The organism is Aeromonas sp. 602658, assembly GCF_049173005.1.
GTDB lineage: Bacteria > Pseudomonadota > Gammaproteobacteria > Enterobacterales > Aeromonadaceae > Aeromonas > Aeromonas veronii_A.
The window spans coordinates 1-57,671 of the sequence record NZ_JAAKRF010000016.1 but is presented as its reverse complement, the minus strand read 5'-3'; the positions used below and the strand labels follow the sequence as shown (position 1 = coordinate 57,671).

Sequence of the window (57,671 nt, the reverse complement as noted above, 5' to 3'; positions counted from 1 at the left end):
CCCTGCTCACCGCAGACCGCTATCTGGGTACCCATTTCTTTACCAATGACATGGGTGGCAACATGATGATGTACATCAACCTGATCTGGGCCTGGGGCCACCCCGAGGTTTATATCCTGGTGTTGCCGGTATTCGGGATCTTCTCCGAAGTAGTGGCCACCTTCAGCAAGAAGCGGTTGTTCGGCTACACCTCGCTGGTATGGGCGACCATTGCCATTACCGTGCTCTCCTTCATTGTCTGGTTGCACCACTTCTTCACCATGGGCTCGGGCGCAAACGTGAATGCCTTCTTCGGCATTACCACCATGATCATCTCCATCCCGACCGGGGTGAAGATCTTCAACTGGTTGTTCACCATGTACCGTGGTCGCATCGAGTTCACCTCACCCATGCTGTGGACCGTCGGTTTCATCATCACCTTCACCATAGGTGGCATGACAGGGGTACTGCTCTCGGTGCCGGCGGCCAACTTCGTGTTGCACAACAGCCTGTTCCTCATCGCTCACTTCCATAACGTCATCATTGGTGCCGTGGTATTTGGCTGCTTTGCCGGTATCACCTACTGGTTCCCCAAGGCGTTCGGCTTCACCCTGAACGAAACCTGGGGCAAGCGTGCTTTCTGGTGCTGGATTATCGGCTTCTTTGTTGCCTTCATGCCGCTTTACGTACTGGGTTTCATGGGGATGACCCGTCGCATCAGCCAACAGCTGGATCCGGCCTTCCACCCCTGGCTGGTGGTAGCCGCCTGTGGTGCCGGCCTGATTGCCCTTGGTGTCTTGTGCCAGGTGATCCAGCTGGTGGTCAGCATCCGTGACCGCGAGCAGAACCGTGATGTGAGTGGTGACCCCTGGGGTGGCCGGACGCTGGAGTGGGCGACCTCTTCACCGCCGCCCTTCTACAACTTCGCCATCGAGCCGAAGATCACCGGTCTGGATGCCTTCTGGGAGGCCAAGCAAAACGGTTCAGCCTATCAGCAGCCCAAGCAGTATGCGCCGATTCACATGCCCAAGAACACCGGGGCAGGGGTGATCATCGCGGGCTTCAGCGCCATCTTTGGCTTTGCCATGATCTGGCATATCTGGTGGATGGCCATCCTTGCCTTTGCCGCCATGATTGGCAGCTGGGTCATCCACAGCTTCAACGATGACGTGGACTACTACGTCCAGGTTGACGAGATCACGCGCATCGAAGATCAGCATTTTGCCAACATCAACAAGGGGGCTTAGTGCTATGACCACTGGCGTTTCATATCACATTCACGTCTACGGTGCCCGGAGGGTATGGGCACCCGAAGGTCAGCATTTTGCCAACATTAACAAGGGGGCGTGACGCTATGGCGACCGACGTTCTACATCACACTCACGAGAGTGCCCATGACCATGGGCACCATGATGCCGGTGCCAACAAGGTGTTTGGTTTCTGGATCTACCTGATGAGTGACTGCATTCTGTTTGCATGTCTGTTTGCAACCTATGCGGTCCTGGTCAACGGCACTGCCGGCGGTCCGAGCGGCAAGGATATCTTCGAACTGCCGTTCGTATTTGCCGAAACCATGCTGCTGCTGTTGAGCTCCATCACCTTCGGTTTTGCCATGTTGGCGATGAACAAGAACCGGGTGTCTACCGTCAATGGCTGGTTGCTGGTGACCTTTGTGCTGGGTGCCGGTTTTATCGCGATGGAGATCTACGAGTTCCATCACCTGATCGCAGAAGGTTACGGCCCGGATCGCAGCGCCTTCCTCTCCGCCTTCTTCACCCTGGTCGGTACCCACGGTATCCACGTCACCAGCGGCCTTATCTGGATCATCGTGATGATGGTGCTGGTGGCCAAGAAGGGGCTGACCGATCGCAACCGCTCCCGCCTGATGTGCCTGAGCCTGTTCTGGCACTTCCTCGACGTGGTGTGGATCTGCGTCTTTACCGTGGTCTATCTGATGGGGGCAATGTAAATGAGTCATTCCGTTGATAATCACGGCGCCAGCCACGGCAGCGCCAAGAGCTACCTGATCGGCTTCGTGCTGTCACTGATCCTGACTGCCGTACCGTTCTGGATGGTGATAGACGGCTCCGCCTCCCACACCACCGTGCTGGCCACCGTGGTTGGCATGGCGGTGGTGCAGATCTTTGTCCATCTGGTCTACTTCCTGCACATGAACACCTCGTCCGAGGAGCGCTGGAACCTGGTGGCACTGGTCTTTACCGTGCTCATCATTGCCATCGTGGTCGTGGGTTCCCTGTGGATCATGTACAACCTCAACATCAACATGATGGTCCACTGAGCAGGCTGGCAATGATGAAGCAATACCTGCAAGTGACCAAGCCGGGCATCATCTTCGGCAACCTCATCTCGGTGATCGGGGGATTTCTGCTGGCTTCAAAAGGAAGCCTGGACCTGCCCCTGTTCATGCTGACCATGGTGGGTGTTTCGCTGGTGGTGGCCTCCGGTTGCGTGTTCAACAACTACATCGACCGGGATATCGACTGCATCATGGAGCGCACTAAGAACCGTGCTCTGGTGAAGGGGCTGATCGCCCCCGGCGTATCGCTCTGGTATGCCACCGCGCTTGGCATGGCGGGCATTGCACTGCTCTATTGGGCGGCCAATCCGTTGGCTGCTCTGCTGGCGGTGCTGGGCTTCATTGTCTATGTGGGGGTCTACAGCCTCTACATGAAGCGTCACTCGGTCTACGGCACCCTGGTGGGCAGCCTCTCCGGCGCCGCGCCGCCGGTCATCGGCTACTGTGCGGTGAGCGGTCAGTTCGACTCGGGGGCCTTGATCCTGCTGGCGATCTTCAGCCTGTGGCAGATGCCGCACTCCTATGCGATCGCCATTTTCCGCTTCAAGGATTATCAGGCGGCCAACATTCCGGTGTTGCCGGTGGTGAAGGGAATTTCGGTGGCCAAGCACCACATTACCCTCTACATCCTGGCCTTTATGGTGCCGACCCTGATGCTGTTCCTCGGCGGTTACGCCGGCTACAAGTATCTGGTGGTGGCCACTGCGGTGAGTGTCTGGTGGCTGGGGATGGCGCTGTCGGGTTACAAACAGCTGGTTGATGATGCTCTCTGGGCGCGCAAGCTGTTTATGTTTTCCATCGTCACCATTACCTGTCTGAGTGTCATGATGTCGGTAGACTTCCAGCCAGAGGCCGAGCCTGTGGCGCTGGTGAGCATGTTGCTCCGATAGTGTGCGTTGCTTCCGATTGCATGAGATCCAGAGCCGGGAACCTCCCCGGCTCTGTTATTATGGGGCCGCCCATCGGGTACTTTTCCCCTCTGTCGGGTGTGGCATGGCGCGTGTCGGCCACCCCTTGAGTCTTCCTTTTCCCTGACCTATCGAGGCCATCATGAATGATTTCACCATGACGAGGGGCGAGCGCCGTGCCACCTGGGCGCTCGGCTCCGTCTTCTCGTTGCGCATGCTCGGCATGTTTATGGTGCTGCCGGTGCTGACCACCTACGGCATGTCGCTGGCGGGGGCCTCCGAAGCGCTCATCGGCCTGGCCATCGGCATCTACGGCATGACCCAGGCGCTGTTCCAGATCCCGTTCGGTCTGCTCTCCGACAAGGTGGGCCGCAAGCCCCTCATCGTCGGCGGCCTGCTGATGTTTGCCCTCGGCAGCGTGATCGCGGCGCTGACCCACTCCATCTGGGGCGTCATCGCCGGCCGCGCCCTGCAGGGCAGCGGCGCCATCTCGGCCGCCGTGATGGCGCTCTTGTCGGATCTCACCCGCGAGCAGAACCGCACCAAGGCGATGGCCTTCATCGGGGTGAGCTTTGGCATCACCTTCGCCATCGCCATGGTGACCGGCCCCCTCATCACTCATGCGCTGGGACTCTCCGGCCTGTTCTGGCTCATCGCCCTGCTGGCGCTGGGGGGCATTGCCGTCACCCTCTGGCTGGTGCCGACACCGACAACTCATCTGCTCAATCGCGAGTCCGGCATGGTCAGGGGCGGGATGCGCACTGTGCTGACCAATCCGCGCCTGCTCAAACTCAATCTCGGCATTTTGTGCGTGCATACCCTGTTGATGTCGAGCTTCGTGGCGTTGCCGCCGCTGCTGGAGCAAGCGGGTCTGCCTCGGGACAGCCAGTGGCAGGCTTATCTGGTCACCATGCTGATTGCCTTCGTCAGCGTTGTACCCTTCATCATCTATGCCGAGACGCGCAGAAAGATGAAGTTGGTGTTCCAGATCTGCGTGCTGGTGATGCTCAGCGCCGAAGTGGTGCTGTGGCAGGCTGGCCTGCAGCTGTGGGGCCTGCTCGCCGGCCTGCAGCTCTTCTTCATCGGCTTCAACGTGATGGAGGCGTTGCTGCCATCCCTGATCAGCAAGGAGTCGCCACCGGGTTACAAGGGTACGGCCATGGGGATCTACTCCACCAGCCAGTTTATCGGAGTGGCTATCGGTGGCAGCCTGGGGGGCCTGCTCTACAGTCTGGGTGGTGGCGCCCTGGTGTTTGGCGGCTGCTCTGCGCTGGCCCTTGTCTGGCTCGGGGTCAGCCTCACCATGCAGGAGCCCCCCTATGTGAGCAGTCTGCGCATCCTGTTACCGGAAGGGGTGGAGGCGAGCCCTGCACTGGAGCAGAAACTCCGAGCCTGCGACGGGGTGAACGATGTACTGCTGGCACGGAAGGAACGTTCGCTCTATGTGAAGGTGGACAGCAAGCGGGTCAGTCGCCAGGATCTGGAGCTGCTGGTGATCGACGCCGGACACTGATCGCGCTAAGCTCGGTTCGGATCTGCAACTACTTGTTTTTGAAAACAGTCTGGAGGCGCAATGAACTGGTATATCTCGGTCCTCAAGCAATATGCGGTATTCAGCGGGCGGGCCCGTCGCACCGAATACTGGATGTTCGTGCTGTGCAACGTCATCGTCATGCTGCTGCTCGGCATGGTGGACAAGCTGATTGGCGGCGACAAGGAGTTCATCAGTGGCATCTACTCGCTGGCCGTGCTGCTGCCATCGCTGGCGGTGGCGGCCCGTCGCCTGCACGATACCGATCGCAGCGCTTGGTGGCTGCTGCTCGGGCTTATCCCCATTATCGGCACCCTGGTGCTTATCTACTTTATGGTCTGCAATGGCCAGCAGGGGCCAAACCGCTTCGGCGATGATCCCAAAGCGGCCCCCTCACAGGGCTTTATCGTCAGCTAACGAGCGAGGCTTGGCCAATCATCGGTCAATAAAAGAGAGGGAGGCATCACGCCTCCCTCTCTTTTTCGTTTTGATGGCCGATCAACGCTCAATCAGCGGGGCGGAGCGGTAGCTCCACATGCCGTAGGTGCGCAGGGCGTCGCGGTAGATGCCGAGCAGCTCGCTCTCGCTCGGGGTGGCCAGCTCCTCGAGGGGCTTGTCGGGGTAGCTGACGCTCGCCACCTTGATGTTGGCCGGGCCAATCTGGTCGCAGGCGATTTCCAGCACCGTTTGACCGCGGCGTACATGGCTGGCGGAGCTTACCAGCACCGCATAGTCAATCTGGTGGCGGGCGAGGGCATAGGCGCTGTAGAGGGCGTTATCCACCGTGCTGGTGGCGTAGTTCTCTTCAATCAGGCGGCTGCGATCGATGCCGTGGTTGGCCAGCCAGTCGGCCATCAGCTTGCCCTCGGTCTGGCGGTTCTGGGGCATGCCTCCAGTCAGGATGATCAGCGCTTCCGGGTCGGCTTTGGCCAGCTCAAGGGTGGTTTGCAGACGGCCCAGCAGGATCTTGTCCATGCTGCCGTCGGGATTGAGGGCGTAGCCCAGAGTGACGATGGCGCGTTTGCCCTCCCTGCTGGCCTTGACCTGATCCTCGGTTAGTTCGGTCTGCAGCGGGGCGGCGGTGATCCGCTGCACCCGGGCGATGATCTCCTCCAGATCGGCAGCGCGGCCACTGTTGCGATCCGCCACTTTCGCCAGATAGCTGCGGGAAGCCTCCTTGTTACCCTTCACCAGCTGCCAGATGGCGAGATAGCTGTTGATGTCGAGATCATCGGGGGCGACGGCCTGCGCCTGCTCCAGCAAGGTGATGGCGCGGCTCAGGTTGCCGTTGTAGATCTGGGCGTTGGCCGCCGAGATGAGCAGGTCGGTGCGGTAGGGTTCAAGCTGGTAGGCGGCCAGCAGCCGCTCGGTCACCAGCTCCATATTGCTCGGCATCTTGGCGGTAAAACCGGCGTGGGAGATCTTGGCTGGCGACTTGTAGATCTGCAGCGCTTCGCCGAGCAACATGTCCACCGCCTGGCGTTTGCTGACCAGGGTATTGAGGTCGTGCTCCATCTGCATCGAGCTCTCGGCCGCTTGCAGGGCGAGGGGCGAGAGCGCCAGCAGGCCGCCGAGGGTGAGGGCAAGAAGGGTCTGTTTCATCAAAAGGTCCTCTGTCGGGCTGAATTGCGCCGTGGTGCGCCAGCGTGTGGGCCGATGGGATAAGGCAAATATGCGTCAATTCAGTCTGTTAGTGCCAAAGAGAGGGCAATATACCAGTTAACGGTGCGGCAAACTGTGAGTCGGGGCGGGTCGTCGGGTGATGCCACTCCTGTGGCCGCAAAAGTGGCCGCAACGGGTCAGCTGCCATCTGAAAAGGGACAGGGAGAGCGTGACTCCCCCTGCTGGGAGGGGCGTTGGCCCCTCCCTCTATCGCGATGCAAGAGAGATGGGGTGTCAATCCATCTGTTGGCGAGTGTTCGCAGTCAGTTCCACATCGGGGAGATGCGGGCTTCCAGCGTCTCTTGCTGCTCTTCGGGCATATCGCTGAAGAAGTTGAGCTGGGTCTGCTCCTCCACCTCACGTACCGAGACCCGGTAGTCGGCGATCTGGCTGATGGGCACCTCTTCCTGCGGCATGATAAAGGCGATGGCCTGCAGTCTGGCCGGGTCCATCACGATCTTGTAGTAGGCGCTCGGGATCGCCACACCCTGACCGATGGACTCTTCAGAGCCCGTAAAGATGGGGCCGGTGATCACCTGCACATCCTTGCGGGAGACCGCCCACTTGTTCACCTTGTCCTCCAGCACGCGCCACGCCTTCTGGTTGAGCACCCCGATCTGCGGTGTCATGTTGCTCAGCAGGAAGCTCTCTTTCATGGTGTTCTTGTTCGATTTCATGTCCCCCGCCGGGGCCTGATGGCCACGGTCGTAGCCCGAGCCCTTGTAGTCGGAGAGGGTGGCGCGGTAGGCAACCGGGATCTCCCTGTCCTCGGCGAAGGCATCCTTGCGGGGCACTGTGCCCTGTGCGCTCTGGGCGGTCATCCAGTAGGAGACCCAGTCCGCCACCTTGTAGTCGTAGTTGTAGCCGACCGCATACCCTTCACGGCAGAGCTTCTGATCCGATTCGGAGGGCAGACCAAAGCGCACGTGGTCGCCACACGTCCAGTGGGCTGCCAGCAAGGGGGTGGCAGTGAGGGTGAGGGTAACAGCCAGAACCAATTTATTGATTTTTATCATTTTTGTGATGCTCCAGTTTAGTAGGCGGAGCCATTTGACATGAGATCTGACCAGCGCTTCAATTGCTGTTTTTTTACACGTCACCGTTCTGTGACGGCTCGCCAAGATCCGTGATGTGACTGGTTAATATGTTTTAAATCAGTGGCTTGGTCGGTGGGATGATATGCGGTTGCTCGGCATGCAATGAAAAGGGGCCCGTGATGGGCCCCTTGTACTGGTTGGTCTGACTGCTATCAGGCGGCATTTGCCTTGTTGCCCTGAGTGCGGGCCAGCAGTGCTTCCGGATTGTGGATCGCCTCCTTGGTCTTCACGTCGATGACTTCGATATCGGTGAAGCGTTCACGGTATTTGATGGCCACATCGTGGGCGAAGATGACGCAGCGGGCGTTGGCGACATCCTTGGCGGTGATGCGGTTGATGATGCCGTTGGCGCCCTGGGTCTCGACCTTGATCTTGATCCCCTGCTTGGCGGCGGCCTTCTGCAGGCTCTTGGCGGCCAGGAAGGTATGGGCAACGCCAGACGGGCAAGCAGTGATGGCCAGTACGTCTGCTTCCCCTTCCGCTTCAATGACTTCGAAGCTGGTTTGGGTGGCGGTCACGTCATCTTCTTCGCTCACCGGCTTCTTCAGCAGGTTGACGATGATGGCGGTGGTCAGGGCGCCGAGGATGGTACCCAGGATGTAGCCCATCTTGCCTTCCACCACCGGCAGGACAATCCAGCCACCCCAGGGGGCGTGGTTGATACTGTGCATCATAAAGCCGGTGATGTTGCCGACGATACCGCCTGCGACGATGGCTGGGATGACACGCATGGGGTCCGCGGCGGCAAACGGGATTGCACCTTCGCTGATACCGATCATGCCCATGATGGCGGCCGCTTTGCCGGATTCACGCTCCTCTTTCTTGTAACGCTTCGGAGACATCAGGGTAGCCAGTGCCATACCGAGCGGCGGCACACAGATGGCGATGCCGACGCCGCCCATCAGCCAGGGCTGGGTGTTGACCTGAGTCTGGGCAAACAGGGTAGCAACCTTGTTGACCGGGCCGCCCATATCGAAGGCGGTCATACCACCCAGAATGGCACCCAGCATCACTTTACCTGAGCCCGCCATGCTGGAGAGCCAGTGGTTCATCCCTTCCATCATGGCGGCGATCGGGGCACCGATCCCCCACATCACGATGCCGCACACCAGAAAGGTACCGATCAGCGGATAGATGAAGATGGAACCGAGGGAGGTCATGGAGTCAGGCAGCTTGATCCGTTTGAGCTGATTGACCACGAAACCGGCGATAAAGCCCACCAGAATGGCGCCGAGGAAACCGGTTTGATAGTGCTGAACGGCAATCCAGGAGCCGATCATGCCCGGGGCCAGGCCCGGCTTGTCAGCCAGCGAGTAGGCGATATAGCCACCCAGCACGGCGGTAAACAGGGTCAGACCGGCGATCCCCATGGTTGCCATGTCTTTGAGGAAGCCCGCTTCCGGCACGGCGCCCTTGCCGCTCATCATCACCGACAGTGACAGCAGCACACCGCCCGCCACGATGAAAGGGATCATGTGGGAAGTACCAAACAGCAGGTGCTGCTTCATGGTATTGAGGCGATCCTTGAAGGTGCGCTCTTCGGGTTCAGCCGGTGCAGTGGCAGCCGGTTTGGCGGCTGGGGCCGGTTTTTGCACTTTCGGGCCTTGCTTGAGCAGGGTCAGCGCTTGCTCGACGGTGGTGGCGGCTTTCATCTGCTCGATAAAGCCCGGTTCCAGCAGACGGGTGGAGAGCTCGGCCAGCACTTCGATGTGGTGGTTGGCGCCGCCATCCGGGGAGGCGATCATGAAGATAAGCTGGGTCGGTTTGCCATCTTCGGCGCCGTACTCGATACCCTGACGGCTGACACCGATGGCTATGGCCGGACGGCTGACCGCCTTGCTCTTGGCGTGGGGCAGGGCGACACCCTGCTCGAAGCCGGTGCAGTCCAGCTGCTCGCGGGCCCAGATATCCTTGACGAATTGCTGTTGATCAGACACGGCGCCATCGCGCGCCAGCATCTGTGCCATCTCGTCGAACAGAGCCTCCTTGCTGGTGGCCTTCAACTCCAGGCAGATGAGTCTGCCGTTGGTCATGGTGGGTAACATCTCACTCTCCTTCCCTGTAAGGGCTAAGTCATGCGTTGCGAATTGGGCTCATTATTGCCCTCACGGGTAGGGTTGGACAGGCGATGAATGTAGCAATAACTGGATTTTTGTTGCATGGTTTTGCTGGTGTGATCCAGCTCGCAAAGTGTTGATCTTTAACTCAATAGTGGTTTTTGTTTAATTAATGGCAGGATGTGACAGCGGTCAAGGTATGACAGAAAAACCCTTGTAATGGGATTTACAGCCATTTTTTGCGGTTTATTGCCCGATTTAAGGCATATTTGAGAAAAACGGCTTAATGGCTGAACCTGGGTTTCCCACTGGAAAATAAAATGGCCCAGCGCTGATTGGATTTTATCAATCCATCTGGCGTGGGCCGTCGGGTATCACAAAGTGACATTTTCGGATTGCGTGCTGAATGTCACTTCAATGCTATCGATCGTTACTTTTGTGGCGGGGTATCGCCCATCACGAAGTGGAGGTTGCCCCCCGGTACAAACTCCTTGTGCTCGAAGAAGAGACCATCCTTGAGCGGTTTGCCATTGATGGTGACCGACTGGACATAGCGGTTCTTGGCGCTGTTGTTATCGGCGATGATGGTGAAGGTTCCCCCCTTGACCGGGATGGTCGCTTTGGCAAATAGCGGGCGGCCAATAGTGTAAACGGGGTCTGCCGCATTCACCTGATAGAAGCCAAGTGCTGACATCACATACCAGGCAGACATGGAGCCCACATCCTCGTTGCCTATGATGCCTGCCGGGGTGTTCGAGTACATGGTGTCGAGGATGTAGTCGACCGTCTCCTGAGTTTTCCAGGGCTCCGATGTCCAGTTGTAGAGGTAGGGAATATGGTGGGAGGGTTCATTGCCGAAGGCCACCTGACCCATCATCCCGGTCATGTCAGCGGTCTCCGACCCCTGACTCTCGGCAGCAAAGGTGGCGTCCAGATTCTGCTTGAAGGCCTCTTCTCCGCCCATCGCGGTTTTCAGACCCTTGATGTCATGGGGCACAAACCAGGTCCACTGCCAGGCGTTGCCCTCGGTATAGTTGCCGGTCTCATGTTCGGTGCCATAGGGATCAAACGGCGTCATGAAGGCGCCATCGATCATCACCGGACGCATGAAACCGGTCACCCCGTACTGGGCGTATTCGGCCGCATTGTGGTCGAAGTAGCGCTGATAGCCGTTAGAACGGGCCAGATAGCGCGCTTCGGCCGCCGGGTTGCCGGCCGCCTTGGCGATCCGGGCGATGGCCCAGTCATAGAAGGCGTTCTCCAGACCGTAGGAGACCGACTCGAGGGTGTAGTCAGCGAAGACGGGCTGACCGTCGATCCGCTGCACTGCCGGGGCAAAGCCGTTCTTTTCGATGTAATCGATGTGGTTGGTCAGGGTCTTGTCCAGCACCGCCTTGTCCCACTCGGTCGCCAGCATGGGGTAGTTGGTATAGGTGGAGGAGTCGATGGCGGCCGTGAGCGCCAGATTTTTCTCCTGCGCAGTGAAGGCATCGGGGTATTTGGTGATGGCGTCGGCAATCACCACCACCGCCGGATAGCCCACCATGGTGCCTGTCTCATCCCCCAGATGCTCCCACTTGGGCAGCAGGCCGCTCTCCAGATACTTCTGGAGCAGGTTCTTGGCATACTGCACGGCGCGGGTGGGTTCGGTGATGGTTTTAAGCGGGTGCAGCGCTCGCTGGGTGTCCCACAGTGAGTAGACCGAGAAGTTGGGCTGATCTTCGCTTGCCTGGCCATAGTGGATGGAGTAGCTGCCTTCCCCCTTGGCCTGCGCCCCTTTGCCCATGCCGCGGTAGTTGCCATCCACATCCTGATGGACGATGGGGGCGATCTTGGTGTGGTAGAGGGCGGTGTAGAAGATCTCGTTTTGCTCCTTGCTGCCCCCCTCGATGGTGAAATTGAGGGCGTTGGCCCACTTCTCGCGGGCGTTGGCGCGGGCCTCGTCAAACGAAACATCCCCTTCGGCCTGGTAGTTGTTCCATGCGCCGGTGGCATCGACCGCCGATAGGGCAACTTTGGCGTTCAGTTGGGCTGAGCCGCCCTCTTCAAATTCGACGTAAGCGGTGACATCCGCTTTGGATTTGGCCTTGTGCTCGGCGCTCAAGCCCTCTACCGGCACACCACCAGCGAGGATGTAGACCCCTTTGATCTTCTTGTCGAAGGTCGCATGGAAGAAGATCTTCTGGTTTTTCGCCCAGCCGGAGAAGTGAGTCGCATCTCGCTCGCCGGTGATGGTGTAGCCATCTTCGCTGACGGTGAGTTTGTTGCGCAGCGAACTCGATCCCCAGTCGCTGTTGAGGATCGAGTTCAAATCGATCTTCAGCCGTTGGGGTTGCCCCTGCGGATAGGTGTAGCGGTGAAAGCCCACCCGCTCGGAGGCGGTCAGCTCGGCCTTGATGCCATTCTCGGCGATGCGCACCGCATAGTAGCCAGGCTCGGCCTGCTCGGATTTTTTGTCCATTTTGACCGAGATGGCTTTGCGGTAATCATCGCTTTGCTCGATGTATTTGGATTTATCTTCGGTAAAGGGCAGGAACAGAATATCCCCCAGCCCCCCCATGCCGGTGCCTGAGAGGTGGGTGTGGGAAAATCCGAACAGGGTATCTTTGTCAAAGTGATAGCCGGAGGAGGAGTGCCAGCCGATCAACTCGGTATCCGGCGAGAGTTGCACCATGCCCTCCGGTACCACAGGGCCGGGAAAGGTGTGACCGTTAAAGCCAGTGCCAACGAATGGGTTCACATATTGCAACACATTGGTTGGCGTTGGCTTTTGATCGTCGTTATTGTCGCTGCTGTTATCTGAATCGCAGCCGGATAACATGGCTACCGTGCTGGTCAGGGCAATGGCCAGAATATTTTTCTTGAACATATTGAGCGGCTCCATCGGGTAGAGGGTGAGCAGTCATGATCTATTTTTATGAGACCGGAGCGATCCCTGAGCAATATTGGTGCTCGATGGCATTGATCCCGGCGAGCACTATTATTCCCATGCCATCTGTTTCATCGACAGAGTAAAAAAGTGTCATTCACTAGACTTTTGTGGCAAGGCGCGCTGTTTGTGATCCGGGTATCATGTAATTGCGTGCGGTATATTTTTGAACATTTTTGTTAGTGAACAAAAAAGAGGCCCAAAGGAAGCTTTGGGCCTGAACATATATTGATAGTGCATGATGGTTATTTATTATCTGAGCGGATCGGTTTTTGCGCCGTCATGATAAATTTCAGTTCACCACCGGCACGAATATCGCTGTGATTGAACGTCAGGTTTTCCCCCAATGGTTTGCCATTGATGGTGACGGATTCCACATAGATATTTTGGGTGCCATTGTTTTCGGCGATCACGGTGAATTTTCCGCCATCGATATCCATGATCACCTTGTCAAACAGTGGCCGACCTATGGTGTAGACCGGGAGCCCCGGCGTGACCTGATAGAAGCCCAGCGCACTCATGATGTACCAGGCGGACATTTGCCCCACATCCTCATTGCCAATCAGCCCTGTGGTGGTCGGGTGGAAGAAGCTGCGCACCGCCTGATCCACATACTCCTGGGTTTTCCACGGCTCCTTGGTCCAGTTATAGAGGTAGGGAACATGGTGATCCGGTTCGTTCCCCATCACGAACTGCCCGATATAGCCGGTCATATCCCCTTGCGAGGTATCAGCGTTGGAGTTGGCGGTGAAGAGGGCATCCAGATTCTTCCGGAATCCCTCCTCGCCCCCCATCACCTCTTTGAGCCCCTCGATATCGTGGGGAACAAACCAGCTCCACTGCCAGGTGTTGCCTTCGGTAAAGTCCTGCCCCCTGTGCTCGGCCCGATAGGGCCAGAAGATGTCATAACGGCTGCTGTCGTTGGTGTCACAGTTTTGTGGTGGTGTAACGGGATTGCCGTTTTTATCGATGGCGCAGGAGGGGTAATTGTTGACCCAGCTGCCATCGTAATTTTTGGGGCGCATAAAGCCGGTCGCGCCATATTTGCCATATTGCGCCGGGTTGTAGTCAAAATAGGCGCGCCAGGTAGTCGCCCGGGCCAGATAGCGGTTCTCGGCGGATTTGTCGCCAGCCAGTCGGGCCAGCTGGGCGATGCACCAGTCATAGTAGGCATTCTCGACACCGTACGAGACGGACTCGTTGACCAGTTCATCGTACTTGTCCTGCGCCATGCCGCCCTCTTCCGGCTTGAGTTTGACGTTGGCGGGGACATAGCCGTGCTGCTCGGCATACTGGCCGTGACGGGTCATCACGGTGAAGCGCTTGTCGCCGTTCCAGGGATCCTGATAGGGCACCCAGCTTTTGGTCAGCGCGAGGTCAAAGTTGGCGGAGACATTGGCCGCCTGCAGCGCCAGCTTTATCTCTTCCTGTGTGAATGCATCCGGGTATTTGACGATGACGTCGGCGATGATGGAGACCGCCGGGTAGCCGACCATCTCGCCGGTATAGTCGGAGTGCAGCTCCCATTTGGGCATGATGCCGCCGGTTTTATATTTGTTAAGCAGATCGTGCACATAGTCGATGGATCGCTCTTTTTCGATGATGGTCTTCAATGGGTGAGCGGCGCGGAAGGTGTCCCACATGGAGTAGACCGAATAGTTGGTAAAGCCCGGCTTGGCCTGATGCACCTTGCCATCCATTCCGCGATATTGACCATCCACATCCTGATAGACGAAGGGGGCGATGTAGGTGCGATAGAGCGAGGTATAAAACATCGTCTTGTCGGCATCGCTGCCACCCTCCAGGGTGAACTTATTGAGCACTTTCGCCCATGCCTGCTTGTTCTCCTGCACCACCTGATCGAAGCGGTAGTCATGTTCATCGGCGCGCAGGTTGGCCATGGCCCCCTCAATGCCGGTGCCCGAGATGGCCATCTTCATGGTGATGGGCCGTTCCCCTTTGGCAAAGTTGAGCTGGGTCACCACATCCCGTACCCGGGGTCTGGTTTCGCCATACCCGATGTAATCGGCCAACCCCACCTCGGTGTCGTTGCTCAATTTGCCATCGACATAGAGGATCTGATCCACAAACGGCTCGGAAAACTCGGCGTAGAAAAAGACCGTCTGCCACTGCCCCCACTCGTTGCTGGTTCTGGCTCCGGCAATGGCGTTGTCGCTCACCCGCTTGAAGTAAATATTGCGGGAGTGGTTACCGTACTGCTCCAGCAGCTCGTGCTGCAGATCAAGCTGGACTTTGCGATCTTCACCCGCCGGATAGCTGTAACGGTGGAAGGCGACCCGCTGGGTGGCAGTGAGTTCGGCCTTGATGCCGGTCTCCACCAGATCCGCTTTGTAATAGCCTACTTCCGACTGTTCGCTCGTCTTGTTGATGGTGACCGGGTCGGTATTGCTGCCGATGAAGGGCAAGAAGGCGAAATCATTGAGATCCCCCTTGCCTGCCCCCGAGATATGGGTGCTGCTGAAGCCGGAAAGCTTGGCCAGATGGTGGTGATAGTCGGAAGGGGATCCCTTGCCATTCCAGTTGGCCGGATTCCAGTTGTCCGGGCCCGGCTGGATCATCCCTTCCGGCATGACCGGGGCCGGATTGACATTGCCCAGCCCATCGGTGCCGATCAGCGGATCGACATATTGCAGCACCTGCAGGGCATTATCGGGGCGGCCATTGTCAGTAGTCTCATCGTTTGTGTTGCAGCCATAGAGGCCAAGCAGGGCTGTCACCATGATGGCCAGCTTGTGGGGTTTGAACATTGTTGTTCCTCAAATTCCGGAGATGAAAAAGCGGCAAGCCGGGTGGCTTGCCGCTTGTAGAGTTACGGGGTCGGTTGCTGGTTGGTCATCACAAAACGCAGCTCACCACCGGGACGGATCTCGCTGTGGGCGAAGGTGTTGTACTGGTTGAGTGGCTTGCCATTGATGGTGACCTCTTTGACATAGAGGTTGTCCGGGCTGTTGTTCTGTGCGACCACGTTGAACTGACCGTCGGGCAGGTTGATGGTGACCTTGTCAAAGATGGGACGACCGATGGTGTAGGTCGGGTCGCCCGGGGAGATTTGATAGAAGCCCATGGCACTCATGATGTACCAGGCCGACATCTGGCCGACGTCTTCATTGCCGATCAGGCCATCCGGGGTGGTTTTGTAGAACTCCTTATAGACCCGGTCGAGGTACTCCTGCGCTTTCCAGGGCTGGGCGGTGCGATTGTAGAGATAGATGACGTGGTGTGAGGGCTCGTTGCCATGAATGTACTGCCCGATGTAACCGGTCATGTCCTGATGTGCTTCGCCCCCGTTGGGGTCGGCGTTGAACAGGTTGTCGAGCTTGTCGTTCAGTCCCTGCTGGCCACCCATGATCTCGGTCAGCTTGTCGAGATCCTGCATGAAGGACCACTGCCACTGCCAGGCATTGCCCTCGGTGTAGTAGAAGGCATCCGACTTGTAGGGATCGAAATCGGCCGCCGCGTATTTCAGGGCGCACGGGTCACCGTTTTTCAGCTCGGTCGGTACGAAGAAGCCTTTGCCATCGGCATTGCCAGCCTGGGGATCCCAATGTTTGAGCGAGTTGTAGGATCGTGCCTTGAACTCCTGATAGGTAGTCATGTCGCCCGCGGCTTTCGCCATCTCGGCGATGGTCCAGTCGTAGAAAGAGAACTCCAGCGAGTAGGAGACCGAGTTCCAGTTGGGATAACGGACGCACTGCTCTTTCTCGTGATAGCTGAGCTGACCGGCCATCAGCGAGCTCAGGATGTCGTCATGGATCTGCGGGTAATCGGCAGGCCGGTAGTGGGCCGATTTGACCGAGGCTTCCAGTGCCTCTTGCGCATCGATCAGCCCCTTGGTCACCGCATCGGCAAGGATGGCCGCCGAGGGGTAGCCAATCATGGTGCCGGTTTCCGAGCCGTGGCCTTCCCATTTGGGCAGCAGGCCGAACTCCACGTTGGATTTGCGGATCAGATCCTTGGCGTAGAGAGTCGCCTGTGGCGGGTCCATGATGGTCCACATGGGGTGAACGGCGCGGAAGGTATCCCAGGTCGAGTAGATGGAGTAGTTGGGGGTATCGCCAGGTTGCAGGGTGCGCAGGGTGCCCTGCATATCAAGATACTTGCCATCCACATCGTAGAGCTCGATAGGGGCGATCATCATGTGGTAGAGGGCGGTGTAGAAATTGGTCTTCTCGGTTTCCGTCCCCCCTTCGGTTTTGAGTGTTGCCAGCTTTTCGGCCCACGCGTATTCGGCGTCTGACTTCACCTTGGCGAAATCAAAGGTGGGGGCTTCCGCCTCCAGATTCTTCTGTGCTCCTTGCCAGCTCACCGCCGAGATACCGACCCGGATCTCGATCGGTTGGTCACCCTGGCCAAAATTGAGGTAGGCGGTCAGGTCATCCCCTTGATAGACGCTGTTGGGGCGCATCTCCCGGGTGGGCATCTTGTCCTGCTCGCCCAGCATGGCCCTGGCCACAGGTTGGTTGAATTTGGCGTAGAAGAAGATGTTCTGGCCCTGATGGTTCTGTCCCTGGAACCAGCCAGTGGAGGTTTTGCGGCCACGCAGGGTGTACTCATCCACCACTTCGATTTTGTTTTTCAGCGATTGACCGTTGTTGTTCAGCAGGGTATGACCCAGATCGAATTTCACATTCCGATCCGCTCCTTTGGCGAAGGTGTAACGGTGCAAACCGACTCGTTTGGTGGTGGTCAGTTCAACCTCAATCTCCCCCTTGTTCAGTCTGGTTTTGTAATAACCGGCGCTGGCGTGCTCATTGGTTTTGTCAAAGGCGTTTATCTGGGCGTCGGCCATCTCGGCGTAGGGCAGTACCAGAATGTCGCCCAGATCGGTGGCGCCGGTGCCGGAGAGATGGGTATGGGAGAAGCCGTAGAGCGGAACATCGGTTGCGACGATCTCGCCCGTGAGGTAATTGGAAGAGTCCCAGTAGCCGGAGGCTGAGTGCCAGGGGTTGAGTCCGCTCTCGTGATCGGTGTTGGAGCCAATAAAGGTATCCGGCGAGAGCTGCACCATGCCGGCAGGGCGGGTGGCACCGGGGAAGGTGTGGCCTGATGCGGCGGTGCCTATCATGGGGTCAACGTATTTCAGTACCGACAGATCGACAACCGGAGTTACCGGTTTCTCGATAGCGGTAGACTCGCTCTCACTGTTGCAACCGGCGATGCCACCGGTCAGTGCGGCAATCACCGCAAGAGAAAGAAGATTGCACTTGAACATGGTCATTCCATTTTTGAGTGGTGATGGGGGAGGAAGTCCTCCCCCGAACAGGTGATTAACGGGAACCGGCAGGCAGGTCGCCTTCGTGCAGGAAGGTGCCGATACCTTGCGCGGGCGGCAGATCTTCCGGCTGGCTGCCCCAATTCTGGTTGGGGCTATCGCCCATCACGAATTCAAGCTTGCCGCCACTGAGGATTTCCTCATGGGTGAGGTAGCTGCGATTGAACTCGCTGCCATTGAGGCGAGCGGACTGGATGTAGATGTTGTCGCGGCTGACATTCTGGGCCGTGACGGTGAACTGTTTGCCCGCACCCACATCGAGCGAGGCGGTTTCGAACATGGGGGTGCCAATCTCGTAGATGCCGGAGGAGGCATTGACCGGGAAGAAGCCCAGCGCCCGGAACACGAACCAGGCAGAGAGGGTGCCAAAGTCATCGTTGCCACAGATGCCGTCAGGGGTGTTCTTGTAGCAGACGTTGGTGGCTGCCACGATGGCGGCCTGTCCCTTCCAGGGCTGTCCTACGTAGTTGTAGAGGTAGGGCACATGGATATCGGGCTCGTTGCCCTGCACATGCTGTCCCACGTTGCCGGTGTTGAATACCGGGAACTGGTTGTCGCCAGCGTTGCGATCCGGATAGGTACTCCAATACTCGTCCAGCCGTTTGGCAAACAGTTCGCCCCGTTTGGCCTGAGGATTCTGGGTCTGGTCGAAGCGGGTCATCAGATCGACCAGGCCATGAATGTCATGTTGAACGCTGAAGGCGTATTGCCAGCCGTTGGACTCGGCGAATGACCAGTTGAACATGTCGGGGCGCCAATCCTTGCCCAGTGCCCGGCCGGTTTTCGGGTCTACCCAACCGGCATCAATGAAGTTGCCAGCGTAGTCGCGGGCCTTGAACCACCCCTTGTACTGCTTGCCGCCAAAGTCAAACTGCGCCTGCCAGTTCTTGGATCGATCGGCAAACTCCTGATAGCGGGGGTCACTTTCGCCAAATACTGCCTTGATCGATTGGGCGATCGCCCAGTCATTCATGGAGTACTCCAGCGAGTAGGATGAGGTCCAGGCATCCTTGAAGGGGGAGTGAGATTCCCAGTCATTGCCCGGCGGTGTGTCATGCAACTGGGCAGGTACATAGCCTTGCTGCTCGTACTCCTTGATCCAGGCGACCCCCTGGCTGGTGGCTGCGCGGGCGTCGATGATCATGGCGGTCACCAGTCGCTCCTTGATCTCCTGACGTTCCGCATCGCTGAAGCCCAGCGCGATCATCCGTCTGTCCAGCGAGCCTTTGGAGAGTACGTCGTGGATCACCGGCGTGGAGTGCATCCCCATCATCATGCCGGTCTCGTTACCCTTGAAGGTCCACTCCGGCAATCTGCCCTTGCGCAGGTTGCCCAGATCGTCCATCCACTCCTCCTCGGCGTAGGAGAGCATGGAGAGCACCACATCTGCGAGGCGATCCGGCTCCAGCAGTGACGAGAGGGGTTGTACTGCGCGGTAGGTGTCCCACAGGGAGAAGGTGTCGTAACGGGTAAAGTCCGCTTTGCCATCCCGGTTGGCATCGGCAGTGCGAACCGACTCCTTGAGGGTATCGATCTGCTCGCCCCACGGTGTGTTGCCATCCGGATAGGCGTTGCGCCCCTGATGCACCTGGCGGTAGCGCCCGTCCAGATCAGAGTGAATGGTCTGGCCCAGATAGGTGTGGTAGAGCGCGGTATAGAAGGTCTGTTTGTACTCCTCATCCCCACTGACCCGGATCTTGCCCAGCTCCTTTTCCCATTTTTGGGTCGCAGCCTGACGGACATCGTCAAACGACATATTGGCCACTTCGGTCATGTTGAGTGAGGCGCCAGCGTTGCCATCCCGGCCGATCTCGACGTTGGAGAGGGCTACCTTGGCCTCGACGACCAAGCCCGCCGCCGCGGTATCAAATTCCAAATAGGCACGCGCGTACTGATATTTGCCACGGGTCTCGTTGCCGATCTCGGTGGTGCCTTCCGGCAGGTCCAGATAGCGGTTCTGGTCTTTGTCAAAGTAGGCGAAGCGGATGTTTTTGATGGGCTGGTCGAACTCCATCACGAAGAACTCTTTCTGGCTGGGGGCCCAGCCGTCAGAGAAGCGATGGCCCTCGATCCGGTTGTGGGTTTTGTCCCATTTCAGATAGGAGTCGGAGGTGTAGTCCCAGTTGACCTTGAAGCCGAGGTTGACCACGATTTCCGATTTTTTATCTTGCGGGAAGGTGTAGCGATGAACCCCCACCCGATCCGAGGCGGTCAGCTCGGCCTTGATCCCGTAATCCTTCAGATTGACCTTGTAGTAGCCCGCCGTTGCCTCTTCATCCTTGTGGCTGTAGCGGGAGGCCTCCAGATTCAGTGAGGCCGACCCCTCGTTCAGCATGAAATTGGAGCGTGAGTTGATCGGCATCACCAGAATATCGTTGAGATCTCCAGCTCCGGCGCCCGAGAGGTGAGTGTGGGAAAACCCGGCGAGGCGGTTGTCGTGGTAGTAATAGCCGGAGATATATTCCCAGCCATTGGCCCCATTATTGGGCGACAGCTGCACCATGCCATGCGGGGTCGTGGCGCCGGGATAGGTGTTGCCCAAATTACCTGTGCCGATGAACGGATTGACGTAACGGGAGACGTTAGTCTCTTTATTGTTATCGACAGCGGTATCCGAGTCATTTTGACAACCGGATATACCAACCAGGCCAGCCAGTACGGCACACGCGAGCAGGGAACGTTTCAGTTTCATATTTGTCGCCACAGGTTAATGAAAGTAGGGTATCGAACGTATAAAAACAGATAATGCAGAGCGCCGGGCCAGCCAATGAATATCTGCCGGATGAGAGAGCCATCTGCATGTATTACCCCGACTGTCACTGGATATAGAGGGTGACGGGGGGAATATCAGCCAGATAAAATGGATCGTGAAAACGATCTGGCCATACAGGCGGAAAAATAAATGCGCAGGAAAAATAACAGGCACCTATAGCCTGATTTAAAAAATCGCCCCTTACACTTATGAAATAAGTGGCTGAGCTGTGTTACATCTGGAATATATAAATGCTCTTAAATGTTTTTCCTGCTGCCTGTAAATTAACGGTTTCTATTATTTCGTTGATTAATATCCTGGGACAGAGGAAAAAAATGGCATTAACTGGATTTTTATGACGTGTGGGGAAGGGTGTGAGCTGGCTCGCATAACTGCAGGGTGGCGTGACCAGGGAGGCTAAATGATATTAATCATTATAATTCAGCGTGTTATTCTTCGATGTTGAGTTAAATGACCGATTTTGTGAGTCGTACCGGGCTCCACATGGTCAGATGAGCTGAAAAAAAGGGCCCTGCTGGGCCCTTTGAACAGAGGGTGATGAGCCGATGGCCCACCAGGATCAGCGGTTGCTGGCGCGGGCAAAACGCCCTTCAGCCGTCACGCGATAATCGCTGGTGCTGGCGGGTACAAATGCAGATTGCCCTATGGTCAGTGTCAGACGCTCACCATCCTGGCCAATGAGGGTGATGGGCCCATCGATGGCGAACAGGATCTCGGCATTGCCGGTGGTGAGGGCATGTTCGCCTGCGCCATATACGCTGAAGGTGAAATCCGGTACCGGCACGTCGAAGTGCTGTACTGTGCCTTCCATGCGAGGGGTGAGCAGGATCTGGTCGTCCGGTTTGGCGACACAGCGGGTGCAGGCCAGCAGCTCCGGCACATCCATGTATTTGGGGGTCAGACCGGCACGCAGCACGTTGTCGGAGTTGGCCATGATCTCGAGGCCAGTGCCGTGGATGTAGGCGTGGGGGGTCTGGGCATCGAGGAACATCGCCTGACCCGGCTCAAGTGTTACCACGTTGAGCAGCAACGGCGAGAAGAGCCCCACATCCCCCGGGTACTGGTTGGCCAGCTTGCTGATGGTGGCGAAAGTCTCTTCATCCTGATGGGCGGCGGCATAGGCCAGCAGGCCAGCCAGCGCCTCGTCCTTGCGATCACCGCTGAGGATCAGCAGCTGGTGGAAGAAGTGCTGCAGGCCAGCTTCATCCTGTGACTGGCGAAGCGCCGCGGTCAGGTCGACCAGGGCGGGCAGCGCCATGCGATCGAACAGGGCCAGGATGGCCGGGATGGCGCGAAAGCCGTTCATCGCCTGATAGCGGGTGAGGGCAAAGACCAGCTCCGGCTTGTGGTTCGGATCCTTGTAGTTGCGGTTGCTCGCCTTGATATCGATGCCTGCGGCCTCTTCTCTGGCAAAACCGGCTTCGGCCTGTGCCTTGCTCGGATGTACCTGAATGGAGAGGGCTTGCTCGGCGCAGAGCACCTTGAACAGGAAGGGGAGTGAGCCGAAACGAGCCTGGGTAGCTTCGCCCAGCATGGCGACGGGGTTGGCGTCAATCAGGCTGGAAAGCTTCACGGTCTCGCCTGCCAGGGTCACTTCGGAGCAGCCATTGGGGTGAGCGCCCATCCACAGTTCAGCTTGTGGTTTGCCTTCGGGATTTTTGATGCCAAACAGCGTGGTCAGGGAGTCACGACTGCCCCAGACATAATCCTGGATCGGGTTGCACATTAGAAAAAACGGCGGGTAGCTCATGGATGGCTCCTTGTATCAGAACGATTTTTTGGGAATTTCAGTCTGGCGCGGACTATAGCATGGCAGGGGCAGCGCACCGCAATCGGTTGCTCTCTGCATCTTGATCAGGATCATTCATGAGTATCATCTTTACCCAGCTGTTGGACGGCTTTCTAAGTGAGGGGGGAGGCTTTGAGAAGGTGTTGTTTGCCTCTGACAAAGGGGTGCCTCCCTGCTTCAGTTATCAGGTCAATTTTCCGCGTCTCGAGCTGGTATTCAGTGGCCACTATCTCAACCAGATCTGGTCCCCGGAAGGGGATGTGCAGTCGGTACAGATGGGGCCGCGGGAGGCGATGTACATTCCCCCCAACGGCTGGAACAAGCCGGATTGGGACAATGACTGTTCCGTGCTCAGCCTGTTGTTCGGCAAGCGTCAGATAGGGTTCAGTCTGGTGAGCAAGCACAAGGGAGACACCGGTTTCTTCGATGTGCAGAAGCACAGTATTCAGGCCGGTGCCGGACGGGCGCTCGATCATATCCTGCTCTCCCTCAACACCTTGGCGCAGGAGCCGATAAGGGCACCGATGGACAATCACCTGCTGCAGGCGCTGCTCAGTTACTCACGGCAGTTGCTGGTGGAGTCGGAGAGCGGTCGTCCTCGTGGCTCCGATCTTTTTCACGGCATCTGCATCTACATTCAGGAAAATTTCCACCGCCCCATCAGTCGCGAATGCATCGCCGCCCGCTTCAATCTCTCCCCCAGCCACCTCTCACGTCTGTTCCGCCAGCAGGGGCACATGCGGCTGGCGGACTACATCAGCTGGGTGCGGCTGGAGCGGGCCAAGTTCATGCTGAAAAAGTATCGCTTCCGTCTCGAAGAGGTCGCCAATCGCTGCGGGTTTACCGACGTGAACTACTTCTGCCGGGTGTTCAAACAGAAGACCGGCTTGACCCCTTCCCAGTACCGTTCCCTGAGTCAGCCGCAGGCGGCGGCCAGCGAGCTGGAGGGATAACGGGGCGCGGTCGGCAAGACGTTGTGACGGCGCACTGGCGGGTGGCTACCTCTTTGGTCTGACATGCTTTCTTGTCGTTTTATTATGAAAATGAATGGGCTAAGATGGCCGCGCGCAACAAACAAGTTGATAACAAACGGAAGTTAGGAGATGCCGATGGAAAGCAAAGTAGTTATCCCGACCCAGGGTCAGAAAATCACAGTCGATGCCAACGGCAAGCTGCAGGTTCCCAACCATCCGATCATTCCGTTTATTGAAGGGGATGGCATCGGTGTTGACGTAACCCCTGCCATGTTGAATGTGGTGAATGCTGCGGTCGAGAAAGCCTACAAGGGCGAGCGCAAGATCGCCTGGATGGAGATCTACACCGGCGAGAAATCGACTCATGTCTATGGCGAAGGTGCCTGGCTGCCGGCCGAAACCCTGGATTTCATTCGTGAATATTGCGTGGCCATCAAGGGCCCGCTGACTACTCCGGTCGGTGGCGGTATTCGCTCTCTCAACGTAGCCCTGCGTCAGGAGCTGGATCTCTACATCTGCCTGCGTCCGGTACGTTACTACGACGGCACCCCGAGCCCGGTGAAACGTCCTGATCTGACCGACATGGTGATCTTCCGCGAAAACGCCGAAGACATCTACGCCGGCATCGAATGGAAGGCCGACAGTGCCGAAGCGAACAAGGTGATCGCCTTCCTGCAAAACGAGATGGGCGTGAAGAAAATTCGCTTCCCCGAATCCTGCGGGATCGGCATCAAGCCGATGTCCAAGGCCGGTACCGAGCGTCTGGTTCGTGCCGCCATCGAGTATGCCATCGACAACGATCGTGACTCCGTGACTCTGGTGCACAAGGGCAACATCATGAAGTTCACCGAAGGTGCCTTCAAGGATTGGGGTTATGCCCTGGCCCAGAACGAGTACGGTGCCCAGCTGATTGACGGCGGCCCCTGGTGCTCCTTCAAGAACCCGAAAACCGGCAAGACCATCGTCATCAAGGATGTCATCGCCGATGCCTTCTTGCAGCAGATCCTGCTGCGTCCGGCCGAGTATGACGTCATCGCCTGTATGAACCTCAACGGCGACTACATCTCCGACGCGCTGGCCGCTCAGGTAGGCGGTATCGGTATCGCGCCGGGTGCCAACATCGGCGATGGTGTGGCCCTGTTCGAAGCGACCCACGGTACTGCACCTAAGTATGCCGGTCAGGACAAGGTCAACCCGGGCTCGCTGATCCTCTCCGCCGAGATGATGCTGCGCCACATGGGCTGGGTTGAAGCGGCCGATCTCATCATCAAGGGGATGGAAGCGGCGATCCGCAACAAGACCGTCACCTATGACTTCGAGCGTCTGATGGAAGGAGCCACCCTGCGCTCCTGCTCCCAGTTTGCTCAGGACATGATCGACCAGATGTAATCTGCTGCTTGCCAGAAACGTAAAACCGGCGCCATGTGCGCCGGTTTTTTTATCGCGAAAGAGTGCAGGGGCTTATTGCGCCTGCTCTACGTGTTGCTGATAGCGTTGCTGCCATTTGCTGGTTTCTGCTTCATCACCCTGGGCCTTCCAGAAGGCGCAGATGGTGTTGGCAAGTTCCGAAGCCATCGCATGATCTCCGTCACGTCGACTCATCAGATAATCTCCCAGCCAGCTTTGATATTGTTTCATTACCCGATCTCCTTATCTCATGTGCCCTTGAGGGTGCCCACCTTGACGGGAGCCTGTCGGCTCATCCTGGGGGGAACATCATCAGGCATGATGGTGCAAAGTCACGACCCGGGCAGAGAGCCCGATGGGCAATCTGGCGGCGAACGTGACGCGAGATGTCAAAAAATGAGCGCCATTTTAGCACAAACTGACCAACTTGGGGAAATTGTCGCCATGGACTGCGACAGAACAGCCCCATCCCCTTGTTCTCAAAACAGAAAACCCGCCGTGAGGACGCGGTTGGTTTGGATGAAATCCGGGGAAACAGGGTGGGGAACCCTGTTGTGTCCGGTTGCATCGACGAGCTCGACACTTGGTTCTGGATGAGCACTGTCATGGACTCAAGAAATGGTAGAGGGGGCATGCAAAAGGGCGTTATGCGGGAACTGGCTATGCGCGAAGCAATAGGGGGCAGCCTTGCTGCCAACAGATGGCTGGCAGCAAGGTGACGGTCGGGATCAGGTGGTCTTTTCCAGATGGTTCTGGTAAATCTGCTGCCACTTGTCCAGTTCGGTTTCATCTCCCTGTTGTTGCCAGAACTCGCAGATGGAACTCGCCATCTCGCATGCCATGGCGTGGTCGCCGTCACGGCGACTCATCAGGTATTGCCCCAGCCAGTTTTGATACTGTTTCATTGGATGATCTCCTTATCTATTTAACCCTTGATACTGCTGCTGTGAGCCACCCGTCCGGCAGTGCTGTCACAGCCACTTTCGCTGCTTCGCTTATTGTCAATCAGGACAGATAGCGTATGAGAAAAGCGCGAAAGTGCTAAAAATTGGCCACCACCTTATCACAAAATGGTATGAAAGGCAGGTTTTGGGGCCAATTGAGTTTTCAGTGCAGGGGATTATCTCGACCTGGCGACCGGGATTGACGGAGTCCAGCAGTATAACGGGCAGGTGTTTGAACCTTTACTGGGTTACCCGACGGGCTTGCCAATAGCGGCTGTTCCAGTAGACATTGTCGAGTCTCGAACGGATTACACCCTTGCTCGTGGAGGCGTGGATAAACTCGCCGGCACCGGTATAGACCCCCACATGGTACTGCTGCCAGCCGGTTTTGAAGAAGACCAGATCCCCGTGTTGCAGCCGGTAGCGATCCACCGGTTTGCCGATACTGGCCTGGGATTCGGTGGTTCTTGGCAAGTTGACTCCCAGCACCTGATTGTAGGCGAGCTGGGTGAAGGCGGAGCAGTCGAGTCCGGCGCGGTTGGTGCCGCCCATCCGGTAGGGGACGCCACGCCACTGCTGGTAGAAACCGTCAAAGGCACTGCTCTGCTGGCGGGGCGGCGGTGGCTCTGGCGTGCTGGAGCAGGCGGCCAGCAGCAGGGTCAGCAGGGATAGCATCAGCTTGCGGTACATCGGAGAGCTCTCCACAACGGGGTCTACCAATAGAGACGTCTGTTAACCGCCACCCCGGACAGAATATGGTGACGGCCGCCAGTGGCGTGACAACTTTTCCATCATAAACAGGGATCTGGCTCCAGACCTAGTCTCCGAGAGGAAAAATGTGGCGGGGAACTGAAAAACGCCAACCCGAGGGCTGGCGTTTGTTGTCACTCGTTGTGGCTGATCAGCGGTTTAAGCAGCTCGGCCAGCTTGTAGAAGGTCTGCACCCGGGTGGTGCTGGGGCGCCAGACCAGCCCGATCTCGCGATAGGAGGTCTCTCCCGGCAGCGGGATGGCCACCAGATCGGAGTTGTCGAGAATACCTGCATCGATGGCCATCTGCGGCAGGAAGGTGGTGCCAAGACCCGCTTCCACCATCTGCACCAGGGTGTGCAGGCTGGTTGCAGCAAACGGGTTGATCTTGCTCTTGTCCCGCAGACGGCAAGCGCTCACTGCGTGCTCGGTGAGGCAGTGCTCCCGCTCCAGCAGGAAGATGCTCTGGTTTGGCAGCTCCTTGTAGTCGAACGGGGTGTGCAGACCGGCCGCCATGCTGGCGGGCATCACCATGTGGAACGGATCCTGGCCGACGGTCTTGCAGTGAAAACCACCAATCTCGATGGGGAGGGCGAGGATCAGCAAGTCGAGCTGACCTTGTTCCAGCTGTTTGAGCAGATTGCTGGTGGTGTCTTCCCGCAGTAACAATTCGAGGTCAGGATAGGTTTTGCTGCATACTTTCAGCAGTTTGCTGAGCAGGAAGGGGGCGATGGTGGGAATACAGCCCAGACGCACGGTCCCCTGCATCACACCACCCTGGTGTTGACCTAGTTCCATCAGATCTCGCGCATCGGAGAGCAAATTGCGAGCGCGCTCGACGATTTCCATGCCGACCGGGGTCATAATGAAGCTCTTGTGGTCCCGCTCCACCAGTTGCAGGTTCATCATCTCTTCCAGCGTCTGGATCCCGGTACTCAGGGTCGACTGGCTGACATGACAGGCCTTGGCGGCGCGGTTGAAGTTCTTGTGCTCGTCGAGAGCGACCAGATATTGCAGCTGTTTGAGGCTGGGCCAACGTTGCATAGGAAAATCCGATTAATGCTATCTATTTAATTTGATTTAACTAATCTACCACCGGGTCTATAGTTTGTCGCTTGAATTAGACGGACTAGGCTCTTGGTAGCCCAATCCTGACTGGATTGTTCACTTCACTTAAAGAGGAATTGAATATGGTATTGGTAGGCCGTCCCGCACCCGATTTTACCGCCGCAGCCGTTCTGGGTAATGGCGAGATCGTTGATTCGTTCACCCTCTCATCCCACATCAAAGGCAAGGCAGCCGTCCTGTTCTTCTATCCGCTCGACTTCACCTTCGTCTGCCCGTCCGAGCTGATTGCCTTCGATCACCGTCTGGAAGAGTTCAACAAGCGTGGCGTGGAAGTGATCGGTGTTTCCATCGATTCCGAGTTCTCTCACAACGCCTGGCGCAACACCAAGATCGAAGACGGCGGCATCGGCCCAGTCAAGTACCCCTTGGTTGCCGACATCAAGCACGAGATCTGCAAAGCCTATGATGTCGAGCACCCGGAAGCCGGTGTGGCGTTCCGTGGCTCCTTCCTGATCGACAAAAACGGTGTTGTTCGTCACCAGGTAGTCAACGATCTGCCGCTGGGTCGCAACATCGACGAGATGCTGCGCATGGTGGATGCCCTGCAGTTCCACGAAGAGCACGGCGAAGTGTGCCCGGCTCAGTGGGAGAAAGGCAAGAAAGGCATGACCGCCTCCCCGGATGGCGTTGCCAAGTATCTGTCCGAGAACGCCGCTTCCCTGTAATCAGGTCTGCGTGCCGGATAGTGAAAAACCGATGCCCAGGCATCGGTTTTTTTATGGCCGTTGTTTGGCTGTCTGGTTCTGTCCCATTGCTCGGCAGGATTGTCGTTGCCGGCAGCGCGCCGATAAACGGCAGTCATAAAAAAGCGCGCCCTTTGGCGCGCTTTTGACATGGGGGGCGGGACTACTCGTCAAAGATACCGAAGTGTTCTTTGGCAAAGTTGACCCGCTGCGCCACGCTCATCTTGACCTGTCCCAGCTTCTCGATGGTCTTGAGGTTGGGCACCAGGCCACGACCGTTGGCGATTTGAATGGCCAGACCCGGGCGGGCGTTGAGCTCCAGCAGCATGGGGCCGCGGAACTTGTCCAGCACCATGTCGGTACCGATGTAGCCCAGACCAGACATCTCGTAACAGGAGGCGGCCAGGGTGAGCAGGGTATCCCAGTGGGGTACCTTGAGCTCATAGAGGTCGAGGCCGGTATCCGGGTGGTGTCGCAGCGGATTGCCAAACTGCACCGCCCGCAGCGCGCGGCCGGTACGCAGGCACAGACCCACCCCAACGGCGCCCTGGTGCAGGTTCGCCTTGCCATCGGAGGCCGAGGTGGAGAGGCGCATCATCGCCATCACCGGGAAGCCTTTGAAGATGATCACCCGGGCATCGGGCACCCCTTCGAACGAGTAGCCGTCGAATACGTCATCGAAGTTGATAAGGCCTTCGACCAGCGCTACGTCTGGCTTGCCACCAAGCGAATAGAGCCCCGCCAGAATGTTGGAGACATGGCGCTCCAGATCCTGGCCGTTGCAGGCGCTGCCGTTGGGTTTGTAGAAGAGACCATCTTCCTGACGCAGGATCACCAGGATCCCCTTGCCGCCAGAGCCACGGGCCGGCTTGATGCAGAAGCCCGGCCAATCTTTTACCAGCTCGGTGATGCGACCTACATCGTGCTGGGCACGGATGGTGCCGATCAGCTCAGGCACCGTCACGCCTGCATCCAGCGCAATTTGCTTGGTCTGCAGCTTGTCATCCACCAGCGGATAGAGGCTGCGCGGATTGTAGCGGCTGATGTAGGAGTGGTTGCGCTTGTTCATGCCGAGGATGCCTGCCTGCGACAGGCTCCACGGGGTGGTGTACTTTTCCCAGAACCACATCTGTTACTTGTCCTTACCCGGGGTGGCGCCAGACTTGATCTCGTCCACCAGCGGCTTGAAGCGCTTCAGCTCACTCAGCTTGTAGCCGGTGTAGTTACCCATCAACAACACGGTCGCCATCAGTACCAGCTGCAGGCCGAGGAAGTTGAACGTGAGGTGACGGATCAGTTCGTTGTCCATGGCCAGATAGGCGATGATGGCCACCAGCAGGGAGCCACCGCCCTGACGGAACACCTCTTTCGGGCCCTCTTCTTCCCACAGGATGGACATCCGCTCGATGGTCCAGGAGAGGATGATCATCGGGAAGAAGGTGATCTTCATACCGTCGGTCAGCCCCAGCTTGAAGGCAAAGGCAGAGAAGATACCGATCATCGAGATCACCATGATGATGATGGCCGATATTCGGGCGACCAGCAGCAGGTTGAGCCGTGACAGATAGGAGCGGATCACCAGACCTGTGCCGACGATCAGCAGGAAGCCCACCAGACCGGTGATCAGCTGGGTCTGGATAAAGGCGACGGCGATCAGCACCGGCATAAAGGTACCGGAGGTCTTGATGCCGACAATCACGCGCAAGAACACCACCATCAGCACGCCGATCGGGATAAGCAGCAAGCCCTTGAACAGGGTCTGCTCTTCCAGCGGCAGGCTGTGGATAGAGAAGTTCATCATCTCTGATTTTTCAAACTTCTGGGCCAGCGCCACGCTGACCGGCTGCTCCTGCTCGATCATCGAGAAGCTGACACGGGAGTTGTGACCACCGGTCACATCCAGCAGGGCGCCGGAGTTGTACTCCCACAGCAGCAGGTTGGCCGGACGGCCCTGTTCACCGGTTTGCGGGTTGAACAGCTTGTAGTCGGTCGGGCTGTTGAATACCTGCAGGTAATCCACCAGCTCCTGACGACGGCGGCCATCTTCCAGATTCAGAGCATGCACCACGCGGGTGGGGACGTCAGCATTGTTGAGCAGCTCGGCGATCAGGTTGGCACGGCTCTTGTGCTTTTTCAGCAGCTCGGCGTTCTGCTCCTGCTTCTCGATCTCCTTGATGATCTCGCGAGTCAGGGTGTAGCCGTCGGCAGAGCGCTCCTGGGCCCGCTCGAGGATCTGCTTCATCGCGGTGGCATAAGGCTCACTCTCGATCTGCTTCTCGATGGCAGGCGGCTGCGGATTGGCGGCCGGTTTGGCATGGGCATCTGCCATCATGTCGACGCGGTAGTAGAGCTCCTGACGGCCGGAGGCGGTGCGGATGGACCACTCGGCGCGGGCATCGCCATCTTTCTCGACAAAGGAGAGGCCGTAGCCGGGGCTGGCGGCGTTCTCGTTCATCAGGGTGAAACCGGGCTGGGTGCCCGGAATGGCCAGGGAGGCGATCACCGGCTCACCGGTCGCCTCAAACTCCAGCTTGGCTTCGATGGACCAGATCTGGCGCTTTTCACCGGGCGTCAGCGGCACATCCAACGCGATATGGTGATAGATCGTCATCCCCAGGCCGACAATGTACAGCAGGGCTACCAGCAAATAGAACGGCTTACGGGAAACCATGGATTATTTCACATCCTTGAGCTTGGGTTTGGGTTGGATATATTCGCGGGCCACATCAACCACGGCGATGTCTTTCAAAAATTCGCGACCCAGCAGCACCGGGAAGGTCATGTCGCTGCGGTCCTTCAGGGTAAATTCGGCTTTCTCGGTCATGTCGCCAATCCGTACCGCCAGACGGACCACCGGACGGCGGTCGAGATCGTCGGCAGAGGCCTGACGCACCCGCACATGGCGTACCAGCGGCGCTTCGATCTGGATCTTGTCATCCACATCCTGATGACTCAGGAAGAAGCGCACCCAGTTTTTGCCATTGCGTTCGAAAATGGTGATCTCCTGGGCACTGATGGAGGAGGTGGTCGCACCGGTATCGACCCGCGCCTGGAAGGCGTCGTTGGCGGCATCAACCCAGATCCACTCCGCTTCACCGACCATCAGCTTGCCATCGATGGTGTGGCCCTGATTGGGGGCCGGGCACTTCTCGGTGGGGATGGCCATCGGTTTGGGTGGCTCGGAGGGGAGAGCTGCGAGCTTGTGATCTACTTGCTTGACGGACTCTTTCATATTGGTGACATCTGTGTTGAGCTGAACCAGCAGGTGCTGTTGCTGCACATACTGCTTCTGTTGCTGTTCCATGGATGTTTGCAGGCGCAGCTCGCTCTGGCTCAGCTCGCTACGAAGCTCGGCCAGCGTCAGAGCGGGAACCTGAGGCGTTTTTTCCATATTGACACACCCGCCGAGACTGAGCAGGGAGAGCAGGGTCATTCCTTTTAATTTGCTTTTCATGTCATTCATTTAACTGTGCTTCCTGGAATTGGGTCAGTGTAACTTCCACAAGCGCCACCGGCTAGTCTTTGGCCTTGCGGGCAATCAGTACGGCACGTTTCGGCGCCGGGTGTCCTTCTACCGTGAGTGCCGGATTGTCTGGATCCAGATAGTCACTCAGGGATTCATTAATCATCCAGTCGGTACGACGCTGTTCGTCGGTGCTGGTCATATTCTCGTCTACTATTCGCACGTCGGTGAAGCCGCAGCGCTCGACCCATAGCTTGAGGGCGCGGCTTGAGGGAATAAACCAGACGTTGCGCATCTTGCCGTAACGATCGGTGGGCATCAGTACGTCGTTGACACCGCCGTCAATCACTAGCGTCTCCAGCACCAGTTCGCCATCATCTTTCAATTGATTGCGCAACTGCTCGATGTGCTCGATGGGGGATTTGCGGTGATAGAGCACTCCCATGGAGAAGACGGTGTCAAAGGCACGCAGCTCCGGCAGCTCCTGAATACCGAGCGGCAACAGGTGGGCACGCTGATCATTGCCTGCGAAGTGGCGAATGGCCTCGAACTGGCAGAGGAACAGCGGACTCGGGTCTATGCCGACTGCAAGCCGAGCCCCTTCACCCACCATGCGCCAGAGGTGGTAGCCGCTGCCGCAACCCACATCCAGCACGTAACGGCCCTGGAGCGGGCTGATATGGGGCAGCACCCGATCCCACTTCCAGTCGGAGCGCCACTCGGTGTCGATATGGATACCGTGCACGGTGAAGGGCCCCTTGCGCCAGGGCATGAAGTGGCGCAGCAGGCTCTCGACCTTCTTGCGCTCCCCTTCGCCCAGGCTCTCGGCCGAGCCAATCTCGACCCGGCTTTTCAGCTCGATGTTGCCGGGGGAGACCACCGGCAGCTTGTTGAGGGCGCGGTTCCAGCGCGGCAGATCGCCATGCTGGTTGTCATGTTGCCAGGTGTGCAGCTGGGCGGGCAGGGTATGCAGCCAGTGGCTCAGCCGGTTTTTGGCAATCAGTTGATAGAAATTGGCAAAGTCGATCATGGCTGGGCGTCGCTGGATTTGATGGCAATCATGGAGCCGAAGTTGAAGCACTGGAACCAGAGATCCTGATGGACGAAACCGGCATCCCGCAGGCGTGCCTGATGCACCGGCAGGCTGTCGGTGCGCATCACGTTCTCAAGGGCAGTGCGTTTCTGGCTGATCTCCAGCTCGCTGTAGCCATTGGCCCGCTTGAAGTCGAGATGCAGATCGATGAGCAACTCGTTGACCGGTTCATCTTCGAAGCGGAACTTTTCGCTCAGGATCAGGATCCCGCCCGGGCGCAGCCCATCGTGAATACGCTGGATCAGGGCGGCCCGTTTCTCTGGCTCGACAAATTGCAGGGTGAAGTTGAGCACCACCACGGAGGCGTTCTCGATCTCGATGTCGCAGATATCCGCCTCTACCAGCTCCACCGGCACCTCGGATTTGAAACCGGAGAGGTGGGCGCGGGCGCGTTCGATCATCGGGTGGGAGAGATCCACCGCGGTAATGCGGCAGCCGGGCTGGCTGACATGGCGACGCATCGCCTGGGTCGCGGCGCCCAGTGAGCAGCCGAGATCATAGAGTCGGCTCTCGGGTTGGGCGTAGCGGGCGGCCATCATGCCGATGGCAGAGATGATGTTGCTGTAACCCGGCACCGAGCGCTGGATCATATCGGGGAATACGTCGACGACCTGTTCGTCAAAACAGAAGTCGCCCAATCGGGCGATCGGGGCGGCAAAAATTTGGTCTTTGGTCTGCATGCTGGCGCAACCTGACAGTCGGGACATCACCCGGCTGTATTGTTCAATTGAGTCGTTGGATGATACCCATCAGAGTAGGTCAATCATCTGTTTACGAACGGGGTGGCTGGTCGTGAAATCCTTTGGACCGCTCCTGCTCGTACGGGCCATGTTCCGGACCCTTACTTGGGGCGGTAGTGTAGAGGATTGATGGCCGTTTGTCTTGACGCCAGGGCTTGCCACGCCACAAAAAAGCACTTTTTTTGCAGCGAAATGATGGCCGCAGAATGGGTTGGCTAAAAGCGCAGCACTCCCTGACGTGCGCGATCGTTTTCCCCCGGCCAGGGGGCCATCTCCTGCCCCAGCAGACGACTTACCTGACGGGCCAGCTCGGGGGCTTGGGCGTTGTCGGCGGTGTGGATGTAGAGGTAAAGATCCTTGCCCTCGGCCAGCCACTGGCGCCAGTGGGGGAGCCAGCTGGGCAGGAAGGGGTGATTGGCCGCCGGATCCGGCAGGCCGATAAAGCGCACCATGGGGGCGTTGGCGGTAGCCAGCAGATGCACCGGCAGGCGTGGCTTCTTGCCCTGGGCATCGACAAGGGCTGGCGTGGTTGCTGGCACCGAGAAGAGTGGCCGGCTGTCGAGCATCACCCGGTTCACACCCTGTTCCATCAGCAGCCGGTTCAAGGCCCGCTCGGCCTCCCCCTTGGCGAAAAAGTCGGGGTGACGCACCTCGAGGGCGTAGCGAAACGCCCGTGGCAGCCGCTCGATAAAGGCCGCCAGTCTGGCCAGCCCCTGTGGCCCAAAACGAGCGGGCAACTGCAGGGTGAGCAGCCCCAGCTTGTCGTGCAGCGGGGCGAGCAGGCGAATAAAGTCGGCGACTTGTTTGTCTGCGCTCACCAGATCGCTCTGGTGGCTGATGGTTTGCGGAAATTTGAAGTTGAAACGAAAGTGATCGGGCACCGCATCGGCCCAGCGATGTACCGTATCCGGTGTTGGCAGGGCGTAGAAGGTGGTGTTGCCCTCCACCGAATTGAACACGGTGGCGTAGTGGGCGAGGTGTTCGGCAGGCTTGGCGCCAAGGCCCAGCAACTGGCCGGGCCAGCTGGGGTGGGACCACTGTGGCAGGCCCAAATAGAGGCTCATGATGGCTATTCTCTTCGCTCTAGGTGCATTCGTGCCGATTTTTTGCCCGCTTTTTGCCATCGAGTGCAAAAAACTGGCGACAGGAGGCCGCTGGCCATTTTACCCAAAAGGGGGTTTTCCTCTATAATGCCAGCCCTTTTGTTTTTCAATTTCTTGTGACCCATGCCTATCTACGAATATCGTTGCGACGTCTGTGGCCATGAATTGGCAAAACTGCAAAAGCTTTCCGATGCCCCCCTGACCGACTGTCCGGCCTGTAGCAAGCCGAATCTGGTCAAGCTGATATCGGCGGCAGGCTTCCGGCTCAAGGGAACCGGATGGTACGAGACTGATTTCAAACCGGGTAAGAAAAAGAATCTGGCCAGCTGTGAGACAGACGGTGCTTGCCAGTCGTGCCCGGCGGCCCAAGGTTAACCGTCTCTCTACAATTTCGAAGGAAGAAGTCCATGCGCTCTATCTATTGCGGACAGGTCAATGAGGCCCATGCAGGGCAGACCATTACATTGTGCGGTTGGGTTCATCGTCGTCGTGATCTCGGCGGTCTGATCTTTATCGATATGCGCGACCGGGAAGGGATCGTTCAGGTGTTCTTCGATCCGGACAAGCCGGACGCGTTCGCCCTGGCCTCCGAGCTGCGCGGCGAGTTCTGCATCCAGGTGACCGGCGTGGTGCGCACCCGTCCCGAGTCCCAGCGCAACAGCGACATGGCCACTGGCGCCATCGAAGTGTTCGCCCACGAACTCAACATCATCAACCGTGCCGAGCCGCTGCCGCTGGACTTCAATCAGGTCAACAGCGAAGAGATCAGCCTCAAGTATCGCTACCTGGATCTGCGTCGTCCCGAGATGGCCAAGTACCTGAAGACCCGTGCCAAGGCCAGCGCCTTCGTACGCCGCTTCATGGACGAGCACGGCTTCCTCGATATCGAGACCCCGATGCTGACCAAGGCCACCCCGGAAGGTGCCCGTGACTATCTGGTGCCGAGCCGCGTGCACAAGGGCAAGTTCTACGCTCTGCCGCAATCTCCCCAGCTGTTCAAGCAACTGCTGATGATGTCCGGCTTCGACCGTTACTACCAGATCGTCAAGTGCTTCCGTGACGAAGACCTGCGTGCCGACCGCCAGCCGGAATTCACCCAGATCGACGTGGAGACCTCCTTCATGACCGCGCCGCAAGTGCGTGAAGTGATGGAAGAGATGATCCGCAAACTGTGGCTGCACATCCTGAACGTGGATCTGGGCGACTTCCCGATCATGACCTTCGACGAAGCCATGCGTCGTTACGGCTCCGACAAGCCGGACCTGCGTCTGCCGATGGAGCTGGTCGATGTGGCTGATCTGCTGACTGCCGTCGAGTTCGCCGTGTTCGCCGGCCCTGCCAACGATCCGAAAGGCCGCGTGGCAGCCCTGAAAGTACCGGGCGGTGCCGAGCTCTCTCGCAAGCAGATCGACGAATACACCAAGTTTGTCGGCATCTACGGTGCCAAGGGTCTGGCCTGGATGAAGGTCAACGAAGCCGCCAATGGTATCGAAGGCGTGCAGTCTCCGGTTGCCAAGTTTCTCTCTGACGCCATCGTGCGCGAGATCCTGGCCCGTACCGGCGCTGCCGACGGCGACATCATCTTCTTTGGCGCTGACAGCAAGAAAGTGGTCTGCGATGCCATGGGCGCCCTGCGTCTGAAAGTGGGTCGCGATCTGGGCCTGCTGGAGAACAGCTGGAAACCGCTGTGGGTCATCGACTTCCCGATGTTCGAGGAAGATGGTGAAGGTGGTCTGGCCGCCATGCACCACCCGTTCACCGCGCCGAGCAACATGAGCCCGGCCGAGCTGAAAGCCAACCCTGTGGGTGCTTACGCCAACGCCTACGACATGGTGATCAACGGCTACGAAGTGGGTGGCGGCTCTGTCCGTATCCACAACAGCGAGATGCAATCCACCGTGTTCGATATCCTGGGTATCACCCCGGCCGAGCAGCGCCTGAAGTTCGGCTTCCTGCTGGATGCGCTGAAGTACGGTACCCCGCCGCACGCCGGTCTGGCCTTCGGTCTGGACCGTCTCAGCATGCTGCTGACCGGCACCGAAAACATTCGGGACGTCATCGCCTTCCCGAAAACGACCGCGGCTGCCTGTCTGATGACAGATGCCCCCAGTCTTGCCAATGCCGCCCAACTGGGTGAGCTGGCGATTGCAACCACCGTCAAGGGCGACGAGTAAGCCGATACCGGCACCGGAGGCCGCCGCCGTGCGGCCTCTGTGTTTCCCTTGGGTTAGTCATGATCAGTGTTACTGACATTTAAAAAATAACGGAGAGTCTCTATGGCAGGTCACAGTAAATGGGCCAACATCAAACACCGCAAGGCCGCTCAGGACGCCAAGCGTGGCAAGATCTTCACCAAGCTGATCCGCGAAATCACTACCTCCGCGCGTCTGGGTGATGCCGATCCGGCCAACAACCCGCGTCTGCGTGCTGCGGTGACTGCCGCCCTGACCAACAACATGACCCGCGACACCATCAACCGTGCCATTCAGCGTGGCGCCGGTGGTGGCGATGGCGAACAGCTCGAGACCATCGTGTACGAAGGTTACGGCCCGGCTGGCTCTGCGGTGATGGTAGAGTGCCTGACCGACAACCGTAACCGTACCGTAGCCGAAGTGCGTCACGCCTTCAGCAAGTGCGGTGGCAACCTGGGCACCGACGGCTCCGTTGCCTATCTGTTCAGCAAGAAAGGTCTGCTGACCTTCGTGGGTGTGGACGAAGATGCCCTGATGGATGCTGCGCTGGAAGCGGGCGCCGATGACGTGGTCACCGAAGAGGATGGCACCATCGAGGTGTACACCACCCCGAACGACTTCGGTACCGTGCTGGATGGTCTGGAAGCTGCCGGCTTCAAGGCCCAGAGCGCCGAAGTGACCATGATCCCCTCCACCGAAGCTGAGCTGGATGCAGAAACTGCACCCAAACTGATGCGCCTCATCGACATGCTGGAAGATCTGGACGACGTGCAAGAGGTTTACCACAACGGCTCCATCTCCGATGAAGTCGCTGCGACCCTCTGATCGCTGAATCGTGCTCTCCCGATGGCAGCCTGATGGCTGCCATTTTTTTATCTTTGCATCGTGGCAACTGCTGATTGATGTGTCGGTTGATCAACCGGTGCAACAACTCTCTTCACTGACAGTCTTCTCCGCTTTCTCTGCGAATTATCATTGCTCTGTCCCTGCTGCCCTGCACGTACGCCAGTCGGCAGTTCTGCTGCGTTGCGTTAGCGAGGCTCCGCTTATCCTGTTTATCACTCCTTTAGCTCTATAGATGGGGTTCAGTGCTCGCATCTGCCCGTCAGGGTAATTGCGTTGTGGGTAGGGGGAGGAGGTGATGGGACGTGCTCTTGTTATCACAGGTGGCCCATCAATACAGAGTCACAGGTTGGGATATCGATAGCGGATTGGCTGGGACGAGTTGGTTGGTTGGTTGGTTGGTTGGTTGGTTGGTTGGTCCGGAAGATAGGTGCTGCACTAGCGCAATCGGTTGGAGAGAGGAGAGCAGTGAATAAGTGGCAGATAAAAAAAAGCCCGCGCACTGCGCGGGCTTGTTATTTCAGGACTGATTATCAGGCCTTGGATTTCTTCTTGCCTTCAACCTTGGCTTCAACCGGGGCAGCAGTTACCGGAGCGGCTTCGGTGAACGGACGACCATAGTAGGAGTCCAGCAGAACCTGCTTCAGCTCGCTGATCAGCGGGTAGCGCGGGTTGGCGCCGGTGCACTGGTCATCGAAGGCTTCGATAGCCAGCTGGTCAACCTTGGCCAGGAAGTCAGCTTCAGTCACGCCAGCTTCGCGGATAGAGGCCGGGATACCCAGGGTAGCCTTCAGCTCGTCCAGCCAGGTCAGCAGCTTCTCGATCTTGGCTGCGGTGCGGTCACCGGCAGCAGTCAGACCCAGGTGGTCAGCGACTTCGGCGTAACGACGACGAGCCTGCGGGCGGTCGTACTGGGAGAACGCAGTCTGCTTGGTCGGGTTGTCGTTCGCGTTGTAGCGGATGACGTTGCTGATCAGCAGGGCGTTAGCCAGACCGTGCGGAATGTGGAACTCGGCACCCAGTTTGTGAGCCATGGAGTGGCACACACCCAGGAAGGCGTTGGCGAACGCGATACCGGCGATGGTGGCAGCATTGTGCACCTTCTCACGAGCGATCGGGTCGTTGGCACCGTTCTGGTAGCTGGACGGCAGGTACTCTTTCAGCATTTTCAGGGCTTGCAGCGCCTGGCCGTCGGAGTACTCGTTAGCCAGTACGGAAACATAGGCTTCCATGGCGTGAGTCACGGCATCGATACCACCGAAGGCACACAGGGACTTCGGCATGCCCATGACCAAGTTGGCATCAACGATGGCCATGTTCGGAGTCAGCTCGTAGTCAGCCAGCGGATACTTCTGACCAGACACTTCATCGGTTACTACCGCAAACGGAGTGACTTCAGAGCCGGTACCGGAAGTGGTGGTGATACAGACCAGTTCGGCCTTCACGCCCATTTTCGGGAACTTGTAGATACGCTTGCGGATGTCCATGAAGCGCATGGCCAGATCTTCGAACGCAGTGTTCGGGTGCTCGTACATCACCCACATGATCTTGGCCGCATCCATCGGTGAGCCACCGCCCAGCGCCAGGATAACGTCCGGTTTGAAGGAGTTGGCCATCTCGGCACCCTTGCGAACCACAGCCAGGGTCGGGTCAGCTTCTACTTCGTAGAACACTTCCACTTCCATATTCTGTGCTTTCAGCAGGCTGACCAGTTCATCGGCGTAGCCGTTGTTGAACAGGAAGCGGTCAGTCACGACCATGGCACGCTTTTTACCTTCCAGGTCGCTCAGAGCGATCGGCAGGGAACCACGACGGAAGTAGATGGATTTCGGAAGTTTGTGCCACAGCATGTTTTCTGCCCGTTTTGCGACTGTCTTCTTGTTGATCAGGTGCTTCGGACCCACGTTTTCGGAGATGGAGTTACCGCTCCAGGAGCCGCAACCCAGGGTCAGGGACGGTGCCATTGCGAAGTTGTACAGGTCACCGATACCGCCTTGGGTAGACGGAGTGTTGATCAGGATACGCGCGGTCTTCATCTTGTCGCCGAAGTACTTGATGCGGTCAGCGTTGCGGTCCTGGTCGGTGTACAGACCGGAGGTGTGGCCGATACCACCGATGTTGACCATGTCACAGGCCATATCAACGGCGTTTTCGAAGCTGCTTGCACGGAACATACCGAGCAGCGGGGACAATTTCTCGTGAGCAAACTCGTCTTCTGCACACAGTTTGACGCCTTCACCGATCAGGATCTTGGTATCAGCCGGTACAGTCACGCCTGCCATCTCGGCAATCTTGGTGGCTGGCTGGCCAACGATGTTGGCGTTCAGGGCACCGTTGATCAGGATGACTTTACGTACCTTGTCAGCATCTTCTTTGGAGAGCACGTGGCCCTTGTGGGATGCAAAGCGCTCTTTAACCTGGTCGTAGATGGCATCAACAACGATGACTGCCTGCTCGGAAGCACAGACCACGCCGTTATCGAAAGTCTTGGACATCAGGATGGAGGCAACCGCACGCTTCACGTCGGCAGTTTCGTCGATAACGATAGGCACGTTACCGGCACCGACACCGATAGCAGGCTTACCGGAAGAGTAGGCTGCTTTCACCATGCCCGGGCCACCGGTGGCCAGGATCAGGTTGATGTCTTCGTGCTTCATCAGGGCGTTGGAGAGCTCAACAGACGGTTGGTCTATCCAGCCGATGATGTCTTTCGGTGCACCGGCGGCAACAGCGGCATCCAGTACCAGCTTGGCAGCGGTATTGGTGGAGTTCTTGGCGCGGGGGTGCGGGGAGAAGATGATGGCGTTGCGGGTCTTGAGCGCGATCATGGATTTGAAGATCGCAGTGGAGGTCGGGTTGGTGGTCGGAACGATACCACAGATGATACCTACCGGCTCGGCGATGGTGATGGTACCCATCTGATCATCTTCGCTCAGAATGCCGCAGGTCTTCTCGTCTTTGTACTTGTTGTAGATGTATTCGGAGGCGAAGTGGTTCTTGATAACCTTGTCTTCGATGATACCCATACCGGATTCTTCCACGGCCATCTGGGCCAGGGGGATACGGGCGTTGTTGGCGGCCAGGGCGGCGGCACGGAAGATCTTGTCTACCTGCTCTTGAGAGAAGCTGGCGAATTCACGCTGGGCTTCCTTAACGCGGGCGACCAGTGCATCCAGTTCAGCCAAATTGGTTACTGCCATGTTTATCTCCTGATTATTTGAAAACTGTTTAGTAAGACGTTGGCAATGCCCGGCAATTATAGTCGCCCTGTCAAGAGGGTATCGTTGCAACAGCTTTTTCACATGCCTTACTAAATCGCTTTCTGAGTCGATTATAGAGCGGGGCTGACTCAGAAAAACTTGATCTGGATCATGTGTAACAAAAGAACAAAAGAAATTTTATTTCACAATCCTTGTTTGACTGATGTTATCGGAATGTGCATCAAAGGGAAAGGCGAGATACTTGTTAACGCAGGGTAATAAACCACATTTATCAAGTGGTTAATTGCACTCAGCCATAGTATTACAGAGCTATTTTGGCGGTATAGGTTAGCAAATATGAGTGAATTGGTTTCAAAATCACCGACAAACGCACTTTATTCCAGCGTTTGTTGCAAAAATGATTGTTGTTTTAATCCATGACTAATCCGCTTTATTCCCCGAGGGCGCTATTTCTGCCCGCTTCGCGATTTTTGCGTTGTGGCTCTCTTGCCGAGTCAATGAAGTGATGTCTGGCCTGAAATAGTGGAAAGGCAAAGCATAGATTCTCTCGAGTCGCTAGGTAATTCGGTCAGCCACCGTCTGACTCTCTGGGCATGATTAAGCAGGCTTGCGCTCACTTTTCTGGCGCGTGTCGGGCGGTAGAAAGGGCTTTTGGCATCGGTTTATGCCAGTTAGCGCGGATGCATTAGATGAACTAACTAAAAAACCCTCAAAATGGTGAGATTATTTGATTGGTGCCCGCTCTGGCTATGATGTAAATTTACGCACGAAATTAATGGACTGGCCCGCTGGGCCCGAAACTCTATTGGAAGGCGCCTATGGCAGCAATTGACGTCTCGTTGTATCTGAAGTTTTTTGTCGGTTTGTTCGCAATTATCAACCCGCTTGGTTTGTTGCCGGTGTTTGTCAGTCTGACCAGCCACCATACCCAGGCCGAGCGGATGAAAACCAATACCACCGCCAATATCGCGGTGATGGTGATCCTGCTGGTCTCCATGTATATGGGGCAGCTGATCCTCGATGGGTTTGGTATCTCGCTGGCGTCGTTCCGGATCGCCGGTGGGTCGCTGATTACCCTGATTGCCTGGTCGATGCTGCAGGGCAAGCTGGGCGAGGTGAAGCACAACAAACAGGAAAAGGGCGAACTGGCTGTGCGCGAGTCTATCGCCGTGGTACCGCTGGCGCTGCCGCTTATGGCGGGCCCCGGTGCCATCTCCTCGGTGATTGTCTATGCCAGCCAGAGCCACTGGCAGCAGCTGCTCGGCATGTCAGTGGTTGTCGTTGTCTTCTCTTTCTGCTCCTGGCTCATCTTCCGCGCCGCGCCGCTGCTGTTCAAGATCATGGGCAACACCGGTATCAACGTGGTGACCCGTATCATGGGTCTTATCATGATGTCGCTGGGTATCGAGATCATGGTGGCCGGCATCAAGGGGGTTTTCCCCAGCCTGATGTGAGCCAGCTCCGCTTTATGAAAGCCGGTCCTCGTGACCGGCTTTTTATTGGTTGCTTTTTGCCCGGTCTTTTCTAGAATCGAGCGTTTGTGTGAAAAATGAGCGTTTTGTCGGTGTTTTAATACTGAAAAAGCGCGTGTCAGCTGATTTTTTAACCAGAAAATGACGGTTACCCTGACAATATCTGTTGCATTATCGGAATTGGCAGGGAATTATGCTGGGAGCGGGTTTTAACCCCGTCACTTTAAAAACGCATGGAATGTTCTTGTTGGAGTAGGGAAATGACTCATAAAAAAACAATGATTAACACATTGCTGATGGCTGCACTGTTTGGTGGCGTCAATGTGGCTCAGGCTGCCGATGTCCCGGCGGGAACCAAGCTGGCTGAAGTCCAGCAACTGGTAAAAGGCAACGGTTCCGAGCCTGCGACCTTGGACCCACAGAAAGTTGAAGGAACGCCTGAGTCTGCAATTTTGCGCGACCTCTTTGAAGGTCTCGTGACATCCGGTTCGAAAGGGGAAGTTGTTCCTGGTGTCGCAGAGTCTTGGGAAACCAAGGATAACAAGCACTACGTCTTCCACCTGCGCAAAGATGCCAAGTGGTCCAACGGTGAACCTGTCACCGCACATGATTTTGTATATGCCTTCCAGCGTGCAGTTGACCCCAAGACAGCCTCTCCTTACTCCTGGTATCTGGAGATGCCAACTATTGCCAATGCTACAGAGATCATTGCTGGCAAGAAGCCGGCTGATACGCTGGGCGTGAAGGCGACCGACGACTACACCTTCGAAGTGCAGCTCGAGAAGGCTATCCCTTATTTCGTAACCATGCTCTCTCACACCACCACCTACCCGGTACCGAAGAAGGTCATCGAGAAGTATGGTGAAAAATGGACCCAGCCGGGCAATATGGTAGGTAATGGTGCCTACGTATTGAAGGAGTGGGTTGTTAATGAGCGAATTGGCTTGGAGCGTAATAAAAACTACTGGAATGATGCGAAAACGGTGATCAACAAGGTTACCTATCTTCCGATCCAGTCCACCAACGCGGAGCTAAATCGCTTCTTGGCTGGTGAAATTGATATGACATGGAACGTGCCTATCGAACGTTTCAAGCAACTCAAGAAAGATTACCCGGCTGATTTGAAGGTTGAAGGTCTGGTTTCTACTTATTACTACCAGTTCAACATCAAGAAAAAGCCGTTTGATGACGTGCGAGTGCGAACTGCTCTTTCTTATGCGGTCAATCGTGACGTGATTGCAGATAAAGTCATGGGGCAAGGGCAAAAACCCGCATATGGGTTGACGCCTGACTATGTCGATGGTTTTAAACCGGTTGCCCCAGAGTGGTCAAAAATGACCCAGGCCGAGCGTGATGCCAAGGCCAAGGCGCTGCTTGAAGAGGCAGGTTTCGATGCCAGCAAGCCGTTGAAGTTCGAGCTGCTCTACAACACCGATGACAACCACAAGAAAGTGGCTGTGGCCGTTGCTTCCATGTGGAAAAAACTGGGTGCAGAGGTCAGTTTAGTGAACCAGGAGTGGAAAACTTACCTGGAAACCAAGAAGCAGGGCCAGTTTGACGTGGGTCGTGCCGGCTGGAGCGCCGACTACAACGAAGCCTCATCCATGCTGGATCTGATGCAGACCACTCACGGCAACAACGATGGCAAGTACTCCAATCCAGCGTTTGACAAGTTGATGACCGACTCTCGTGATCAGGTTGATGCGGACGCTCGCAACAAGCTCTATGTCCAGGCGGAAGAGATCCTGGCCAAGGACATGCCGATCATCCCGATATACCAATATGTTCAACCTCGGATGGTCAAAGCTTATGTTGGGGGTTACCCAAGCAACCCGCTGGATAACCTCTACAGCAAAGATATGTACATCATTGCTCACTGATTTAAAGCAACAAGTCGCATAACAAGCAGGGCCCGCCGGACGGCGGGCCTTTATTACAATCGCGACCCTTTGGAAGCAGTACAGGACAGGAAATGTCTATGTTGAAATTCATTTTTAAACGGCTATTGGAAGCGATCCCGACTCTGTTGGTCTTGATCACTGTCTCTTTCTTCATGATGCGTTTCGCCCCGGGTAACCCCTTTACCAGCGAACGTTCACTTCCCCCTGAAGTGATGGCCAATATCGAGGCCAAATATGGGCTCGACAAACCCATTGGCATGCAATATCTCACCTACCTGGGCAACCTGGTGCAGGGTGATTTGGGTCCCTCTTTCAAATACAAGGATTTCACCGTCAATGATCTGGTGAGCCAGGCGTTGCCTGTATCCGCCAAGATCGGGACCACGGCCTTCTTCTTCGCCGTGTTGCTGGGGGTCACCTTCGGCACCATAGCGGCACTGAAACAGAACACCATCATCGATTATCTGCTGATGTCGTCGGCTATGGCCGGGGTGGTGATCCCGGGCTTTGTGCTGGCGCCCTTGCTGGTGCTGTTTTTCAGTATTCATCTGGGCTGGTTCCCTGCCGGTGGCTGGCAGGGCGGTGGCATCCAGTTTATGGTGCTGCCGGTGTTCGGCATGATGATGTACTACATCTCTGCCATCTCGCGGATCATGCGGGGCAGCATGATCGAGACCATGAACTCGAACTTCATCCGTACCGCCCGTGCCAAGGGCTTGCCGCTGCGCCACATCATCCTGAAACACGCGCTGCGTCCGGCCATGCTGCCGGTGGTCTCCTATCTGGGCCCGGCCTTTGTCGGCATCATCACAGGTTCCGTGGTGATCGAGACTATCTTCGGCCTGCCGGGGATCGGTCAGCTGTTCGTCAACGGTGCCCTTAACCGTGATTACTCCATGGTGCTCGGTCTGACCATTCTGGTCGGCGCCCTCACCATCACCTTTAACGCAGTGGTCGATATTCTCTACGCCTTTATCGATCCCAAGATCCGTTACTAATTCGGGAGTTCATCATGGTTGTTTCAACTGAAAAACGCGATGCCGTCGGGGCGTTCGCGCAAAAAGTGGAAGTGGTGGAGGGGCGCTCCCTGTGGAAGGATGCCCGTCGCCGTTTCCTGCGCAACAAGGCGGCCCTGACCAGCCTGATCATTCTGACCATCATCGGTCTGGCGGTCATCTTTGGCCCCCATTTGTCCCAATACACCTTTGACGATCCGGACTGGGGCGCCATGCAGTCGCCGCCGGATATGGAAGCAGGTCACTACTTCGGAACCGACAGTCTGGGGCGCGATCTGTTCGTGCGCACCCTGCTGGGCGGTCGCATCTCCCTGATGGTCGGCATCATGGGCGCCATGGTGGCGGTCATCATCGGCACCCTGTATGGCGCGGCCTCCGGCTTTATCGGCGGGCGGGTCGACAGCCTGATGATGCGGGTACTGGAGATCCTCAACGCCTTCCCCTTCATGTTCTTTGTCATCATGCTGGTCACCTTCTTTGGCCGCAATCTGGCACTCATCTTTATCGCTATCGGGGCGGTGAGCTGGCTCGACATGGCGCGTATCGTGCGCGGCCAGACTCTCAGCCTCAAGAGCAAGGAGTTTATCGAGGCGGCCCACGTCTGTGGCGTCTCCAAGTGGAAGATCATCACCCGTCACATCGTACCGAACGTACTCGGTATCGTGGCCGTTTACGCCACCTTGCTGGTGCCGGGGATGATCATGTTTGAATCCTTCCTGAGTTTCCTGGGCCTTGGGGTTCAGGAACCGATGACCAGCTGGGGTGCCCTGCTGGATGAAGGCTCCAAGTCGATGGAAGTGGCCATCTGGCAACTGCTGTTCCCCGCCGGTTTTATGGTGGTGACCCTGTTTTGCTTCAACTTCCTCGGGGATGGTCTGCGTGACGCCCTTGATCCGAAAGATCGTTAATCGAGCATCGGGTCGACAGGAAAGCATCACGAAAGATCGATAAGGAGTTTTTATATGAAGTTACTGGATGTGAAAGATCTGCGGGTCGAGTTCAAGACCCCGGATGGCAATGTGGTGGCGGTCAACGACCTCAATTTTTCTCTCTCTGCGGGTGAAACCCTGGGGATCGTCGGCGAGTCCGGCTCCGGTAAATCCCAGACGGCCTTTGCCATCATGGGGCTGCTGGCCAAGAACGGCATTATTACCGGTTCCGCCAAGTTTCAGGGGGAGGAGATCCTCAACCTGCCGGAGTCCAAGCTCAACAAGATCCGCTCCGAGAAGATCGCCATGATCTTCCAGGACCCCATGACCTCGCTCAACCCCTACATGAAGGTGCAGGATCAGCTGATGGAAGTGCTGATGTTGCATAAGGGCGTCAGCAAGGCGGAAGCGTTCGAAGAGTCGGTGCGGATGCTCGATGCGGTGAAAATTCCCGAAGCGCGCAAGCGGATGGGGATGTATCCCCACGAGTTCTCCGGCGGCATGCGTCAGCGGGTGATGATCGCCATGGCACTGCTCTGCCGGCCGCAACTGCTGATCGCCGACGAACCGACTACCGCACTCGACGTGACCGTACAGGCCCAGATCATGACTCTGATGAATGAGCTCAAGCGCGAGTTCAACACCGCCATCATCATGATCACCCATGACCTTGGCGTGGTCGCCGGTATCTGCAACAAGGTGCTGGTGATGTATGCCGGTCGTACCATGGAGTACGGCAAGGTAGACGATATCTTCTATCGCCCGAGCCACCCCTACACCGAAGGCCTGCTGCGCGCCATTCCTCGTCTCGATACCGAAGGGGAAGTGTTGCCCACCATCCCGGGCAATCCGCCCAACCTGCTGCGTCTGCCGACCGGTTGCCCCTTCCAGGAGCGTTGCCACCGTGTGAGCGAGATTTGCGGCCAGCAGTCACCGATCCTGACCCCGTTCAACGACGGTCGGGAGCGTGCTTGCCACTGGGTTTCGGATGCCATGAACAAGGGGGCCAACTAAATGGGTGCCGACAAAAAATTGCTGTTGGAAGTGTCTGACCTCAAGGTCCACTTCAGTATCAAGAGTGGCAAGGCGTGGCCTTGGGCCAAGCCATCCGATTTGAAGGCGGTCGATGGCGTTACCCTGCGCCTCTACGAAGGGGAAACCCTCGGCGTGGTGGGTGAATCCGGCTGCGGCAAATCGACCTTTGCCCGCGCCATCATCGGTCTGGTACCGGCCACCGATGGCAAGGTGGTGTGGCTGGGTGACGATCTCACCAAGCTCGATCAGAATGCCCTGCGCGAGAAGCGCAAAGAGATCCAGATGATCTTCCAGGATCCGCTGGCTTCTCTGAACCCACGCATGACCATCGGCGACATCATCGCCGAGCCGCTCATCACCTTCTATCCCAACCTGCCACGGGAAGAGGTGAAGGAGAAGGTGCGCGCCATGATGAGCAAGGTGGGGTTGTTGCCCAACCTGGTCAACCGCTATCCGCACGAGTTCTCCGGCGGCCAGTGCCAGCGGATCGGGATTGCCCGGGCGCTGATCCTCGAGCCCAAGATGATCATCTGCGATGAGCCGGTGTCAGCGCTTGATGTCTCTATCCAGGCACAGGTGGTCAACCTGCTCAAATCCCTGCAAAAGGAGATGGGGCTGTCGCTCATCTTCATCGCCCACGATCTGTCGGTTGTCAAACATATCTCCGATCGGGTGCTGGTGATGTATCTGGGCAACGCCGTTGAGCTGGGGACTCGCAAGGAGATCTTTGCCAACCCGTTGCATCCCTACACCAAGGCGCTGATGTCCGCGGTGCCAATCCCGGACCCTGAGCTGGAGCGCAACAAGGTGATCCAGATCCTGGAGGGGGACTTGCCCTCACCGATGAACCCGCCGTCCGGTTGCGTGTTCCGCACCCGCTGCCCGGTGGCTGGCCCCGAGTGCGCCAAGACCCGCCCCGTGCTGGAGGGGAACTTCGATCACGCGGTCTCCTGCCTCAAGGTCGACCCGCTCTGATGGGGATGTGTTGAACCTGCTTGCGGGGCTCCTTGATGGGGCCCCGATTTATTTTTGACGGCAGTGAAGATGCCTCTTGGCGTTATCTTTTACCGCTGCTACTATCCGCGCAACAAGGGGAGTAACTTCTCGCCGGTTTGTCGTCATTACGGTGCACCCATATCCTGCAGTGCACCCGGCAGCCGGGCAGTCGATGCAAATCAGCTGTAAGTGAGACCTTGCCGAGAGGCAAGGTGTATCTGCTCCAAACGCAAACCCACGCCTCTCGGTCGTGGGTTTTGTCGTTTTTGGGAGAAGTGAAAATGGGTGAATGGTGGATGTGGACCGGTTTCTTCAGCATAGTGCTGGTCCTGTTATGGATAGACATACGCTTTGTCGGTGGCGGCAAGTCACACAAGGTGTCCCTCAAAGAGGCGGGCGTCTGGTCCCTCATCTGGATCAGTGTTGCTCTGCTCTTCAACCTGGCCATCTGGTTTTGGCTGGACCACAGCGCTGGCCGTGACATTGCCAACCAGAAGGGATTGGAGTTCCTCACCGGCTACCTCATCGAGAAAGCGCTGGCAGTGGACAACGTATTCGTCTGGCTGATGCTGTTCGGTTACTTTGCCATTCCGGCCGAGCTGCAGCGCCGGGTGCTGCTCTATGGAGTACTGGGTGCCATCGTGATGCGTGCCGGTATGGTGTTCGCGGGTAGCTGGCTCATCGAGCAGTTCCACTGGATCCTCTATCTGTTCGGCGCTTTCCTGCTGCTGACCGGTGCCAAGATGCTGTGGGCGGCCGACAAGGAGCCGGACTTGGCCAACAATCCGCTGCTAGGCTGGATGCGCCGTCGTTTCAAGGTGACCGAGACCCTGGAAGGGGAGAAGTTCTTCGTCTGGCGTGACGGTGTGCGCTATGCCACCCCGCTGCTGCTCATTCTGGTGTTGGTGGAGGTGAGCGATCTCATCTTCGCGGTGGACAGTATCCCGGCCATCTTCGCGGTGACCACGGATCCCTTCATCGTGCTGACCTCCAACATCTTCGCCATCATGGGTCTGCGCGCCATGTACTTCCTACTGGCGGGTGTGGCTGATCGCTTCGCCCTGCTCAAATACGGTCTGGCGCTGATCCTGATGTTTATCGGGGTCAAGATGCTGCTGCTGGATATCTTCAAGATCCCGACCGGCATAGCACTGGGCGTAGTCGCGTTGATCCTGCTGGCATCCATGGGGCTGAGTCTGTTTGTGACCCGTAAAAAGGCCGCTTAAACGCAACATCATTTAATACCAAACAACAAGGGCTCCCGCGGGAGCCCTTTTTCATATCGTGTTATCAGCGTTTGATCTTCTTGGGGTTGGTGTAGCCCCAGATGGTGTACATGTCCGCCAGCAGGGCGCCGTTGTACTCCTCCAGATCCGCCTGTTTCACTTCGGCGTCACCCTGACGGCCAAACAGCACCACCTCGTCGCCGGGTTTCACCCCTTTCAGATCAGTCACATCCACCATGATGGTGTTCATGGAAGTCTTGCCGACCACCGGCACCTTCTGACCCTGGATCAGCACATAGGCTTTGTTGCTGAGGGCACGGCGATAGCCATCGGAGTAGCCCAGCGGCAGGTTGGCGAGCCAGGAGTCACGCTTGAGGGTAAAGGTGCGGTCATAACCGACGGTGTTGCCCGCTGCATAGTGGTTGACAGAAGCGACCTGGGTCTTGAATGCCATCACCCGCTTGTATTCGGTGTGGGAGGGGATGGAGTCTCCGTAGAGCAGGCCGCCCGGGCGCACCATGTCGAAGTAGGCGTCCGGCACGGCCAGAGTGGCGAAGGAGTTGGCGGCGTGGATGGTGATCTTGCTGCGATCCAGTTTGCCCGCTTCCAGCAGCCACTGGGAGTCCAGTTTGAACTGGGCCAGTCCCATCTTGACGTCCTCTTTCTCCTCAACCGGGAAGTGGGTCATGATGCCGACCGGGGTGATCCCCTTTAGCTTGAGCATGGCCAGCGCATCCTGCTTGGCATCGGCCAGGCGCAGGTCGATGCCGTTGCGGCTCATGCCGGCTGAGTTGAGCGCGATATGCACCGGAATGGTGGTGTGGTGGCGCTGGGCGATATCGGCGATACCCTGGGCACTCACCAGACTGCCGATCAGCTCCTCCATCTTGTAGGGCAGGGCCTGCTCTACTTCATCCGGGGTGGCAGCACGCACCCGCATCAGACGGCCGGTAAAGCCCTTCTCGCGGGCGACGCGCGCCTCTTCGTTGCTGGCGATGCCGATGCAGGGGATATTGGCCTTGACCACGGAGGGGACCAGCAGGTCGATGCCATGACCGTAAGCGTCGGCCTTCATGATGGCGCAGATCTGCGGGCCCTTGTCACCGAGACGATCCTTGAGGGTCTGGATATTGTGCTCAAAGGCGCCCAGATCCACTTCCAACCAGGCGTTGCTGGCGGTTTGCTCCTGGCCGTTGCGATGATCCGTCGCAAGGGGCAGATAGGGAGCCGCAACGGCTTGGCCCGCGAGCAGGCCGAAGATCAGGGTAGCCAGCAGAGTTTTCTTGTGCATGGTGATTCCTTTTTGTTGTTCGCGTTGGATAGTTTGGACGGGGTCGGCCACATTGGTGGTGGTTTAACCACAACTTGTTGTTATTATTATGATCTTTGTCACTCTCAACAGGCGCTGACTGGTTGGGAGTCTACCGCAACACGGGTTCGGCCGACACTCGTCAGGGGAAGAAAATGGTCAATCTTGAGTTACGTTTGCCACCACCGCTGATCTTCCTGCTCTGTGCTGGTGTCATGTGGTGGCTAAGAGGGGAGAGCCAGCCCGGTATCTGGGCAATGACGCTGATGGATGTGCTGGTCGTGGTGGGGGCCATCATGGGCTTTGGGGCCCTGCAACGGTTTCGTCACCATCAGACCACGGTCAGCCCCACCAAACCGCAGCACACCAGTCGTCTGGTGACCTGCGGCGTTTATCGTGTCAGTCGCAATCCCATGTATCTGGGGCTGCTCTGCTGGCTGGCCGCCTGGGGCTGTTATCTGGGGGGAAGTTGGGTCTGGGTTGGGCCAATCGTGCTGGTTGCCTGGCTGACTCGCTTTCAGATCATGCCGGAGGAGCGGCTGCTGCGCGCCCGTTTCGGCGACGAGTATGTGGCGTATTGCCAGCGCGTTCGCCGTTGGTGCTGACAGGCAGTGATCTTCGTGAGCTGAGGGATAAGTCGGGCCAGCCGTGCTGGATAAAGAGAACCCCGGCTGGCCCGGGGTTCTCGAGGGGCTAGTTAGAAAAAATCGCCCTTCTCGTCCTTGGTGGGTTCGAGGCTCCAGCCGGTGGCATCACTGCTGCTGGCAATCTGCCCCTTCTCCTTCCACAACTTGATCTTGAGGCGCAGGTTGTTGGCCGAGTCGGCGTTTTTCACCGCCTCTTCTTCCTCAATCACCCCTTCCACCACCAGATCGAACAGTGCACTGTCGAAGGTAACCATGCCGAGGGCCTTGGATTTTTCCATCACCTCTTTGAGGCCGCCAAATTCGCCGCGCTTGATCATGTCGCGGATGGTGTGGGTGCCGAGCATGATCTCCACTGCGGCCCGGCGGCCGCCATCGGTGGTTTTTACCAGCCGCTGGGAGACAAAGGCCTTGAGGTTGTTGCCCAGATCGTTGAGCAGTTGCGGACGGCGCTCCTCGGGGAAGAAGTTGATGATGCGATCCAGCGCCTGGTTGGCGTTGTTGGCGTGCAGGGTGGAGATGGCAAGGTGGCCGGTTTCGGAGAAGGCCAGCGCATGTTCCATGGTCTCTCGATCGCGAATTTCGCCGATAAGAATGACGTCCGGCGCCTGACGCAGGGTATTTTTCAGCGCAGCGTGGAAGCTGCGGGTATCCACGCCAACTTCCCGCTGGTTGATGATGCTCTTGCGGTGGCGATGAACGAACTCCACCGGATCCTCGATGGTAATGATGTGTCCGCCGCTGTTGCGGTTGCGGTGGTCGATAAGCGCCGCCAGCGAGGTAGATTTACCCGAGCCGGTACCGCCGACAAACAGTACCAGGCCGCGTTTCTCCATGATGGTGTCGAGCAACACAGGCGGGAGTTTGAGATCTTCAAAGCGGGGGATTTCGGTCTTGATGTTGCGGGCCACCAGAGAGACTTCGTTGCGCTGCTTGAAGATGTTGACCCGAAAGCGGCCGATCTGGGGCAGGGAGATGGCGAGGTTCATCTCCAGATCCTTCTCGAACTGCTGCTTCTGCTCGCCATCCATGATCTCGGCGGCGATCCGCGCCACTTCACCCGGCTCCAGCGGCGTTTCGTTGAGGGGGCGCAGGCCGCCGTTAAACTTGGCGCAGGGGGGCGCGCCGGTCGACAGATAGAGGTCTGAGCCATCCTGCTTGGCCAGGATCTGTAACATGTCTCGCAATTCCATTTTTTTGCCTCGTCGATCAATGAGATGCCATGAGCGGGATGATATTGAGTGTACAGCCTCAGGCGCCGGTCAGTTTCTCGCGAAAGACAAAAAAGACCGCACCGAGAATGCAGAGCCCTGCCCAGAGATAGTCCCATTTCAGATCTTCCTTGAGATAGAAGATAGAGAAGGGGACGAATACGGTGAGTGTGATCACTTCTTGCAAGATTTTAAGTTGGCCTACGCTCATCACCGTATGGCCGATGCGGTTGGCGGGCACTTGCAGCAGGTATTCGAACAGGGCGATACCCCAGCTCACCAGGGCGGCAATGATCCAGGGTTTATGGTTCATGCTCTTGAGGTGAGCGTACCAGGCGAAGGTCATAAAGACGTTGCTGCAGAGCAGCAGACCGATACTGGCGAAAATCGGGTTCATTGGGTTCTCCTTGAAAATCCGGCGCATTTTATCCCTGAACCACGGGTTTTCATACGTGGTGTGGGAGGGTATTTTTAACCAACAGGATAAGCCGTGCGAGGTATGCGACGGGATGGGCAAGTTATGCGGGATTGTGTTGTTACTGTTATTTGCCATGCCGGTGCGAGCGACCCCGACGCTGACGGTGGCCACCGATCTGTGGCCGCCATTTCGCATCCAGCAAGCGGATGGCCGGTTGCAGGGGCTCGACATGGACATCATGCGCCGGTTGCAACAGGCGAGCGGCATTGAGTTGCAGGTACGGCGGATGCCGTGGGGCAGGGCGCTCAAGCAGATGCAGACCGGTCAGGTCGATCTGATGATTGGCCTCGCCTATACCGCCGAGCGGGCGCAGTTCATCGACTATCTGCAGCCTGCCTATTACCAATGCTGGCCCGCGTTTTATGGTCAGCCGGTCAATGTGGCCCGGATCCACCAATACCGCGATCTGCAGGGGGTGAAGGTGGGCTATGTGCTCAACTCCGCCTACTTTGAGCCCTTCAGCAGTGACAGCCGCCTCGACAAGCACGGAGTACCCACCGAAGATCAGCTGCTGCGCATGGTGCAGCGCGGTCACCTGCCGCTGATGATTGGCACCGACTGTCAGGTGGACTATGCCCTGAGTCAGGGAAATGCCAGCCGGATAGGCAAGGCGGACTACCGCCCCGCCACGCCGGTGACCCTCTATCTCGGGATGAGCAAGCACTCACCTCACCAGTCGCTGCGCCAGCCCTTGCTGGTGGCGCTGCAAAATCTGGTGGCCAGCGGCGAGATAAGCGTGATGGCAAAGCGTTACCAGCCTTGACCTTGGGTGGCAAGCCACTGTTATCATGCCCTTTTCCTGCTTCCCCCCGGCGCTGCGACAGGGCCGGGGGAAAGCCTTGTTATTCGGGGATCTTCCTTGTACCTCTCCCTTATCGCCCGCCAGCAGCGCTGGCAGCGGCGCTGGCTCTGTGGCCTGACGCTGCTGACCCTGCTGCTGTTTCTCTTCTCCCTCGTCTGGGGCGAGTTTGTGCTGCTGCCCTGGCATCCCCTTGGCGATCTCGAACTGCGCATCCTGCTGGAGCTGCGTCTGCCGCGTGCCTTGCTGGCCCTATTGGCTGGCGCAGCCCTTGCTTGTGGCGGCGCCGTGTTGCAGGTGATGCTGCACAACCCGGTGGCCGAACCCGGGCTGCTTGGTGTCTCGAGCGGGGCTGGCCTTGCCGCCATGGTGGCGATGGCGGTGGCCAAGTCCCTCGGCCTCTATCTGCCCGGCTGGGGGCTGTCGCTGGCGGCCTTTGGTGGCGCCCTGCTGGTGACCATGCTGCTCATTCGGCTGGCTCGCCGGGCGCGTCTCGGCCATGCCCGCTTGCTGTTGTTTGGCGTCGCTATCGGTATTCTTACCAATGCCGCCATGACCTGGTTGATGTACTTTGCCGACGATGGTTCCTTGCGTGAATTCATGTTCTGGATGATGGGTAGCCTCTCTTACGGCAGCCAGCAGTTTGGCTGGTGGTGGCTGGTGCTGCCGCTCACCCTGGGCTGGCTCTGCTGGCAGGGCAAGGCGCTGCAACAGTTGTTGTTGGGGGAGACTCAGGCCCGCCTGATGGGGATGGATGTCGACAGGATGCGGGTGCGGTTGGTGCTGGCGGTCTGTCTGCTGACCGGTGTGGCGGTGTCGTTGTGTGGTGTCATCGGTTTTGTCGGGTTGGTGGTGCCCCATCTGCTGCGGCTCTGCGGTGGCTGCGATCAGCGCTTTCTGCTGCCTGCCTCGGCGCTTGGCGGCGGGGCCCTGCTGCTGGCGGCCGATCTGGTTGCTCGATCCACCCTGAGCGCGGGGGAGTTGCCTATCGGCGTCATCACCGCCTCGGTGGGGGCGCCGCTCTTTATCTACCTGCTATTGAGGCAAACTGCCGATGGTGCTGCATGAATATCTGCATGATTTGGTCGGGGCGCGCAGTCTCCTTATTTACCCGTTGTTGAGGCAAGATGCCGATGTCACCCGCTGATCCCATGCCGGTTTCTTCTCGTGCTGCTGCGCCGCTGCTGGAAGCACGCGCACTCGCCATTGCCGGACGGCTCTCTCCCCTCGATCTTCGCTGGCATGGCGGCCAGCTGGTGGCGCTGCTTGGACCCAATGGCAGTGGCAAGTCGACCCTGCTCGGGGCGCTGGCGGGGATTTTACCCGCCGATGGCACAGTGCTGCTGGGGGGGGAAGTGCTTACTGACCTGAGTTGGCCCGAGCTTGCCAAACGGCGCGCCATGCTGCCCCAACGTCAGCCCCAGCTGTTTCATATTCCGGTGTTTCAGGTATTGAGCCTGGGGCTTGATGAGATGGTTGCACCTGCCAGACAGAACGAGGCGATAAATGCATTGTGCGAGGCATTGGAGCTGGAAGCTTTGCTGGCCCGGGACTTCAGCCGGTTGTCGGGGGGCGAGCAGCAGCGGGTGCTGATTGCCCGCACCCTGCTGCAGGTGTGGCCGAGCCTCAATCCGACCGGCAAGGTGCTGCTGCTGGACGAGCCGCTGGCGGGGCTCGACCTGCATCACCAGCTGGCGCTATTGCGGTTGCTGAAAACCCTGGCCGCTCAGGGCTTGCTGGTGGTGCTCGCCATCCACGATATCAATCTGGCCATCGACTGGGCCGACCGCATTCTCTGCCTGCAAGGGGGCGCGGTGGTGCGCGAAGGGGGTGTCGAGCTGGTGGATGAGGCGCTGCTGGCGCAGGTATTCCAGATCCGCACCGACCGCATCGAAGCTGCGGGGCGCGTGTGGTTTATGCCCAGTTTGTAAGTAGGGTGTACAGGAAAGAGGGCGCATGTAGGGTCGATTAGCGAAGCGTAATCGGCCGACGGCAAGAAGAAGGGGCCGGTATCAAAAATACTGGCCCCTTTGGTTTTATTCGCAGTTCAAGCCTGTTTGCTCAGGCGCACCTGCGCCGCCTCTGCCAGCATCGCCAGCAGGGTTTCGGTGTCGCTCCATGACAGGCAGGCATCGGTGATGCTCTGGCCGAAGGTGGCGGCGCAGCCGTTCTCCACATCCTGACGCCCTTCCACCAGGAAGCTCTCGGCCATGATGCCGGCGATGCCGGTACGGCCGCGGCGCAGTTGATCGCAGATATCTTGCGCCACCAGCAGCTGACGGCGGTGATCCTTCATGCTGTTGCCGTGGCTGAAATCGACCACCAGACGCTCCGGCAGGCCCACATCGGCCAACGCTTCACAGGCTTCATCGACACTGGCGGTGTCGTAGTTGGGTCGGTGGCCGCCACGCAGGATCACATGACCAAAGGGGTTACCGGCGGTGCGGTAGATGGTCATCTTGCCGTCCTTGTCCGGCGAATAGAAGATGTGGCTGTGACGGGCGGCGCGCACCGCATCGATGGCGATGCGGGTATTGCCGTCGGTGCCGTTTTTGAAGCCGACCGGGCAGGAGAGGGCCGAAGCCATCTCGCGGTGTACCTGGGATTCAGTGGTACGTGCGCCGATGGCGCCCCAGGTGATGAGGTCGGCAATATACTGGCCGGTCACCATATCGAGGAATTCGGTGGCAGTGGGCATGCCGATCTCGTTGATGTCGACCAGCAGTTTGCGCGCCAGTTTCAGCCCTTCGTTGACATCGAAGCTGCCATCGAGGCGCGGATCGTTGATCAGCCCTTTCCAGCCGACGATGGTGCGCGGCTTCTCGAAATAGGTGCGCATCACGATGCAGAGGCTCTCTTTATACTGCGCGCGCAGGGCGTTGAGGCGCTGGGCATACTCGCGAGCAGCAGCGGGATCATGGATAGAGCAGGGGCCGACAATGACCAGCAGGCGCTGATCGTCTCCGGCCAGAATGGCTTCCACTTCGCGACGGGCATCCAGCAGATTCTGGGCAATGGTATCGGTGATCGGAAACGCGTGTGCAAGCTCGCTCGGAGTGATCAGTGACTCCAGGCGACGGGTGCGCAATTCATCTGTGTGAATGGACATACAACTCAAGTCTCGAGTGGGTGGTGTCAGCCGCAAGGGGCGAAAAAGCAAAGAGATAAAATAAAGCAAAAGTCCCCTGATTGAAACCTTGGGGGGCTCTGATAGGATGTGAGGCCAAAATCGATTCCAAATGAGGTAGATAGCGTGGCAAAGCCAGGGGCAACCGGGGTCACCCGCATCATCAACGCAACCGGTTACAGCATGAAGGGGCTCAAGTCAGCCTGGATTAACGAGGCGGCTTTTCGGCAGGAGCTGATGCTGATCCTGTTGCTGATGCCGCTGGCCTTCTGGCTGGGGGATTCCCTCAACCAGATCCTGCTGCTTATCGTCATCAGCTGGCTGGTGGTGATCGTCGAGATCCTCAACTCTGCCATTGAAGCTGTGGTAGACAGGGTTGGCTCCGAGCATCATGAGCTCTCCGGTCGCGCCAAGGATTTGGGCTCCGCCGCCGTCTTTATCGCGCTGGCCCTGAACGCCCTGGTATGGGGGGCGCTGGTGGGCCGCAACCTGTTGGGGTGGTGGTAAGCCACTACGCTGCCTTTAGGTTCTGTGTCTAGTCCTGAAATAGGTTTACACATTTTCAACTAGCATTTATCTACTCAGAACCCCCTATGTACCGCATCGGGGGTTCTGTATTTCAACGCATGATGCGGCCGCTCCTCGTTGTAAAT

At 57.7% G+C, this 57,671-nt stretch carries 47 protein-coding genes (1 of these 47 running past the window's edge); 24 read left to right on the top strand and 23 right to left on the bottom strand.

The annotated features are described in order from the left end of the window. From cyoB to G5253_RS12850, 6 genes are all read left to right on the top strand, one after another. Positions 1 to 1,226, top strand: partial view of a cytochrome o ubiquinol oxidase subunit I gene (gene cyoB, locus G5253_RS12875; protein ID WP_266135113.1) — the 3' portion only. Its footprint begins 751 nt before the window's first position; only the last 1,226 of its 1,977 coding nucleotides appear in the window; its start codon lies beyond the left edge, outside the window; the stop codon is at positions 1,224 to 1,226. A gap of 107 nt (positions 1,227 to 1,333) precedes the next feature. Continuing rightward, a complete protein-coding gene (locus G5253_RS12870) occupies positions 1,334 to 1,948 on the top strand; it encodes a cytochrome o ubiquinol oxidase subunit III (RefSeq protein ID WP_266135112.1) in 615 nt (204 codons plus the stop codon). Next, a complete protein-coding gene (locus G5253_RS12865; RefSeq protein ID WP_216953247.1) occupies positions 1,949 to 2,278 on the top strand; it encodes a cytochrome o ubiquinol oxidase subunit IV in 330 nt (109 codons plus the stop codon). It begins immediately after the preceding gene. 11 nt (positions 2,279 to 2,289) lie between these two features. Continuing rightward, the gene (cyoE, locus tag G5253_RS12860) at positions 2,290 to 3,186 is read left to right on the top strand and encodes a heme o synthase (protein WP_216953248.1); all 897 of its coding nucleotides are present in this window, start codon (positions 2,290 to 2,292) and stop codon (positions 3,184 to 3,186) included. A gap of 160 nt (positions 3,187 to 3,346) precedes the next feature. After that, positions 3,347 to 4,717: an MFS transporter gene (locus tag G5253_RS12855; protein ID WP_266135111.1), complete on the top strand. Its 1,371-nt coding sequence runs from the start codon at positions 3,347 to 3,349 to the stop codon at positions 4,715 to 4,717. A gap of 60 nt (positions 4,718 to 4,777) precedes the next feature. Beyond that, positions 4,778 to 5,152 carry a DUF805 domain-containing protein gene (locus tag G5253_RS12850; protein WP_266135110.1) on the top strand — a complete coding sequence of 125 codons (375 nt, stop codon included), beginning with the start codon at positions 4,778 to 4,780 and terminating at the stop codon, positions 5,150 to 5,152. 81 nt (positions 5,153 to 5,233) lie between these two features. On the opposite strand, the gene G5253_RS12845 is transcribed toward G5253_RS12850, so the two are convergent. The 8 genes from G5253_RS12845 to manA all read right to left on the bottom strand — a co-directional run bounded on the left by G5253_RS12845 (position 5,234) and on the right by manA (position 22,296). Further along, entirely contained in the window at positions 5,234 to 6,337 is a 1,104-nt protein-coding gene (locus tag G5253_RS12845; protein ID WP_266135109.1) for an ElyC/SanA/YdcF family protein, read from the bottom strand. 323 nt (positions 6,338 to 6,660) lie between these two features. Then, the gene (locus G5253_RS12840; RefSeq protein WP_266135108.1) at positions 6,661 to 7,413 is read right to left on the bottom strand and encodes a DNA/RNA non-specific endonuclease; all 753 of its coding nucleotides are present in this window, start codon (positions 7,411 to 7,413) and stop codon (positions 6,661 to 6,663) included. Positions 7,414 to 7,646: 233 nt separating this feature from the next. After that, positions 7,647 to 9,539 (bottom strand): PTS fructose transporter subunit EIIC, encoded by a 1,893-nt coding sequence (locus G5253_RS12835; RefSeq protein WP_266135107.1) that lies wholly within the window; start codon positions 9,537 to 9,539, stop codon positions 7,647 to 7,649. 442 nt (positions 9,540 to 9,981) lie between these two features. Then, the gene (locus G5253_RS12830; RefSeq protein WP_266135106.1) at positions 9,982 to 12,420 is read right to left on the bottom strand and encodes a GH92 family glycosyl hydrolase; all 2,439 of its coding nucleotides are present in this window, start codon (positions 12,418 to 12,420) and stop codon (positions 9,982 to 9,984) included. 305 nt (positions 12,421 to 12,725) lie between these two features. Next, positions 12,726 to 15,248, bottom strand: a complete 2,523-nt coding sequence (locus G5253_RS12825; protein ID WP_266135105.1) for a GH92 family glycosyl hydrolase — start codon at positions 15,246 to 15,248, stop codon at positions 12,726 to 12,728. 62 nt (positions 15,249 to 15,310) lie between these two features. Further along, the gene (locus G5253_RS12820; protein WP_266135104.1) at positions 15,311 to 17,713 is read right to left on the bottom strand and encodes a GH92 family glycosyl hydrolase; all 2,403 of its coding nucleotides are present in this window, start codon (positions 17,711 to 17,713) and stop codon (positions 15,311 to 15,313) included. 55 nt (positions 17,714 to 17,768) lie between these two features. Beyond that, on the bottom strand, positions 17,769 to 20,465 hold the full coding sequence (locus G5253_RS12815; RefSeq protein WP_421203437.1) for a GH92 family glycosyl hydrolase: 2,697 nt from the start codon (positions 20,463 to 20,465) through the stop codon (positions 17,769 to 17,771). Between the two features lie 640 nt (positions 20,466 to 21,105). Further along, positions 21,106 to 22,296 carry a mannose-6-phosphate isomerase, class I gene (gene manA, locus G5253_RS12810; RefSeq protein WP_266135102.1) on the bottom strand — a complete coding sequence of 397 codons (1,191 nt, stop codon included), beginning with the start codon at positions 22,294 to 22,296 and terminating at the stop codon, positions 21,106 to 21,108. Positions 22,297 to 22,412: 116 nt separating this feature from the next. Between manA and G5253_RS12805 the strand changes: the two genes are divergently transcribed. Both G5253_RS12805 and icd read left to right on the top strand, forming a co-directional pair. Further along, positions 22,413 to 23,288: an AraC family transcriptional regulator gene (locus G5253_RS12805; protein WP_005347181.1), complete on the top strand. Its 876-nt coding sequence runs from the start codon at positions 22,413 to 22,415 to the stop codon at positions 23,286 to 23,288. A 156-nt stretch (positions 23,289 to 23,444) separates the two neighbouring features. Beyond that, positions 23,445 to 24,698, top strand: a complete 1,254-nt coding sequence (icd, locus tag G5253_RS12800; protein WP_005347179.1) for an NADP-dependent isocitrate dehydrogenase — start codon at positions 23,445 to 23,447, stop codon at positions 24,696 to 24,698. Positions 24,699 to 24,770: 72 nt separating this feature from the next. Here the strand turns inward: icd and G5253_RS12795 are convergent, their stop codons facing one another. From G5253_RS12795 to G5253_RS12780, 4 genes are all read right to left on the bottom strand, one after another. Continuing rightward, positions 24,771 to 24,947, bottom strand: a complete 177-nt coding sequence (locus tag G5253_RS12795; RefSeq protein WP_005337712.1) for a hypothetical protein — start codon at positions 24,945 to 24,947, stop codon at positions 24,771 to 24,773. Positions 24,948 to 25,444: 497 nt separating this feature from the next. Beyond that, complete coding sequence (locus tag G5253_RS12790) at positions 25,445 to 25,621, bottom strand: hypothetical protein (RefSeq protein ID WP_005347176.1); 177 nt, start codon at positions 25,619 to 25,621, stop codon at positions 25,445 to 25,447. Between the two features lie 279 nt (positions 25,622 to 25,900). Beyond that, positions 25,901 to 26,350 carry a C40 family peptidase gene (locus G5253_RS12785; protein ID WP_216953259.1) on the bottom strand — a complete coding sequence of 150 codons (450 nt, stop codon included), beginning with the start codon at positions 26,348 to 26,350 and terminating at the stop codon, positions 25,901 to 25,903. A 194-nt stretch (positions 26,351 to 26,544) separates the two neighbouring features. Then, the gene (locus G5253_RS12780; protein WP_266135101.1) at positions 26,545 to 27,453 is read right to left on the bottom strand and encodes a hydrogen peroxide-inducible genes activator; all 909 of its coding nucleotides are present in this window, start codon (positions 27,451 to 27,453) and stop codon (positions 26,545 to 26,547) included. A 146-nt stretch (positions 27,454 to 27,599) separates the two neighbouring features. Between G5253_RS12780 and G5253_RS12775 the strand changes: the two genes are divergently transcribed. After that, positions 27,600 to 28,202 carry a peroxiredoxin C gene (locus G5253_RS12775; RefSeq protein ID WP_216953261.1) on the top strand — a complete coding sequence of 201 codons (603 nt, stop codon included), beginning with the start codon at positions 27,600 to 27,602 and terminating at the stop codon, positions 28,200 to 28,202. Positions 28,203 to 28,383: 181 nt separating this feature from the next. Here G5253_RS12775 and G5253_RS12770 read toward each other — a convergent pair whose 3' ends face one another. The 6 genes from G5253_RS12770 to G5253_RS12745 form a co-directional block, all read right to left on the bottom strand. Next, entirely contained in the window at positions 28,384 to 29,349 is a 966-nt protein-coding gene (locus G5253_RS12770; protein ID WP_216953262.1) for an alpha-L-glutamate ligase-like protein, read from the bottom strand. A 3-nt stretch (positions 29,350 to 29,352) separates the two neighbouring features. Continuing rightward, the gene (locus G5253_RS12765; protein WP_216953263.1) at positions 29,353 to 30,891 is read right to left on the bottom strand and encodes an inactive transglutaminase family protein; all 1,539 of its coding nucleotides are present in this window, start codon (positions 30,889 to 30,891) and stop codon (positions 29,353 to 29,355) included. 3 nt (positions 30,892 to 30,894) lie between these two features. Further along, positions 30,895 to 31,683: an ATP-dependent zinc protease gene (locus G5253_RS12760; RefSeq protein ID WP_227342371.1), complete on the bottom strand. Its 789-nt coding sequence runs from the start codon at positions 31,681 to 31,683 to the stop codon at positions 30,895 to 30,897. Between the two features lie 52 nt (positions 31,684 to 31,735). Beyond that, positions 31,736 to 32,713 carry a tRNA 5-methoxyuridine(34)/uridine 5-oxyacetic acid(34) synthase CmoB gene (gene cmoB / locus G5253_RS12755; protein ID WP_266135100.1) on the bottom strand — a complete coding sequence of 326 codons (978 nt, stop codon included), beginning with the start codon at positions 32,711 to 32,713 and terminating at the stop codon, positions 31,736 to 31,738. Continuing rightward, positions 32,710 to 33,456 (bottom strand): carboxy-S-adenosyl-L-methionine synthase CmoA, encoded by a 747-nt coding sequence (gene cmoA / locus G5253_RS12750; RefSeq protein WP_236768462.1) that lies wholly within the window; start codon positions 33,454 to 33,456, stop codon positions 32,710 to 32,712. Before cmoA ends, cmoB begins: the two co-directional genes overlap by 4 nt. Before the next feature lie 275 nt (positions 33,457 to 33,731). After that, the gene (locus G5253_RS12745) at positions 33,732 to 34,580 is read right to left on the bottom strand and encodes a DUF72 domain-containing protein (RefSeq protein ID WP_266135099.1); all 849 of its coding nucleotides are present in this window, start codon (positions 34,578 to 34,580) and stop codon (positions 33,732 to 33,734) included. Between the two features lie 162 nt (positions 34,581 to 34,742). Here G5253_RS12745 and G5253_RS12740 point away from each other — a divergent pair, with 162 nt between their 5' ends. The 3 genes from G5253_RS12740 (at position 34,743) to G5253_RS12730 (ending at position 37,636) form a co-directional block, all read left to right on the top strand. Beyond that, positions 34,743 to 34,994: an FmdB family zinc ribbon protein gene (locus G5253_RS12740; protein WP_005337686.1), complete on the top strand. Its 252-nt coding sequence runs from the start codon at positions 34,743 to 34,745 to the stop codon at positions 34,992 to 34,994. Between the two features lie 32 nt (positions 34,995 to 35,026). Further along, complete coding sequence (gene aspS / locus G5253_RS12735) at positions 35,027 to 36,793, top strand: aspartate--tRNA ligase (protein ID WP_005337684.1); 1,767 nt, start codon at positions 35,027 to 35,029, stop codon at positions 36,791 to 36,793. Between the two features lie 102 nt (positions 36,794 to 36,895). Beyond that, entirely contained in the window at positions 36,896 to 37,636 is a 741-nt protein-coding gene (locus G5253_RS12730) for a YebC/PmpR family DNA-binding transcriptional regulator (RefSeq protein WP_005337681.1), read from the top strand. Between the two features lie 551 nt (positions 37,637 to 38,187). Here the strand turns inward: G5253_RS12730 and adhE are convergent. Next, on the bottom strand, positions 38,188 to 40,854 hold the full coding sequence (gene adhE, locus G5253_RS12725) for a bifunctional acetaldehyde-CoA/alcohol dehydrogenase (protein WP_019446648.1): 2,667 nt from the start codon (positions 40,852 to 40,854) through the stop codon (positions 38,188 to 38,190). An 839-nt stretch (positions 40,855 to 41,693) separates the two neighbouring features. Here adhE and G5253_RS12720 point away from each other — a divergent pair. From G5253_RS12720 to G5253_RS12690, 7 genes are all read left to right on the top strand, one after another. After that, positions 41,694 to 42,329, top strand: coding sequence for a YchE family NAAT transporter (locus G5253_RS12720; protein ID WP_005337678.1), 636 nt, complete (start codon positions 41,694 to 41,696; stop codon positions 42,327 to 42,329). A gap of 278 nt (positions 42,330 to 42,607) precedes the next feature. Next, positions 42,608 to 44,227, top strand: a complete 1,620-nt coding sequence (locus tag G5253_RS12715; RefSeq protein ID WP_266135098.1) for an ABC transporter substrate-binding protein — start codon at positions 42,608 to 42,610, stop codon at positions 44,225 to 44,227. 98 nt (positions 44,228 to 44,325) lie between these two features. Next, on the top strand, positions 44,326 to 45,246 hold the full coding sequence (gene oppB, locus G5253_RS12710; RefSeq protein WP_069555437.1) for an oligopeptide ABC transporter permease OppB: 921 nt from the start codon (positions 44,326 to 44,328) through the stop codon (positions 45,244 to 45,246). A gap of 14 nt (positions 45,247 to 45,260) precedes the next feature. Next, positions 45,261 to 46,172 (top strand): oligopeptide ABC transporter permease OppC, encoded by a 912-nt coding sequence (oppC, locus tag G5253_RS12705; protein WP_266135097.1) that lies wholly within the window; start codon positions 45,261 to 45,263, stop codon positions 46,170 to 46,172. A gap of 54 nt (positions 46,173 to 46,226) precedes the next feature. Next, positions 46,227 to 47,207: an ABC transporter ATP-binding protein gene (locus G5253_RS12700; RefSeq protein WP_005337668.1), complete on the top strand. Its 981-nt coding sequence runs from the start codon at positions 46,227 to 46,229 to the stop codon at positions 47,205 to 47,207. After that, positions 47,208 to 48,203 carry a murein tripeptide/oligopeptide ABC transporter ATP binding protein OppF gene (gene oppF, locus G5253_RS12695; RefSeq protein WP_005337666.1) on the top strand — a complete coding sequence of 332 codons (996 nt, stop codon included), beginning with the start codon at positions 47,208 to 47,210 and terminating at the stop codon, positions 48,201 to 48,203. It abuts the gene before it with no gap. A 302-nt stretch (positions 48,204 to 48,505) separates the two neighbouring features. Then, positions 48,506 to 49,450 (top strand): TerC family protein, encoded by a 945-nt coding sequence (locus tag G5253_RS12690; protein ID WP_227342375.1) that lies wholly within the window; start codon positions 48,506 to 48,508, stop codon positions 49,448 to 49,450. Between the two features lie 64 nt (positions 49,451 to 49,514). On the opposite strand, the gene alr is transcribed toward G5253_RS12690, so the two are convergent. Further along, positions 49,515 to 50,741 carry an alanine racemase gene (gene alr / locus G5253_RS12685; protein ID WP_103422279.1) on the bottom strand — a complete coding sequence of 409 codons (1,227 nt, stop codon included), beginning with the start codon at positions 50,739 to 50,741 and terminating at the stop codon, positions 49,515 to 49,517. 173 nt (positions 50,742 to 50,914) lie between these two features. Here alr and G5253_RS12680 point away from each other — a divergent pair, with 173 nt between their 5' ends. Beyond that, entirely contained in the window at positions 50,915 to 51,364 is a 450-nt protein-coding gene (locus G5253_RS12680) for a methyltransferase family protein (protein WP_266135096.1), read from the top strand. A gap of 92 nt (positions 51,365 to 51,456) precedes the next feature. Here the strand turns inward: G5253_RS12680 and tapW are convergent, their stop codons facing one another. Together tapW and G5253_RS12670 are read right to left on the bottom strand one after the other, a co-directional pair. Then, on the bottom strand, positions 51,457 to 52,596 hold the full coding sequence (tapW, locus tag G5253_RS12675) for a type IVa pilus ATPase TapW (protein WP_005353124.1): 1,140 nt from the start codon (positions 52,594 to 52,596) through the stop codon (positions 51,457 to 51,459). A gap of 58 nt (positions 52,597 to 52,654) precedes the next feature. Beyond that, a complete protein-coding gene (locus tag G5253_RS12670) occupies positions 52,655 to 53,011 on the bottom strand; it encodes a DMT family protein (RefSeq protein WP_005353120.1) in 357 nt (118 codons plus the stop codon). A 112-nt stretch (positions 53,012 to 53,123) separates the two neighbouring features. Here G5253_RS12670 and G5253_RS12665 point away from each other — a divergent pair, with 112 nt between their 5' ends. The 3 genes from G5253_RS12665 (at position 53,124) to G5253_RS12655 (ending at position 55,822) form a co-directional block, all read left to right on the top strand. Next, on the top strand, positions 53,124 to 53,855 hold the full coding sequence (locus G5253_RS12665) for a substrate-binding periplasmic protein (RefSeq protein WP_266135095.1): 732 nt from the start codon (positions 53,124 to 53,126) through the stop codon (positions 53,853 to 53,855). 96 nt (positions 53,856 to 53,951) lie between these two features. Further along, the gene (gene btuC / locus G5253_RS12660) at positions 53,952 to 54,959 is read left to right on the top strand and encodes a vitamin B12 ABC transporter permease BtuC (RefSeq protein ID WP_266135094.1); all 1,008 of its coding nucleotides are present in this window, start codon (positions 53,952 to 53,954) and stop codon (positions 54,957 to 54,959) included. 65 nt (positions 54,960 to 55,024) lie between these two features. After that, positions 55,025 to 55,822, top strand: a complete 798-nt coding sequence (locus G5253_RS12655; protein ID WP_216951571.1) for an ATP-binding cassette domain-containing protein — start codon at positions 55,025 to 55,027, stop codon at positions 55,820 to 55,822. Between the two features lie 116 nt (positions 55,823 to 55,938). On the opposite strand, the gene G5253_RS12650 is transcribed toward G5253_RS12655, so the two are convergent. After that, the gene (locus G5253_RS12650; RefSeq protein WP_266135093.1) at positions 55,939 to 57,000 is read right to left on the bottom strand and encodes a 3-deoxy-7-phosphoheptulonate synthase; all 1,062 of its coding nucleotides are present in this window, start codon (positions 56,998 to 57,000) and stop codon (positions 55,939 to 55,941) included. Between the two features lie 144 nt (positions 57,001 to 57,144). Between G5253_RS12650 and G5253_RS12645 the strand changes: the two genes are divergently transcribed. After that, on the top strand, positions 57,145 to 57,525 hold the full coding sequence (locus G5253_RS12645) for a diacylglycerol kinase (RefSeq protein WP_005337641.1): 381 nt from the start codon (positions 57,145 to 57,147) through the stop codon (positions 57,523 to 57,525). Positions 57,526 to 57,671: the final 146 nt, after the last annotated feature.

What these genes read in the sequence shown, in the direction of transcription:
- G5253_RS12870 (WP_266135112.1), top strand. Translation starts at nt 1,334, where the DNA reads ATGGCGACCGACGTTCTACATCACACTCACGAGAGTGCCCATGACCAT.
- G5253_RS12865 (WP_216953247.1), top strand. Translation starts at nt 1,949, where the DNA reads ATGAGTCATTCCGTTGATAATCACGGCGCCAGCCACGGCAGCGCCAAG.
- cyoE (WP_216953248.1), top strand. Translation starts at nt 2,290, where the DNA reads ATGATGAAGCAATACCTGCAAGTGACCAAGCCGGGCATCATCTTCGGC.
- G5253_RS12855 (WP_266135111.1), top strand. Translation starts at nt 3,347, where the DNA reads ATGAATGATTTCACCATGACGAGGGGCGAGCGCCGTGCCACCTGGGCG.
- G5253_RS12850 (WP_266135110.1), top strand. Translation starts at nt 4,778, where the DNA reads ATGAACTGGTATATCTCGGTCCTCAAGCAATATGCGGTATTCAGCGGG.
- G5253_RS12845 (WP_266135109.1), bottom strand. Translation starts at nt 6,337, where the DNA reads ATGAAACAGACCCTTCTTGCCCTCACCCTCGGCGGCCTGCTGGCGCTC.
- G5253_RS12840 (WP_266135108.1), bottom strand. Translation starts at nt 7,413, where the DNA reads ATGATAAAAATCAATAAATTGGTTCTGGCTGTTACCCTCACCCTCACT.
- G5253_RS12835 (WP_266135107.1), bottom strand. Translation starts at nt 9,539, where the DNA reads ATGTTACCCACCATGACCAACGGCAGACTCATCTGCCTGGAGTTGAAG.
- G5253_RS12830 (WP_266135106.1), bottom strand. Translation starts at nt 12,420, where the DNA reads ATGTTCAAGAAAAATATTCTGGCCATTGCCCTGACCAGCACGGTAGCC.
- G5253_RS12825 (WP_266135105.1), bottom strand. Translation starts at nt 15,248, where the DNA reads ATGTTCAAACCCCACAAGCTGGCCATCATGGTGACAGCCCTGCTTGGC.
- G5253_RS12820 (WP_266135104.1), bottom strand. Translation starts at nt 17,713, where the DNA reads ATGTTCAAGTGCAATCTTCTTTCTCTTGCGGTGATTGCCGCACTGACC.
- G5253_RS12815 (WP_421203437.1), bottom strand. Translation starts at nt 20,465, where the DNA reads ATGAAACTGAAACGTTCCCTGCTCGCGTGTGCCGTACTGGCTGGCCTG.
- manA (WP_266135102.1), bottom strand. Translation starts at nt 22,296, where the DNA reads ATGAGCTACCCGCCGTTTTTTCTAATGTGCAACCCGATCCAGGATTAT.
- G5253_RS12805 (WP_005347181.1), top strand. Translation starts at nt 22,413, where the DNA reads ATGAGTATCATCTTTACCCAGCTGTTGGACGGCTTTCTAAGTGAGGGG.
- icd (WP_005347179.1), top strand. Translation starts at nt 23,445, where the DNA reads ATGGAAAGCAAAGTAGTTATCCCGACCCAGGGTCAGAAAATCACAGTC.
- G5253_RS12795 (WP_005337712.1), bottom strand. Translation starts at nt 24,947, where the DNA reads ATGAAACAATATCAAAGCTGGCTGGGAGATTATCTGATGAGTCGACGT.
- G5253_RS12790 (WP_005347176.1), bottom strand. Translation starts at nt 25,621, where the DNA reads ATGAAACAGTATCAAAACTGGCTGGGGCAATACCTGATGAGTCGCCGT.
- G5253_RS12785 (WP_216953259.1), bottom strand. Translation starts at nt 26,350, where the DNA reads ATGTACCGCAAGCTGATGCTATCCCTGCTGACCCTGCTGCTGGCCGCC.
- G5253_RS12780 (WP_266135101.1), bottom strand. Translation starts at nt 27,453, where the DNA reads ATGCAACGTTGGCCCAGCCTCAAACAGCTGCAATATCTGGTCGCTCTC.
- G5253_RS12775 (WP_216953261.1), top strand. Translation starts at nt 27,600, where the DNA reads ATGGTATTGGTAGGCCGTCCCGCACCCGATTTTACCGCCGCAGCCGTT.
- G5253_RS12770 (WP_216953262.1), bottom strand. Translation starts at nt 29,349, where the DNA reads ATGTGGTTCTGGGAAAAGTACACCACCCCGTGGAGCCTGTCGCAGGCA.
- G5253_RS12765 (WP_216953263.1), bottom strand. Translation starts at nt 30,891, where the DNA reads ATGGTTTCCCGTAAGCCGTTCTATTTGCTGGTAGCCCTGCTGTACATT.
- G5253_RS12760 (WP_227342371.1), bottom strand. Translation starts at nt 31,683, where the DNA reads ATGAATGACATGAAAAGCAAATTAAAAGGAATGACCCTGCTCTCCCTG.
- cmoB (WP_266135100.1), bottom strand. Translation starts at nt 32,713, where the DNA reads ATGATCGACTTTGCCAATTTCTATCAACTGATTGCCAAAAACCGGCTG.
- cmoA (WP_236768462.1), bottom strand. Translation starts at nt 33,456, where the DNA reads ATGCAGACCAAAGACCAAATTTTTGCCGCCCCGATCGCCCGATTGGGC.
- G5253_RS12745 (WP_266135099.1), bottom strand. Translation starts at nt 34,580, where the DNA reads ATGAGCCTCTATTTGGGCCTGCCACAGTGGTCCCACCCCAGCTGGCCC.
- G5253_RS12740 (WP_005337686.1), top strand. Translation starts at nt 34,743, where the DNA reads ATGCCTATCTACGAATATCGTTGCGACGTCTGTGGCCATGAATTGGCA.
- aspS (WP_005337684.1), top strand. Translation starts at nt 35,027, where the DNA reads ATGCGCTCTATCTATTGCGGACAGGTCAATGAGGCCCATGCAGGGCAG.
- G5253_RS12730 (WP_005337681.1), top strand. Translation starts at nt 36,896, where the DNA reads ATGGCAGGTCACAGTAAATGGGCCAACATCAAACACCGCAAGGCCGCT.
- adhE (WP_019446648.1), bottom strand. Translation starts at nt 40,854, where the DNA reads ATGGCAGTAACCAATTTGGCTGAACTGGATGCACTGGTCGCCCGCGTT.
- G5253_RS12720 (WP_005337678.1), top strand. Translation starts at nt 41,694, where the DNA reads ATGGCAGCAATTGACGTCTCGTTGTATCTGAAGTTTTTTGTCGGTTTG.
- G5253_RS12715 (WP_266135098.1), top strand. Translation starts at nt 42,608, where the DNA reads ATGACTCATAAAAAAACAATGATTAACACATTGCTGATGGCTGCACTG.
- oppB (WP_069555437.1), top strand. Translation starts at nt 44,326, where the DNA reads ATGTTGAAATTCATTTTTAAACGGCTATTGGAAGCGATCCCGACTCTG.
- oppC (WP_266135097.1), top strand. Translation starts at nt 45,261, where the DNA reads ATGGTTGTTTCAACTGAAAAACGCGATGCCGTCGGGGCGTTCGCGCAA.
- G5253_RS12700 (WP_005337668.1), top strand. Translation starts at nt 46,227, where the DNA reads ATGAAGTTACTGGATGTGAAAGATCTGCGGGTCGAGTTCAAGACCCCG.
- oppF (WP_005337666.1), top strand. Translation starts at nt 47,208, where the DNA reads ATGGGTGCCGACAAAAAATTGCTGTTGGAAGTGTCTGACCTCAAGGTC.
- G5253_RS12690 (WP_227342375.1), top strand. Translation starts at nt 48,506, where the DNA reads ATGGGTGAATGGTGGATGTGGACCGGTTTCTTCAGCATAGTGCTGGTC.
- alr (WP_103422279.1), bottom strand. Translation starts at nt 50,741, where the DNA reads ATGCACAAGAAAACTCTGCTGGCTACCCTGATCTTCGGCCTGCTCGCG.
- G5253_RS12680 (WP_266135096.1), top strand. Translation starts at nt 50,915, where the DNA reads ATGGTCAATCTTGAGTTACGTTTGCCACCACCGCTGATCTTCCTGCTC.
- tapW (WP_005353124.1), bottom strand. Translation starts at nt 52,596, where the DNA reads ATGGAATTGCGAGACATGTTACAGATCCTGGCCAAGCAGGATGGCTCA.
- G5253_RS12670 (WP_005353120.1), bottom strand. Translation starts at nt 53,011, where the DNA reads ATGAACCCGATTTTCGCCAGTATCGGTCTGCTGCTCTGCAGCAACGTC.
- G5253_RS12665 (WP_266135095.1), top strand. Translation starts at nt 53,124, where the DNA reads ATGGGCAAGTTATGCGGGATTGTGTTGTTACTGTTATTTGCCATGCCG.
- G5253_RS12655 (WP_216951571.1), top strand. Translation starts at nt 55,025, where the DNA reads ATGTCACCCGCTGATCCCATGCCGGTTTCTTCTCGTGCTGCTGCGCCG.
- G5253_RS12650 (WP_266135093.1), bottom strand. Translation starts at nt 57,000, where the DNA reads ATGTCCATTCACACAGATGAATTGCGCACCCGTCGCCTGGAGTCACTG.